The following is a 54,039-nucleotide window of genomic DNA, read 5'->3' as shown; positions in this document are numbered from 1 at the left end:
ATCGCCGTGATGATGCCGGTGACTGTCATTGAGACTCCTTTGCCGAGGTCACCGCCGTGAGGGCGGACTCAGCACGGAGATGCCCGGCCGAAACTCCCTCGAAACCACGAAGAGCCCCCTCCTGGCCGGAGAGGGCTCTTCGTCACGAAACCGTTTAGAACGCGGCTTCGGGGATGTCCATGAGGCTGTTGTCCGCGGCCTCGACGATCGCGCGGCGCGACGTCAGCTCCGGCAGCACGTTCTTCGCGAAGAACGACGCCACGGCGAGCTTGCCCTCGTAGAACGGGACGTCCTTCGCGGACGCGCCCGAGTCGAGCTTGCCGATGGCGACCTCGGCGTGCTTGATGAGCTGCCAGCCGATGAGCAGGTCGCCGACCGACATCAGCAGGCGGACCGTGTGCTGGCCGACCTTGTTGATGTTCTGCGGGTCCTCCTGCGACGAGGTCAGGTAGCCGATCAGCGAGCCGAGCATGCCCTGGGTGTCTTCGAGCGCCTGCTTGAGCAGACCGCGCTCGTTCTTGAGCCGCCCGTTGCCGATCTCGGACTCGATGGTCTTCGTGATCTCCCCGGCGACGTAGGCCAGCGAAGCACCCTTGTCGCGGACGATCTTGCGGAAGAAGAAGTCCAGCGACTGGATGGCCGTGGTGCCTTCGTACAGCGAGTCGATCTTCGCGTCGCGGATGTACTGCTCGATCGGGTAGTCCTGCAGGAAGCCCGACCCGCCGAGGGTCTGCAGCGACTGCACGAGCTGCTCGGTCGCGCGCTCGGAGCCGACGCCCTTGACGATCGGCAGCAGCAGGTCGTTGACGCCGTGCGCGACCTTCTGCGAAGCCTCGTCGCCCTCGCCGGTCCACACCTGGTCCTGGAAGGTCGCCGTGTAGAGGTACACCGCGCGCAGGCCCTCGGCGTACGCCTTCTGCAGCATCAGCGAGCGGCGGACGTCCGGGTGGTGGGTGATGGTGACGCGCGGCGCCGCCTTGTTCAGCATGTTCGGCAGGTCGGCGCCCTGGACGCGCTCCTTGGCGTACTCGAGCGCGTTGAGGTAGCCGGTCGACAGCGTCGCGATGGCCTTCGTGCCGACCATCATGCGGGCGTACTCGATGACCTGGAACATCTGCGCGATGCCGTCGTGCACCTCGCCGAGCAGCCAGCCCTTGGCGGGCGTGCCGTGCTGGCCGAAGGTCAGCTCGCAGGTGGTGGAGGCCTTGATGCCCATCTTGTGCTCGACGTTGGTGACGAAGGCGCCGTTGCGCTCGCCCAGCTCACCGGTCTCGCCGTCGAAGTGGAACTTCGGCACGAGGAAGAGCGAAAGGCCCTTGGTGCCGGGCTTGGTCTCGATGCCGGGACCCTCGGGGCGGGCCAGCACCAGGTGCATGATGTTCTCGACCATGTCGTTCTCGGCCGAGGTGATGAACCGCTTCACGCCGTCGATGTGCCAGGAGCCGTCCTCCTGCTTGACGGCCTTGGCGCGGCCGGCGCCGACGTCGGAACCGGCGTCGGGCTCGGTGAGCACCATGGTGGCGCCCCAGCCGCGGTCGATCATGATCTGCGCCCAGCGCTTCTGCTCGTCGGTGCCGTTCTTGTCGACGATGCCGGCGAAGTTCGGGCCCGCCATGTACATGAACAGCGGCGCGTTGGCGCCGAGGATCAGCTCGGCCGCGGCCCACTGCACGGTCGGGGGCAGGCCGAAGCCGCCCAGCTCGTTCGGCAGGCCCAGCCGCCACCATTCGCCGTCCATCAGCGCCTGGTAGCTCTTCTTGAACGACTCGGGGATCTTCACCGAGAAGGTCTTCGGGTCGTACACCGGCGGGTTGCGGTCCGCGTCGGCGTACGAGTCGGCGAGGGGACCGGAAGCGAGCTTGTTCAGCTCGGTCAGCACGCCGCGGGCGGTCTCCTCGTCGGATTCCGCGAGGACGCCCTTGCCGAGGCGGTCCTGCACGCCGAGGACCTCGAAGAGGTTGAACTCCAGGTCTCGGACGTTGCTCTTGTAGTGGCCCATTTCGTCACTCCAATGTGTTCGGCTCCCCGGCCGGGCACACGTCCCCTACTCGCCGGTAACTTCAGGATATTACCTGTGGGTAACCGGCGGCAAGTGAATGGCCACTGTTGTGATGTGTAAATCAGCAATACGGGGGGTCTCGGTGCCGGTTCAGCGGGATGACGGCGCGATCGAAGTGGCCGCGGGCGCCTCGGCCGGGGTGTGCGCGTCGTCGGGGTTCGTGACCAGGATGCCGGAACGGAACGCGATCGTCACCGCGTGTGTCCGGTCGCGGGCGGACAGCTTGCGCAGGATGCTCTTGACGTGCGTCCGCACCGTTTCCACGGACAGGAACAGGATCTTCGCGATCCCGGAGTTCTCCAGACCCTCCGCCACCAGTTGCAGGACCTGGTACTCGCGGCGGGACAGCGGCATCAGGCCGCGCGCGGTCGCCGGTTTGGGGGCTTCGCCCGGCTTCGGGATCATGGGCTGGCGTTTCGGCCGCGCGGTCAGCGCCGCCAGCGTCGGGTCGATGTAACGGCGGTCGCTGTGCGCGCGCCGGATCGCCTCGGCCAGATGCCGCCCGTCGGTGGCCCGCGGCACGATCGCGTGCACGCCGGCCGCGATCGCCGCGGCGAGGTACTGCTGGGTGCGGTTGGTGTCCCTGATCATCGTGATGATGACCAGGGCCGGGTCGCCGCCGCTGAGCAGGCGGGACAGGTGGCAGTTCGGGTCGAGCGCCGAATCCAGCACGATGACGTCCGGTTTGAGCTGTTCGCACAGCTGGAGCGCCGCGTGGTGGCTCGCCGCGTGCCCGAGCCACTGCAGGCCCGGTGTGCGGTGGACCAGCGAGCTCAGGCCCTCGCAGAAGATCGGGATCGGATCGACGGCGGCCACGCCGAGTCCGCGGCCGCCTGGTGACAGTCCGCCCGGCCTGCCGGCCTGCGTTCGGTTCGGCTCGATGCTTCGCATCACGGACCCCTCCGTTTTCCTGCCCGCCATCTCCGGACGAGAGGGCTCGCAAACCCATTCGGTGACCACCGCCCCCCGGCGCGGTCACCCTCGACAACCGGTCCCCCCTGCGGGACCGGACAGAGATGACACCTCGTAACTATTACGAGTCAGTAGGTCGGAGCCCGTGACGCGATATCCCCCTCATAGATGTATCCGCCCGTCGCGGCAAACTCTGTGTATCGGCTGGTTGTGGATCTCCGGCTCGAATGAGCGCGCCGAGGGTGGAACTTGGCGCGTTCACTACTCAGAGTGGACCTCGCCACGAAGGCGCCCGAACTCGTCTCCGAGCGCCGCCGGGGTCCAATGCGCGTTCAGCCCGCTGGGATTGGGCAGGACCCAGACCCGTGCCCCGCCGATCTCGTCGTCCTGGGGGCCGACCTTCGCCTTCGGCAGTCCGAACGCCGTCCGGAAGGCCGTGATCCCGACCACGGCGAGCCAGCGTGGCCGGTATTCGGCGACCCTCGCCGCGAGGAGCCGCCCGCCGTCGCGGAATTCGTCCGGCGTGAGCTCGTCGGCCCGCGCCGTCGTCCGCGCGACGACGTTCGTGATGCCGAGGCCGAGGCCGAGCAGTTCGTGCTGCTCGCTGGGGTCGAGCAGGCGCGGAGTGAAGCCGCCGCGATGCAGCGCGGGCCAGAACCGGTTCCCCGGCCTGGCGAAGTGCAGGCCGAGCGCGCCCGAGTAGAGGCCGGGGTTGATCCCGCAGAACAGCACGTCCAGATCGGGCGCGATGACGTCGTCGATGGTCTTGCCGTAGGCGGCGGCCAGCTCGTCCTTGGTCGGTTTGGTCCTCACCCCGCCAGTTTCCGGCACTCTGGCGGGTATGGATCACGGGGCGTTCACGGCCGACGGCTGCGCGGTCGAGGTGTACCGGCTGCTGCCGCCCGGCGACGAGCCGGGGATCGTGCACGCGGCGATCCCGGAAGGCTCCTCGATCCTGGAGCTCGGCAGCGGCACCGGGCGGATCACGCACGCGCTGCTGGACCTGGGACATCAGGTGGTCGCGGTGGACGACTCGCCGGAGATGCTCGCCCACGTCCGCGGGGACAAGGTGTGTTCGAAGATCGAGGAACTACGGCTCGAACAGGTCTTCGACGCTGTGCTGCTCGGCAGTCACCTGGTCAACACCACCTCCGCGGTCGATCGCGAGGCTTTCCTGTCCACCGCTCGCGCCCATGTCGCGCCCGGCGGCCGGGTACTCGTCGAATGGCATCCGCCGGCGTGGTTCGAGTCGGTGCGCGAGGGCCAGGGCGGCACGCTCGGCCGGGTCGGCGTCCGGCTCGACCAGGTCGTCCGTGACGGCGACCTGCTGTCGGCCGTCGTGCGGTACTCGGCGGAGGGCCGCTCCTGGAGCCAGCCCTTCACCTGCCGCCGGCTGGACGTCGAGACCCTGAACGCCGCACTGACCAGGGCGGGCCTGGTCTTCGAGCGCTGGTGCACCGAAGACCGCACCTGGTTCTCGGCGACCCCCGCGTGACCTGGGACACCCACTTTCGTCTCAAGGGGTGGTCAACTCACCACGACATGCGTACTGTTTGTGATCTCGCACACAAGGTCGTATCGAGGAGGCGTTTTGCAGCTCTCGCTCATCCTCGGCCTGGTCGCGTTGATCTTCGTGGTGGCCACCGTGCTGGTGATCGCGGAAGACCGGCGGGCCGCGCGGCGCGCGGCCCAGCGACGGCGGGCGAGGCTAGCGGACCTGGGCGAGGTCGACCCGCTCGCCACGCAGCGGCTGCATCTCGACCGTTGAAGGCACGGGCTTCCGCACGAGGCTGAGCAGCAGCGCCCCGGCGATCCAGCCGAGCATCGCACCGGCGGTGTTGTTGAGCAGGTCGTCGACGTCGAAGATCCGGTAGACGTAGGGCGCGGTGCCGAAGTTCGCGGTCAGCTGCGTGATCTCGATCAGCAGCGACGCGGCGAGCCCGATCAGCGTCGTCCCGGCGAGGCCGCGCTTCCAGAGCGTCCTGGCGAAGAAGCCGAGCGGGACGAACAGCAGCACGTTCATGGTGGCCTGCTGGAAGGTCTGGGTGGTGAACCAGTCGGTCACCGGCAGCCCGTGCTTGAGCAGTTCGGTGTGGATGTCGGTGACCCACTGGAACGGGTTCAGCTGCACGGTCTGGCTCAGCCGCCCGGCGCCGGGGCCCGGCAGCGGCAGGAAGGTCACCGCCAGGGTCATGGTGGCGTAGAGCAGCACGGCGGCCGCGGTCAGGACGGGACGAAGCCGCACTCGGCCGTGCCGCGCGTGCAGGACGATCAGCTGCGGGATCAGCACCGTCGCCCAGAGCGCGAAGAAGCCGATCAAGCCGTACTGCAGGGCGGTGACCTGTGCGTTCGTCATAACCACGACGTTATGGATCACGAGGGGCCCGCCACTTCGGTCGATGGGCCGCGGCGGACGGCGCCGGATCGGCCGAGTGGCCGACCCCGATCTTGGCCGATCGGCGATATTCGCTCCCCGATCCGCCGGTGGACGTGGGATTCTGCCCGGATGGTGCTCGTGCGACGGCTCATCCCCGCGGACCTCGAAGTCTTCCGTGAGATCCGCCTGCGTGCCCTGACGGACACGCCCGAGAACTACGGCTCGATTGCCGCGGCCGAACGCGCGCAGTCCGACGAGGAGTGGCTCGCGAAGCTGGCCGGGGACGCCTGGTTCGCCGCCTTCGACGACGGGCGCGCGGTGGGTCTCGTCGCCGGGCGGGCGCGCGACGACGGCTGGATCCTCTATTCGATGTGGGTCGCGCCCGAAGCCCGCCGCCAGGGGCTGGGCACCAGGCTGCTGGGTGAAGTGCGGTCGGCCGCCGAGGAAGACGGCGCGCGCGAGGTGTGGCTGCACGTCGCCGAGGACAACGACCAGGCGCGGCGGCTGTACCTGCGGCTCGGTTTCCTCGCGACCGGGGAACTGGAGCCGATGCCGAACGACGTCACCCGGCGGCGTGAACGTCTCTCGCTGCCCGTCGCCATGTGACGTTTGCCTATCGTCCTGCTTTCTCCCCTGGTGAAGGTCAAATCCGCAAGGCAGACTCCTCCGCCGTGCGAATCGGAGGAAGCATGAAACTCTCTACCCGGCTGGCCGTGGTCGCCGGCGCCGCGCTGACCGCGCTGGCCGCCGTCGCCGCGCCCGCGTCCGCCACGTCGGCGACCACCGACGTCCGGCTGATCACCTTCAACGATCTGCACGGCAACCTCGAACCGCCGTCCGGTTCGAGTGGCCGTGTCACGCTCCCCGACGGCAAGACGGTCAACGCGGGCGGTGCCGCCTACCTCGCGACGCACCTGAAGAAGCTGCGAGGCGAAGCGCGTAACTCGATCGTCCTGTCGGCAGGTGACAGCATCGGCGCGTCGCCGGTGATCTCGGCGCTGTTCCACGACGAGCCGACCGTCGCACTGCTGAACCGGCTCGGGGTCGAGGCCTCCGTGGTGGGCAACCACGAATTCGACGAAGGTCTCAAGGAGCTCCGCCGCATGCAGCACGGCGGCTGCCACCCGACCGACGGCTGCCAGTTCCGCGACTCCTTCAAGGGCGCGAACTTCCCCTTCCTCGGGTCCAATGTGTACTACGAGAACGGCTTCCCGGCGTTGCTGCCGTTCAGCATCGAGTTCTCCGGAGGCGTCCCGATCGGCGTCATCGGCGCGACGCTGAAGGATCTGCCGCAGGTCGTCACCCCGGAGGCGATCAAGGGCCTGAAGTTCGGCGAAGAGGTCCAGGCCATCGACCGCACCGCCAAGCTGCTCGACCTGTTCGGGGTCAAGGCGCAGGTCGTGCTGCTGCACCAGGGCGACAACTCCGAGACCGCCGGTCCGGACGAGTGCAAGGTCAAGCCGGGCGCCGCGACGGCCATCGCGCAGAAGGTGACGTCCACAGTGGACGCGATCTTCACCGGGCACAGCCACCAGCAGTACAACTGCGTGATCAACGACCCCGAGGGCAAACCGCGCCCGGTGATCCAGGGCGCGTCGTTCGGCCGTCTGCTGTCGGTCGTCGACCTGAAGATCGACCGCCGCACCCTCGACGTCGTCCGTGGTGAGACCAAGGCGCACAACCAGATCGTCACCCAAGACGTGAAGCCGGACCGTGACGTGCAGGACCTGATCGACGAGGCCAAGGCCAAGGCCGCGCCGATCGCGAACAAGGCCGTCGGCACCATCACCGCGGACCTGTCCGCCAAGGGCGCCCCCTCCGGTGAATCGCCGCTCGGCGACGTCATCGCGGACGCCCAGCTCGAAGCCACGAAGTCGAACGGCGCGCAGATCGCGATGACGAACCCGGGCGGGATCCGCACGGACTTCACCTACCTGTCCTCGCCCGCCGGCGAGGGCGCCGGCGTCGTGACCTACGGCGAGGCGTTCGCCGTGCAGCCGTTCGCGAACATCATGCAGACGATCACGCTCACCGGGGCCGACCTGAAGAACGTGCTCGAACAGCAGTGGCAGGCCAACGGCGTCGTGCGGATCCTGCAGATCTCGAAATCGCTGAAGTACTCGTACTCGGCGTCGGCGGCCCAGGGTTCGCGCGTCTCGAACCTCACGCTCGACGGCGCGCCGATCGACCCGGCGGCGTCGTACCGCGTTTCGGTGAACAACTTCCTCGCCGCCGGCGGGGACGGCTTCACCGAGTTCACGAAGGGGACCGATCTGTCGGGTGGTCCGGTGGACCTGGACGCGCTGATCGCGTACTTCGGGGCGCACCCGGGCATCGCTCCGCCGCCCGCGGACCGGATCACCGCCCTGCCGTAACCCCTCGCGAGTGTCATGAAAGGGTCGTTCCTGACGTTTTTCGTCCTGAACGGCCCTTTCCTGACATCTACGGGGTGGTTTTGTCAGTGACCCAGGGCACAATGGCCGCCATGACGACCTGGGAAGAAGTCGTGGAACTGGCGGGCAGGCTGCCCGAGGTCGAGGAGTCCACTTCGTACCGCACGCCGTCGCTCAAGGTCGCGGGCAAGAGTTTCGCCCGGCTGCGCACCGAGGCCGAGGGCGGGCTGATGCTGCTGTGCGAGCACGCGGAGAAGGAGGCGCTGCTGGCCTCCGGAGACCCCGCGTACTTCACCACGCCGCATTACGACGGCTACGGCGCGATCCTCGTCGACCTGGAGAAGGTCGAGAAGGCGCAGCTGCGTGAACTCATCGAGGAGGCCTGGCGGAGGAAAGCACCCGCCAGGCTCACGAAAGGACTGAGCGACTAGCGGAGTTCCCCTTCGAGCAGGCTCATCAGGTATTCGTCGTGCCACTGGCCGTTCTGGCCGCGGAACGACTGCCGATGCCTGCCGTCCACCTGGAACCCGAGCTTCTTGTAGATGTGGATCGCGGCCTCGTTGTCGACCACGACCCACAGCGCGATCATGTGCAGCCGCATCATCTCGAAGCCGTAGCGGCAGAGGGTGCGCATGGCGTCGGTGCCGTAGCCGCCGCCCCAGTGGTCCTTCTCGCCGAGATAGATGTCGAGTTCCGCGCGGCCGCCTTCCGGCGTGGCGTCGCGCAGGGTGCAGGTGCCGATCAAGGTGCCGACGGCGAGGCTCTCGATCGCGAACTCCACCTGGCTGAAGCTGTTCGGCTTCCGGCGGGCGAAGCGTTCGCGGATCTGGGCGAGGGATTCCGGGTGGTCCGCAGGCAGCCAGCGCGTGACCTCCGGGTCGTTGTGCCAGCGCCACAGCGTGTCCGCGTCCTCGGGTTCCAGCGGGCGCAAGCGGATCAGTTCACCGGTCAGCATCGTCCATCCCAAGATCGGTATCGGACTTTCCAGACTATTGGGCGACACCCGCGAGCAGCCACCGCTTAACGGGGACTTCCAGCAGCACCCTGGCGCCGAACGGCTCGACCTCCACGCCCGCCGCCCAGCCGTCGTACTTCGCCGCCAGGGCCGCGAGAACGTCTTCGCGCAGGTCTCCGCGATGGACGCGTGCCGTGCCTTCGGCGACAACGGGCGCGTCGCCGTCTTCCAGCGCGATGCTGACGCGCGGATCGTTGCCGATGTTGCGCACCTTGACGTTCCGTTCCCCGCTGCCGACCCAGAAGACGTCGTCGAGGTACACGAACCACACCGGCGTGACGTGCGGCGATCCGTCCACGCGGAGCGTGCACAACCAGGCGTTGCGCTCCCCGGCGAGCCGTTCGATAAGCGATTGATCACGTTTCACCTGGTCAGCCTGCCCGAAAGCTAGGGTGCCGGGCGTATGAAGGTCCACCAGTACTGCTACTTCGCCTTGAAGAGCGAAACCGTGTCCGCCGGGGAGATCACCGCGCGGCTCGGCATGGAGCCCGACGAGGTCCTGGTACTGGGTTCGCGGTCCCCCGAGCACCGGTTGCCGCGGATGCACGCCTGGCAGGTGACGCATCGCGGTTCGGAACCGGTCGACGACCAGATCGAGAGCGTGATCGGCAGGCTCGCCCCGGTCCGGCCGGAAATCCGGCGGCTGGTGGACGAAGGCGCGAGCGCGGTGCTGCAGGTGGTGCGCTACTTCCATCATCGTGACGGAGGCGAAGAGTTCGGCTGGCATCTCTCGCCCGCCGTGCTCGCGTTCCTCGCCGAAGCCGCCGCCGCGCTCGACGTCGACGAGTACGACCTCAGCGAATGAGCTTCCGCCGGTCGTGGTGGGATGGTGCCCCACAGCCGGACAACCCCGTTGGGAGCCCAGCATGTCGAGCGAGAACTGGCCGCTGAGTCAGGATCCCGAGTCGCCGGTGATCATCTCCCGGTCGCTGGTGGAGGATCCGTCGAACCTCGCGTTCGTCGTCCTGGACGACGACGGTGACTGGTTCATCAGCGACGGCAACGAGTTCTCCGAGGACATGGAGGCGAACAAGGACGCGTTCGGCGCGCTGCCGCTGCGGGAAGCGGTGGAGCTCATCCCGGAGATCGCCGCGCTGGCCGGCCTCCCCACCGGCATGGCCGCCGACTGGGATCCGGAGCGGCGAGCGTGGCTGCTGAGTTCGGTCGCCGACTCGGACGACGACGAGGAAGACCTCCTGGTGCGCGCCGCCCGCCTCGCCGCGTGGACGCATCCGGGCTCGCCACTGGAGGAAGTCCAGGTGAGCACCGAACTCGCCGAGATCTCCACCGACCCGGCCGCCCCGGCCCGCGCCGTGCGCCAGGTCGTCCGCGAGGCCGACGGCAGCTGGCTGCTCGTCGGATTCCAGGTGCCGGAGAACGAGGACTTCGAGGTCGAAGCCCTCGAAATGGAGCACGCCGTCACGCTGTACCCGGACGTCGCCCTGGTGCTGAGCGCCGCGCCCGGCCAGGTGTACGACCGGCCGAGCGCCGACGCGCCTTGGGAACTCGTCGAAGGCTGACTCAGCCCAGGTCGCAGTACATGACGTGCAGCCCGATGCGCCCCAGCGTCGGGTGCTCGAACGCGCCCGGCACCGTCCCGACGATTTCGAACCCGAGCCGTTCGTAGATCCGGATCCCGGCCACGTTCGATTCGGCGACCGCGTTGAACTGCATCCCCGCGAACCCCCGTTCCCTGGCCCACTCCAGGGCGTTCGCGCACAGCGCGCTCCCGACACCCTTGCCGCGCAAGTCTTTGTCGACCATGAAACTGGCCGTCGCCACATGCGACCCGGGCCCGCCGCGGTTCGGCCCCATCTTGGCCGTTCCGAGCACGCGGCCGTCCTCGACCGCGACCACCGTCCGGCCCGGTGGCGTCTCGACCCAGGTACCGCGGGCGGCGTCCTCGGTGAGGTCCGGTTCGTAGGTGTACGTGTCCGCCGACCGCACGACTTCGCGCACGATCGGCCAGACCTGCGGCCAGTCGTCTTGGGTGAACTCGCGGATCTCCATACCTGGCACGGTAATCAACAACCCGCCCGGCGGTTCCGCCGCCACCGCCAGACGAAGCCGGAAAGCAAGAGCAGGCCGGCGATCGTCAAACCCGCGCCGATCCAGATCCGCGTCGAGCCGGATTCCCGCTCGACGCGGATCCCCGGCGGCAATCCGGCCGCGATCCCGTCGATCTTGGCCTGGACCGAACGATGATCGAAGACGCTCAGCTCGCCGTCTTCCGCCAACGTCGCCAGCCAGCGGCGAATCTCGTCGTTCTGCTCGCGGGAGAAGCCGGGGAATTCGAGCGAGGCGTCCCGCAGCACTCCCGGACCCATACACCTCAGCGGTTCCCCTGTGGACGCGTCGAGATATTGGCCTGTCGCCCCGCATTCGTCACCCGCCTTGGCGAAAACGACGGTGTACGGCCCCGGGGTGCTGCCCGTGTTCAAGCCGATGACGAGGAAGATCCCGCCGACCAGGAGGAGCGGAAGGATCAGCGACCCGGCCACCACGGTGAGCAAGGCCACGGCCGTACCGTCGCTCGACATTTTCCGCACGCGCCAGAAGGTAGCGACTCGGCGAGGGACGGGTCCCCGGCAGCGAAATCGTACCGATTCAAGTCGGTGTCGAGCCTGATCGCGGCTACGCTGGGCGCATGATCACTGGTGACGGCCCAGATCTGGCTGCTCTCGGCCGTCAGGAGACTCGTCGCCACACCAAGGGCCTCAGCCGGCCGGCCGAGGTGTGGCCGGAAACCGAGCCGCCGCGTCGTCGCTTTCGAGCGGTCGGTGTGTTCGACGGCGAGCGTGACCTCGGACGGTGTTCCAAGCGATTGGCCCGCCATGAACTCGGCGGTGGATCGAACGCTTGAAGGCTGACCTGGCGAGAGGTGATTTCTCCCGCTCACCAAGCCGTGGCACCGCTTGATACGTTACCGCCCGAGGGAGCCCCCGATTCTCGAACGTCAGAGCAGGCGTGCCCTGAAACCCGCCTGGACCAAACGATCGTAAGCCTCGGCGACGCTGGTCGGGATGTCCTGCTGGACAGCGAAACCACGCTCGGCGTAGACGGTGATCCGTTGCGTATCACCGACAAGCATGTTGATCACCCGGTCCACGTCGCCGATGCTCTCGACGTAGTCATCCAGCGGCAACGGCCGGGAAGCGCAGATGACGTCCACCTCCGGCCACAGCTTCTTGCCGGTCGCGTAGGCGCGCCGTTGCTGATACGGCCGGGAGATGAGAACGACCGACCCGACCCCATGCGGCTCTAACAGCCGCCGCGTGAACTCGATGTTGTCCCCGGTGTTCCGAGCCTCGGTCTCGACCAGGATCGCGTCATCCGGGACGCCCAGCGCAAGCGCGTGTTCGCGATAGTGCACCGCTTCGCCGCGCGGGAAGCGTTCGACGGTGGTCGGCGCGTTCGCCCCGGTGAAGACGATGCGCGGGAACATCCCGGCGTGGAACAGTTCCGCGGCACAGGTGGCGACGCCGAGGTCGTGGCTGCCGAGTCCGATGCCGACGTCGGCGGGCCGGAGCTCGTGGCGCATGTCGTGGTAGTCCCAGAGCGTCTCGACGTCGGCGCGGAGATCTTCCGGCAAGGTCTCGGGCATCAGGACTCCGAAGCAAAGCGAAAGCCCCAGGTCCTAAGTGGACAACCACTGACCTGGGGCTTTCGCATCTGAGCGGATGACGGGAATCGAACCCGCGTATTCAGCTTGGGAAGCTGATGTTCTACCATTGAACTACATCCGCAGTGCTCGGCCAGCATACATGGCCCGGATCTCTCCTTGCCAAGACCCCGCCCATCTTGACGTCGCCGCCAGAAGTGACAACACTTGTTGTCTACCTCGGAGGTGATCCGGATGGGCGAGCGGCTGCCTGATCCCGAACTGTTCCGTCAAGGCGGGTTCCGGGTCGCGTCGAGGTTGTTCATCGAGGGCGACATCAGGGGCGACGAGCGCCAGGTCGCCCGGTTGCGGCAGTTCGCGCAGCGCGAGGACCCGGCGGCCGACGTGCTGGTGCCGTTGCTGCGTAAGGGCGCGCAGCCCCAGTTCGAACAGGCGCTGCGGCAAGGCATCGACAGCGTCGAGAGTCCGCCGGAGGAGCTTGAAGCCTTCTTCCGCGACGTCGAGGCGACGCCCTACTGGGTCGACCCGGACCGGCTGGACCGCGGAGCGCGGGCGATCACGCGCGCCGGGTTGCTCGGCCTGTTCCCGCTCGGCGACGTTTCGCTGATGGGCGGCTATCTCGCGTCGCGTGCCACGAAGTCGCTCGTCGGCACCGGCGAGATCGAGTACAAGGCGGCACGGCGGCTCGTCGAGACGGCGACGTGGTGGATCCACGTGACGACGCCGGGCGCGTTGGTGCCCGGCGGGCGCGGGTACGAATCCGCGTTGCGGGTGCGGATCGTGCACGCGCATGTCCGCGCGGCCATGAACCGCCGCAAGGACTGGGACTACGCCGCTTGGGACAAGCCGGTCAACCAGGTCCAGACCGCGGGCACGCTCCTGCTCTTCTCGCTCGTCTACGTCTTCGGCACGCAACTGCTCGGGCTCCGCTACAGCGCCCGTGAGCGCGCCGACATCCTCCACCTTTGGCGTTACGTCGGCTGGCTGATGGGCGTCGACGAGGAGCTCCTGCCCGCCGGCGAGGACGACGCCTGGCGTCTGCTGTGGCTGCTCGCCACCACCGAGTTCATCCCGGACGACGATTCCAAGCGCCTCGCCGCGGCGCTCATGAAATCCCACGCCGGGATCGGTGAGGGCCGCGGCGCGCTCGGCAAGGTCCTCGCGCACGTGTCGGTCGCCGGGCACGGCGCGATCAGCAGGCTCCTGCTGGGCAAGACCAACGCCGACTTCCTCGAACTGCCCGACGACCCGATCGCCCAGGCGGCGGTGGTCGCGGCGGCGGGCGTCAACTTCGCCGCCGAGACCGTCCGGCGGGTGGTGCCCGGAGCGACGGCGCTCCAGGAACTGCTCGGAGCCGCCGGACGGCGCCACTACCTGCGGCAGGTCACCAAGGTGTTCGGGCTCGACCCGACCTACGGCAGGCACATGAAGGCCGCTTGACTACGCTGATCGCGTGCTCCTCAGCGACCGTGACCTCCGTAAAGAGCTCGACGCAGGCCGTCTCGGCGTCGACCCGTTCGACCCGACGATGGTCCAGCCGTCGAGCATCGACGTGCGACTCGACCGCTACTTCCGCGTGTTCGACAACAGCAAGTACACGCATATCGACCCGCAGCTCCAGCAGGACGAGCTGACCTCGCTGGTCGAGAAGGAGGGCGAAGACCCCTTCGTCCTTCACCCGGGCGAGTTCGTCCTCGGCTCCACCTACGAGACCGTCACGCTCGCCGACGACCTCGCCGGCCGCCTGGAGGGCAAGTCCTCCCTCGGCCGGCTCGGCCTGCTCACGCACTCGACCGCGGGCTTCATCGACCCGGGCTTTTCCGGTCACATCACGCTGGAGCTGTCGAACGTCGCCAACTTGCCGATCACGCTCTGGCCCGGCATGAAGATCGGCCAGCTCTGCATCTTCCGCCTGTCCAGCGCTGCGGAGTTCCCGTACGGCTCGAACGAGGCCGGTTCGCGTTACCAGGGGCAGCGGGGCCCGACGCCGAGCCGCGCGTACAAGAACTTCCACCGCGTCGACACCTGGCGCTAAGAAGCGACCGGGGCATTCCAATCGATCCGGTGCCGCCACATGAAGGCGTTCGGATCCTCCGCCGGCGGGTTCTTGAACGCCCGTGTGAGGAAGAAGTCCCGGATCACCCGCCCGACGGGCCCGACCGCCTTGTCGTCGCCGTTGCGCTTCCCGCGCTCGACGACGGCTTCGACGCGCTCGCGCCGCAGCCCTTCGTAGGCGGCGAGCGCCTTCGGGATCGAGGGCACGTCGCGCAGGCATCGCGCCAGCGTGACGGCGTCCTCGATGGCCATCGCGGCGCCTTGCCCCGCCGCCGGTGAGGTCGCGTGGGCGGCGTCGCCGATGATGACCATCCGGTCGGTCCGCCAGGCCGGCACGCTCGGGAAGTCGTACGTCGCCCACGGCCGGTAGATCTCGCGCGTCGCGCGCACGATCTCGACGGCCGGGGTGCGATCCACCGCCAACCCCCGGATCAGGTCCTCTCGCCAGGTGGCCGGCACGGTGAGGTCGGCCGGAGACGGCTCACGCTTCCGGGGCACGTTCGCGAACCACCAGACGCCGCCGTCCGGGTGGACGACGTGCGCGAAGAACAGCCGCCTGCCGAACGTCATGTGCATGACGCCGGGTTCGTCGTCCAAACGCGGGCCCTCGGCCAGCCCGCCGGTGTTCAGCAAGGGCACGTAGCGCGGTGACGGCGCCTTCGGGTCGATGATCGTCCGCACCCGCGAGCGCAGTCCGTCCGCGCCGATCAGCAGGTCGCCCTCGGCCGACGAGCCGTCCTCGAAGGTCGCGAGGACCCCCGAAGCGGTCTCGCGCGCGTCGGCCAAACGCTTGCCGTAGCGGATCTCGATGCCGCGTCTGACGGCTTCGTCGCGTAGCCCGACGTACAGCTCGGAGCGCAGCACCGTCTGGCTCACCGTGCCGTCTTCGAGCTGCCCGCCGAGGGCGAAATCCGCCAGCTCACGTCCGTCACCGAGGTGCATCTTGATCCGTGGTGTATCGAATCCCAAGCTCTTGACCAGGCTTTTCAGTCCCAACGGTCCCAGAGCGTCGAGACCGTTCACCGCGAGGGTCAGGAACGCGCCGACGCCTTCCGCGGTCCGGTCGTACGCCTCGTGGATCACCGGCTCGTGGCCCGTCTCGTGCAGTGCGATCGCCGTGATCGTGCCCGCGATACCCCCGCCGGCGATCAGTACCTTCGCCATGTCGTTCACCCCATCGAATATCTTAGAAACTAATTCGTTCTATCGAACTAAAGACTCCGCTAGGCTGGCCGATGTGTCAAGCGAGCGAGCGGAACTGATCGAGCGGGTCCTCGGCGGGGCGCGCGCGCTGTCGACGGAGACGGTCATGTTCCACACGGCGATCGCCGAGCAGCGCGGCCTTTCGGCCGTCGAAAGCAAGGTCACCGACTACCTCGTCCGCTTCGGGCCGCAGACGCCCAAGGCGCTGTCGCACCTTTCGGGGCTCGCGCCGGCGTCGATCACGGCGCTCATCGACAGGCTCGAAAGCAAGCGGATCGTCGCCCGGAAGCCGCATCCCGAGGATCGGCGAAAGGTGCTCATCGAGATCGACGGGGCGATGATGGCCTCGGCCGCGCCCCTGTGGGATCACCTGGTGAAGTCGGTCCGCGAGGCCTGCGAGAACTACACGGACGGGGAGCTGGAGACCGTGGTCCGGTTCCTCGCCGACGCGGCGGCGATCACGCACGACTCCACGGGCCGCCTGAGCCGCTGACCGGTATTACTACTTTCGGGGGTATTGCCGTAACCGGTTCGTGATAAATTTCGGCCCCGTGTCCCCCAATAGAACGCGAAGCCGGTTACTGCTAGTCACGCTCAGTGTCCTGCTGGGCGGGGTGATCGCCAGCGCGAGCTACCTGATGGTGACCGACCGGTTCCAGGGCACCGCGCTGAGCAATCTCTCACTCAGCGTGCCCGACACCAAGGGCAGACCCGGCGACGCCCTCGCGAAGCCCCCCTCTTACTTCGGTCAGACGTCCGCCCCTGCCCCTGGCGGCCCCGCGCCCGGGTCGCCTGCCCCGACGTCGTCTTCGGCGGCTCCCACGTCATCCTCGGCGCCGCCCAGCTCGTCTTCCGCCGCGGCCGAGCCGCCAGCCCAGTCCTCCGAGGCTCCCAAGCCCACTTCGAGCAAGGCGCCGGCACCGCCGCGTTCGCAGGACAGCTCGCTCGCCGGACAGGTCATCGACCTGGTCAACGCCGAGCGCGCCGACGCCGGCTGCTCGCCGGTGAGCAACGAGCCGCATCTCGCCGCCGCGGCGCAGGGGCACAGCGACGACATGTCGGCCCGCAACTACTTCTCGCACACGACACCGGAAGGCGTCACGTTCGACCAGCGCATCCGCGCCGCGGGCTACGACAAGCCCGGCGCCGAGAACATCGCCAAGGGCCAGTCGAACGCGGCCAAGGTGATGGACGCCTGGATGAACTCCGAGGGCCACCGCGCGAACATCCTCAACTGCAAGCTGAAGAAGATCGGCGTCGGCGTCAACACCAAGGGCATGTACTGGACGCAGAACTTCGGTTACTGACCCTTGTCCCAGTCGCCGTAGCGGGCGAGCACGGCCGCGCGCAGCTCGGCGTCCGTGCGTGGGACGGGTTCGATGAACACCTCGGTGACGTCGCCGAAGCTCCCCGTCAGTTCGGTCGCCATCCGGACGCAGGCGCGTTCGACCTCCGCGGCGCCGAGCGTGTCGTCGAAGTCGACGCGGGCGCAGACGAGCACCTGATCGGTGCCCATCAGCATGGTCTGCAGGTCGACGACGGCTTCGATCTCGGGCGCCTTCCTCAGATGGTCGCGCACCGCGCGCACCAGCCTCGGATCCGCCTGCCTGCCGATCAGCAGGCCCCGGTTGGTGCGGCCGAGCAGGTAGGCGACCAGCGCGAGCAGGACACCGATCGCGATCGACGCCGCGCCGTCCCAGACGTGCGAGCCGGTGAGCTGGTGCAGCCCGATCCCGGCGAACGCGAGCAGCAGGCCGATCAGCGCGGCCGAATCCTCGAACAGCACGGTCTTCGGCGCCGGATCGTCGATCATCCGCAGGTAGACCGAGACCTTCTGGCCCGATTCGGCGGCATCGCGGCGCACCTGCCGCACGGCCTGGAACCACGAGACGGATTCGAGCGCGAACGCGATCGCGAGGACGACGTAGCCGACGATCGGGTCGGTCTGCTCGGTCGCCTCGCCGAAGACCGTCGAAAAGCCTTCGTAGAGCGCGAACATCGCGCCCGAGGCGAAGATCGACACCGCCGCGAGCAGCGACCAGAAGTACCGCTCCTTGCCGTAGCCGAACGGGTGGACGCGGTCGGCGGGCCGGTCCGACCGCTTCAGCGCGGTCAGCAGGAGCACCTCGGTGATCGTGTCGGCCACCGAGTGCGCGGCTTCCGACAGCATCGCGCCGGATCCGGTGATGATCCCGGCGATCAGCTTCAGCACGGCGATGGCGAGGTTGACCCCACCCGCCAGCACCACGGTCAGCGTGCTTTCGTCACCGGATTCTTCACTCACCTCGCGTAGCGTAGTGCGAGTGCGCCGATCTCACAGGCGACGCAAACCCTGCAGGACACGTTCCATCAAGGCGAGTGCCGGATGGCCGTCGAATTCGGCCTGCGTTTCATGAACGGTGACCAAACCGAGTTCGGCCATATCACCCAAAAGGACCTTTGCAACGCCCAGTGGAACGCTGAGGGCCGCGGCGACTTCGGCGACGGAAGTCGGCCGCCTGCACAGCGATCTCACGGAATGGAATTCGACGCTGAACCCCGGCGCGTTCCACGGCGCGTCGTTCCGGACGGAAATCATCGCTTCGATCGCGAAGTTCCGTTTGGACTGTGTGCGTCCGCCCGTGCGGACGTACGGGCGGACGCGTGTGCGACGGCGTTCCTGCCGCGGCGGCCGCCGGGCGGCCGGGATGCTGGGGATGGTCGCTTCCTGGGCCATCCTGGCGAATGCCGCGGAAGAAGGGACGCGGGCGGGCGGGCGAACGGTCGGCGACCCCGGCATCGCGAGCCGGTGTTCCTTGACCGAGCGGAGTTCGTGCCGGTTGCCCATCGATTTCCTCGCCCCTTTTTTCGGATCCGCTGCAGCCTATCGCCACGGTGTACCGCCGAACGGGTAACGGGACCGAATGGCCCGGACGCCATAAAACAAGAGGGAACATTCTCTCGCATTATGTGCGAGAGAATGTTCCCTCCGGATGTGACGTTCTACTTGTCTTCCTCCGGAAGCGGGGTTCCGGTGGCCGTTTCGTCGGTGGGCACGTCGGCCTTTCCGTCGAGTTCGGCGTCCGAGACGGCGTCCAGGGAGGGCGCTCCCGCCGGGACCAGTTGCGGCTCCGGCTTCCGCTTGACGGCGGTCAGCAGCAGCTGGGCGACATCGACGACCTCGACCTTCTCGCTCGCCTGCCCGTCGCTCTGGCGCGCGGTGACGCCGTCGGTGAGCATCACGCGGCAGAACGGGCAACCGGTCGCGATCTTCGACGGGGCGGTGCCGAGCGCTTCGTCGACGCGCTCGACGTTGATCCGCTTGCCGATCTTCTCTTCCATCCACATCCGCGCGCCACCGGCGCCACAGCACATCGAGCGGTCACCGTGTCGCGGCATTTCGCGCAGCTGCGCGCCCGAAGCGCCGACGAGCTCACGCGGAGCGTCGTAGACCTTGTTGTGGCGGCCCAGGTAGCACGGGTCGTGGTAGGTGACGTCCTCGGCGACGGGGGCCACCGGGGTCAGGTGCTTCTCCCGCACCAGGCGGTTGAGCAGCTGCGTGTGGTGCACGACGTCGAACTGGCCGCCGAGCTCCGGGTACTCGTTCGCGAGGGTGTTGAAGCAGTGGGCACAGGTGACGACCACCTTGCGCGCCTTGCGTTCGCGGCCCTCGAACACCGAGTTCAGGATCTCGACGTTCTGCTGCGCCAGCATCTGGAACAGGAACTCGTTGCCCGCGCGGCGGGCCGGGTCACCGGTGCACGACTCCTCCGAGCCGAGCACGGTGTACTTGACGCCCGCGATGTGCAGCAGCTCCGCGACGGCCCGCGTGGTCTTCTTCGCGCGGTCCTCGAACGCGCCGGCGCAGCCGACCCAGAAGAGGTACTCGGTGTCGCCGAGGTCGCCGTCGAACACCGGCACCTCGAAGTCCAGGTCCTCGGTCCAGGCGAGCCGGTCCTTGGCGTTCTGGCCCCACGGGTTGCCCTTGTTCTCCAGGTTCTTGAACATCCCGTTGAGCTCGCTGGGGAACGCGGACTCGATCATCACCTGGTAGCGGCGCATGTCGACGATGTGGTCGACGTGCTCGATGTCCACCGGGCACTGCTCGACGCAAGCGCCGCACGAAGTGCAGGACCACAGCACCTCGGGGTCGATGACGCCACCGTCGTCACCGATGAGGGCCTTCTGGGACTCGGCGATCGCGAGGACGTCGATACCCGCGTACATGTCGTCGCCGGACAGACCGACCTCGTCACCGGCCATGTCGCGCTTGCCGCCTGCGAGCAGGTACGGCGCCTTCGCGTAGGCGTGGTCGCGAAGCTGCGTGATGAGCAGCTTCGGCGAGAGCGGCTTGCCGGTGTTCCACGCGGGGCATTGCGACTGGCAGCGGCCGCATTCGGTGCAGGTGGAGAAGTCCAGCCAGCCCTTCCAGCTGAAGTCCTCGATCTTGCCGACGCCGAAGGTGTCCTCGTCCGGGTCCGCCTCTTCGAGGTCGAGCACCTTGCCGTTGCTCATCATCGGCTTGAGCGCGCCCAGCGCGACTCCGCCGTCGTCCTCGCGTTTGAAGTAGATGTTGAAGAAGGCGCTGAACCGGTGCCAGGCGATACCCATGGTCATCGTGCGCGCGATGACGATCAGCCAGATCGTCGCGCTCATCAGCTTGACGAAGGCGAACACCGAGACCAGGTTCGGGCTGGCGGGCAGCAGCTCACCGATGGGGTGTGAGACGAACGCCGCCCAGATCGGGGTTTCGTGGACGTTCAGCGCGGACTTCGCGGCGCGGACGCCGATGATGCCGATGCCCTCGATGAGCACGACGGCCTCGATGAAGTACGCCCACTTGAAGTTGGAGCCCTGGAAGCGGGACTGCCGGTCGGCGCGGCGCGGGTGGTTCTTCTGGCGGACCCAGATCAGCACCAGGATGCCGACGATGGTGCCGACCCCGAGCAGCTCCATGAGCAGCTGGAACAGCGACCAGTCGTCGAGGATGGGCCAGCCCCAGGTCGGGACGAAGACCTCGCCGTAGGCCTCGAACAGCGCGAGCGACCCGATCAGGAAGCCCCACATGACCAGCCAGTGCGCCGGGCCGACGCTCTTGACCTTGTTCATCCGGGTGTGCGCGGCGAATTCCTTGATCAGGGTCTTCATGCGCGGGATGAACGGGCCGTTGCGGGTCGAGTCCGGCTGACCGAGGCGGATCACCCGCACGAAGCGGGCGATGGTCGCGAAGAACATTCCCCAGGCGACGACGCCGAGCAGGACCGCGATCCCGCCGAGCGTCAGCTGTACAGCGCCCATCGTCGGGTGCCTTTCGTCCGAGTGAAGCGTGTGGTGGTTCGGGCAGACTAATGCTTCTTACTGATGGGTAACCCACTGACCGCGCCCAAGTCCCACCGATGTGGTGTACGCCTCTCTTGGTTTTAAGACGATCGTCCAGGTAGTTTTTGTGACATGGGTGCGTATCTCCTTCTGGCTTTGGCCATCGCCGCTGAGGTATCCGCGACGGTGTCGTTGAAACTTTCCGAGGGCTTCAGCAAGGTGGGGCCGTCGATCGTCGTGGTCGTCGGATACGCCGTCGCGTTCGTCGCGCTCGCGTATGTACTGAAGGCGGGCGTGCCGGTGAGCGTCGCCTACGCGATCTGGGCCGCGGCCGGGGTCGCGCTGGTGGCGGCCGTCGGCATCGTCTTCTTCAAGGAACCGGTCAACCTGTCCGTGATCGCCGGTCTGGTACTGGTGGTCGGCGGTGTCGTGTTGATCGAGGCAGGGAGCGCGCACTAAGTGAAGATCCAGGTCGACGGCCGCAAGGCCAGGGGTGAGAAGCGGCGTGAGGAGATCATCGCGGCCGCGTTGCGGGTGATCGAACGGGACGGCGTCGCCGGCGTCACCCATCGGACGGTCGCCGCCGAGGCGGGCGTGCCGACGGCTTCGACGACCTATCACTTCTCGAGCCTCGACGACCTGCTGATCGCGACCCTCATCTCGTGCGCGCGGGACATGGCGACCGAGGTCTACTGGATGATCGACCGCGCCCGGTCGCGCGGCAGCCGCGGCGCGGAAGAGGTCGCCGGGCTGCTCGCGGAGGCGTTGGGCCCGCGCCGCGGGCGGACGATGGCGGAGTACGAGCTGTACCTGCTGGCCGCGCGCAAACCCGAGCTGCGGCCCGCCGCCCGGCGCTGGCTGGACGTGCTGACCTCGATGGTCCGGCACGACGACGAGGTCGCGTTCCGGGTGTTCCTCGCCGGGATCGACGGCCTGCTGATCCAGGGCCTCATCGACGACGAGCCGCCGTCCGCGGAGGAACTGCGGCCGGTGGTGGACTACCTGCTGAAACCTCGTTGACCTGCTGGGTAGCGTTCGGATCATGAGGACTGTCGGCGCATACGAACTGGATGACGACCCGGCACGGGTGGACCTCGACGTGGTGTGGAAGCACCTGTCCACCGAGGTCTACTGGGGCAAGTGGCGAGACCGCGAGCTGGTCGAGAAGGTCTTCAGGAACGCTTGGCGCGTCGTGGGCGCGTACGAGACCTCGACCGGTCGCCTGGTCGGGTTCGCGCGGGCGTTCTCGGACACCGTCGGCAGTGCCTATCTCGCGGACGTCTTCGTCGTCGACGAGGCGCGCGGCGCGGGGCTCGGCAAGGAACTGGTCCGGGAGATGATCGACAACGGGCCGGGCGCGAAGTTCCGGTGGATGCTGCACACCGCCGACGCGCACGGGCTGTACCGGCGGTTCGGCTTCGGTGACCCGCCCGAGGGGCAGTACATGGAGCGTTCGCGGGCGAACGGGCAGTGCTGAAGGGGACCTTCCCCGCATGAGACGTGGTGAAAGCGTCCTTCACCGCGTGCCATGCGGGGAAAGCGTCCTTCAGCCCTTGTTCTCGTGCAGGGCCGTCAGCGACGCCCGGGCGATCGCGTGGCTGAAGAGGTTGAAGCCGAGGAATGCCGGCGTGGCGTCTTCGCCGACTTCCAGCTTTTCGACGTCCACGGCGTGCACCGTGAAGATGTACCGGTGCGGCCCGTGCCCGGGCGGCGGGGCAGCGCCGAGGAACTGCTTTACGCCGCCGTCCCCCTTCAGGGTGACCGCGCCTTCCGGCAGGCCGGAGCCCGCCTCGTCGCCCGCGTTCGCGGCCAGCGCCGTCACCGACGCCGGGATGTTGAAAACCGCCCAGTGCCAGAACCCGCTCGCCGTCGGGGCGTCGGGGTCGTAGCAGGTCACCGCGAAACTCTTGGTCCCGTCGGGAAAGCCCTCCCAGGACAGCTGCGGGGAACGGTCCTCGCCGCCCGCGCCGAAGATCCCGGAAAGCTGGGGCGTCGGCAGGAAACCGCCTTCCTCGATGTCGGTGCTGCTCAAGCTGAAGGCAGGCAGATCGGGCAGGAATTCGTACGGATCGGGTGCCTGCGGCATGCGTCCTCCTGATCGTCGAACAGATGACGGAGCCAGGCTAGGCGCTGTCCGGTGAGTCTGTTCGATGGGCTTCGTGATCCAGGTGGTTCCTGGCGGTGCGGGCGGATCGGCCTCGTACCGGGTCGTACTCGGCCGTATCCGCCCGTGCCGTCAGGGGCCGCCTGGGCGCGAAGACCGCGAACAAGACTTGCCGGAGAGTGCCTATGACCCCGAGGACCCCGGCGCGGGTTCAGGGACGAATCCGGGGGTTACCCCTATGTCCAACCCGCCGCGCTGCCCTTAGCGTCGAGCTACACGAAAACCTGCTCTGGAGGGACTCAAGACCATGGCGCGCCCACTCCTCGCGATCGGAGGCATCGCGTTGATCGGCGTCGGTGTCCTCACCGGCCTCGGCTGGTGGTGGCCGTCCGACGCGGAGGCCACCGCGGAGGTGACCCAGCCGATCCGCAGCGTGCGGATCGACAACGACGAGGGCAAGGTCAAGATCCGCACCGGCGAGGGGCCGGTCCGGATCCACCAGGAGTTCGAGTACCGCTGGAACAAGCCGGGCGACGCGTTCCGCGTGGAAGGCGACACCCTGGTCCTCGCGGACTGCGGAACGACCTGCGAGGTCGGCTACGACGTGGTGGTCCCGGCCGGTGTCCCGGTCTCGGGCAAGCTGGACTCGGGGGCGCTCGACATCGCCGGAGTGTCCACTGTGGACGTCATCGTCGATTCCGGCGCTGTTTCCGTCGCCGACGTGCCGGGCACCGTGAAGGTGCGGTCCGACGCGGGCCGCGTCGAACTGGCGAACATCGGCCAGGCCGTCACCGTGCAGGCCGCTTCCGGTGCCATCAAGGGGGAACGGCTCGGCGGCAACGTCGAGGCCCGCACCGACAGCGGCCGCATCGAACTCGAACTGCTCAAGGGCGCGGACGTCACCGCCCAGACCGACAGCGGTTCGGTCGAGGTCACCGTCCCGCCCGGCGAGTACAACGTCACGGGCGGTTCCGGCAGCGGCCACCGCGACATCGACGTGAACCAGTCCGGTTCGGCACAGCACCGGCTCGATCTCAACACCGACAGCGGAAGCGTCAAGGTCCAAGCGGCCTGACCGACTTTTCGGGGGAATACTTTCTCATGGGGAACAAGGAGAAGCGCGTCCTCGGCGCGCTCGCTCTCGGCGCGCTGACCGCCTTCGGGATCGTCGGCTGCACAGGGGAAAACCAGCAGAAGCTGAGCGACGGCGCGCCCGTCACCGAGCAGATCACCGCGATCCGGGTGGACGTCCCGGTCGGCGGGGTCACGCTCCGGGTCGAGGACGGCGCGCCCGTCTCACTGCGCCGCGAAGTGACGTACACCGGCAAGAATCCCGGAAAGACGCACAGTGTCGAGAACGGCACGCTGGTCCTCGGCGGCTGTCAGCAGTGCGGCGTGGATTACGACGTCGTGGTGCCACGCGAACTGGCGATTTCCGGGTCCATCGGCACCGGCAAGATCACGCTCGCCCGCGCCGCCTCGGTCGACCTGAAGGGCGACGTCGGCGATCTGAAGGTGATGAGCACGTCCGGGCCGGTCAACCTGCGCACCGGCACCGGTGACATCGAGGTCGGGCTCGCGAAACCCGGCGCGGTCACCGCGAACGCGGAGGTCGGCAAGGTCGTCGTGTCCGTCCCCGACGGCGCGTACCAGGTCCGCGCGAAGGCGGAGGTCGGCAAGGTCGAAACCGGCGGCGTCCGGCAGGACCAGGCGTCGGCGCACGTCCTGGACCTCCAGTCCGGCACCGGCTCGATCACGGTGAAGCCCGCGTGAAGACGCTGGCCGCGATCACCGCGCTGACCCTGCTGCCGCTTTCCGCGGCGCCGGCGTCCGCCGCGGCCGGGATCGGCTGGAAGCCGTGCGCGACCGAGTACGCGCCGACGCTGGAATGCGCGAGCCTGCCTGTCGGCGACGGCTTTTCGATCGCGCTGGCGAAACTGCCCGCGACCGATCCCGCGCGCCGCGTCGGTTCGCTGCTGACGAATCCGGGCGGTCCCGGTGGCGCCGGGGTCACCGTGCTGAAGTACGGCGGCCGCGGTTTCGCGCTGGACAAGCCGGAGATGGCCGAAGTTCGGCAGCGGTTCGACGTCATCGGGTTCGACCCGCGCGGCGTCGGCGAAAGCACGCCCGCGATCACCTGCGGGCCGGGTCTGCATGATCCGTCGGTCAGCCGGTTTCCCCGGAGTCGCGCCGATTACGACAAGCTCCTCGCGCACAACCGCGCTTCGGGCGGCGAATGCCTGAAGAGGACCGGGCCGGGATTGTCCTCAGTGGACACTTGGCGGGCGGCGGACGACGTCGAGGCGATCCGGGCCGCCCTCGGCGAGCCGAAGGTGAACTGGCTCGGCGTCTCCTACGGATCCGAACTCGGCGCCGTGTACGCGGAGAAGTACCCGAAGCGGGTCCGGGCCATGGTGCTCGACGGCGCTGTCGACCACTCGCGGCCCACCAGGCAGGCGGTCCTCGAAGAAGCAGTCGCGACCGAAGGCGCCCTCAAGGACTTCGCGAAGTGGTGCACGACGTCGGCCGAGTGCGTGCTTCGCGGCAAGGACGTCCTCGCCACCTACGACGCCTTGATGCGGACGCCCGGCGGCGTGCCGTCGAAGCAGCTCGGGCGGAACGTGACCGCCGAGGAGCTGGCGTCCGGGGTCTACGGCAACCTCATCTTGCCCGCGTTCTGGCCGGGCTTGGCGAAGGCGATCGACGCCGCGACGGCGGGCGACGCGGACGGACTGCTGCCGTATTCGCAGCTCGACCCGTCCTATGGCGCGTATCGCTCGATCGGCTGTCACGACTTCGGCTCGCCGTTCACCTCCTACGCCGACATGCGGGCGATGCAGGGACTGGTGAAGGCGCTCTCGCCGCACGGCTGGCGGTACTCGGAGTTCTGGGACATGGCGAGCGGGTGCGCGGCCTGGCCGGTGCCGCCGGCGTACCTGCCGCGGCCGCAGAAGGTGAGCGGCGCGGCGCCGATCCTCGTGGTCGGCGGTGAACACGATCCGGCGACGCCGCTCGTTTGGGCGAAGGGGCTCGCGAGGAACATCGAGAACTCGACGTTGCTCGTCGACGCCGGGTACGGGCACACGGGGCTGCTGAACTCGGCCTGCGTGCGTTCCGAAGAGGTGAAGTACCTGGTGAGCGGTGTCACACCCGCTCCGGGCACGGTCTGCCGGTAGTCCGGGAACAAGACGGCCGTGCCGCACGTTGAGCCGGATACAAGGTTGAGTGAGGGTGACTCAAGTCCGGCTTGACGGAAGCCCCACCATCCCGATACAACTTGCGTTGAGCCCACTCAAGGTGGGTGAGAACGTGCAGGTCACGAACTAGCAGGAGGATCACACCATGGCGCGAGCGGTCGGCATCGACCTCGGCACGACCAACTCGGTCGTCGCTGTCCTTGAGGGCGGCGAGCCGACGGTCATCGCCAACTCGGAAGGTTCCCGCACCACCCCGTCCATCGTCGCCTTCGCCAAGAACGGCGAAGTGCTGACCGGCCAGCCGGCGAAGAACCAGGCCGTGACGAACGTCGACCGGACCATCCGGTCGGTCAAGCGGCACATCGGTACCGACTGGAAGACCGAGATCGACGGCAAGGCCTACACCTCGCAGGAGATCAGCGCCCGCGTGCTGATGAAGCTCAAGCGCGACGCCGAGGCGTACCTGGGCGAGACCATCACCGACGCGGTCATCACCGTCCCCGCCTACTTCGAGGACGCGCAGCGGCAGGCCACCAAGGAGGCCGGGCAGATCGCCGGCCTGAACGTGCTCCGCATCGTCAACGAGCCCACCGCGGCGGCGCTGGCGTACGGCCTCGACAAGGGCGAGAAGGAACAGACCATCCTGGTCTTCGACCTCGGTGGCGGTACGTTCGACGTCTCGCTGCTGGAGATCGGCGAGGGTGTCGTCGAGGTCCGCGCGACCTCCGGTGACAACCACCTCGGCGGTGACGACTGGGACGAGCGGATCGTCACCTGGCTGGTCGACAAGTTCAAGTCGTCCAACGGCATCGACCTCACCAAGGACAAGATGGCGCTCCAGCGCATCCGTGAGGCCGCCGAGAAGGCGAAGATCGAGCTGTCCAGCTCGAACTCGGCCAGCATCAACCTGCCGTACATCACCGTGGACGCGGACAAGAACCCGCTGTTCCTCGACGAGCAGCTTTCCCGCGCCGAGTTCCAGAAGATCACCTCGGACCTGCTCGAGCGCACCCGCAAGCCGTTCAACAACGTCATCCGTGACGCGGGTGTCGCCGTCGGCGACATCGACCACGTCGTGCTCGTGGGTGGTTCCACCCGCATGCCGGCCGTGTCCGAGCTGGTCAAGGAGCTGACCGGCGGCCGCGAGCCGAACAAGGGCGTGAACCCGGACGAGGTCGTCGCGGTCGGCGCGGCGCTGCAGGCCGGTGTGCTCAAGGGCGAGGTCAAGGACGTCCTGCTGCTCGACGTGACCCCGCTTTCGCTGGGCATCGAGACCAAGGGCGGCGTGTTCACCAAGCTCATCGAGCGCAACACCACGATCCCGACCAAGCGTTCGGAGATCTTCTCCACCGCGGACGACAACCAGCCGTCGGTGCAGATCCAGGTGTTCCAGGGTGAGCGCGAGATCGCCGCGCACAACAAGAAGCTCGGCATGTTCGAGCTGACCGGTCTCCCGCCCGCCCCGCGTGGCGTGCCGCAGATCGAGGTCACCTTCGACATCGACGCCAACGGCATCGTGCACGTCCTCGCGAAGGACCTCGGCACGAACAAGGAGCAGTCGATGACGATCACCGGTGGCTCCGCGCTGCCGAAGGACGACATCGAGCGCATGGTCAAGGACGCCGAGGCGCACGCCGAGGAGGACAAGCAGCGCCGCGAGGAGGCGGAGACCCGCAACCAGGCGGAGACGCTGGTCTACCAGACCGAGAAGTTCGTCAAGGACAACGAGGACAAGCTGCCCGACGAGCTCAAGGGCAAGGTGAAGTCCGCGATCGACGAGGCCAACGAGGCGCTCAAGGGCACCGACTCGGCGAAGATCCGCGAGTCCATCGAGAAGCTGAACACCGCTTCGCAGGAGCTGGGCACCGCCCTCTACGCGAACGCCACCCCGGGTGCCGAAGGTGCCGCCGGTGAAGGCGCCGCCGGTGCGGCGGGCGCGGGTGCCGGTTCGCAGGCCAAGGCGGACGACGTCGTCGACGCCGAGATCGTCGAAGAAGACGAGAAGGACAAGAAGTGACGGGACGCTACGACGAAACCGAGGGCCGGGGCCCGGAGGAACCGGTGGTCGTGCGGGACCGCAGGCGGATCGATCCGCTGACCGGTGAAGTCCGCCCGGCCGCCCCGGCCGCCGAAACCCAGGACGGCCCGAAGCACGCCGCTCCGAGTGAAGAAGCCGCGTCGACCGAGCCGGAGCCCGCGGCACACGCGGGCCCCGGCCTCGGGGAGTCCATTGTGGACGACTCCGTGTCGGTGGCCACCGGTCTGGAGAAGGAGCTGGCGGAACGCACCGCCGACCTCCAGCGTCTCCAGGCCGAGTACGCCAACTACCGCAAGCGTGTCGACCGCGACCGCGAGCAGGTCGTCGTCGGTGCGAAGGCGTCGGTCGTCAACGATCTGCTCCCGCTGCTCGACGACCTCGAGCGCGCGGAGCAGCACGGCGATCTGACCGGTGCCTTCAAGGCGGTCGGCGAGAAGCTGGTCGGGAGCCTGCAGCGGTCGGGCCTCGAGTCGTTCGGCGCCGAGGGCGAGCCCTTCGACCCGAGCGTCCACGAGGCGGTCCAGCACAGCACGTCGCCGGACGTCAGCGAGCCGACGGTCACCATGGTGATGCGCCGTGGCTACCGCTTCGGCGAGCGCGTGCTGCGCCCGGCGATGGTCGGGGTCACCGACCACGAGCCCGGCGCCGCCCCGGTGGACCCGCCCGTCGGCGGCGAGCTGCCGCTCGAGGGCGAACTTTTCGATGAGAACAACCGCTGATCGGCGATACGGCGTGAAAGGAGGAGACGTTCGGTGAGTGCACGGGAATGGATCGGTAAGGACTTCTACCGTGAGCTGGGCGTCTCCTCCGACGCCACCGCGGACGAGATCAAGAAGGCCTACCGCAAGCTGGCCAAGGAGAACCACCCCGACGCCAACGCGGGCAACGCGGAGGCCGAGAAGAAGTTCAAGGCGGTCTCCGAGGCGTACGGCGTTCTTTCCGACACGGCCAAGCGCAAGGAGTACGACGAGGCTCGCCGCCTCTTCGGCTCCGGCGGTCCCGGTGGCTTCGGCTTCCCGGGCGGCGGTGCCGGCGGCGGCGGTTTCGACGTCGGCGACATCTTCGGCCAGGCGGGGCAGCAGCAGGGCGGCTTCGGCGGCCTCGGCGACATCCTCGGTGGGCTGTTCGGCCGTCGTGGCGCCGCTGCCGGTGCCACGGCGAACCGGCCGCAACGCGGCTCGGACGTGGAGACCGACGTCCGGATCGACTTCGCCGAGGCGGTCAAGGGCGCGACCCTGCCGCTGCGGCTGTCGAGCCCGGCGACCTGTTCCACCTGCGGCGGAAACGGTGCGAAGCCGGGGACCTCCCCGAGGACGTGCGCGACCTGCCAGGGCAGCGGGCTGGTCAGCCGGAGCCAGGGCGCGTTCGCGTTCTCGGAGCCGTGCCGCGACTGCCGCGGCCGCGGCACGATCATCGACGACCCCTGCCCGGAATGCGCGGGCGAGGGCATCAGCACCCGCACCCGCACGCTGACCGTGCGGATCCCGCCGGGCGTCGCCGACGACCAGCGGATCCGGCTGGCGGGCCAGGGCGAACCGGGTCGTGGCGGCGCGCAGCCGGGCGATCTGTACGTCCGCGTGCACGTCGCCCCGCACGCGGTGTTCGGGCGCAAGGACCTCGACCTGACGATCACCGTGCCGGTGTCCTTCGCGGAACTGGCCCTCGGCGGCACGATCACCGTGCCGACGCTCGAGGGCAAGGTCTCGCTGAAGGTGCCGCAAGGCACGGCGAGCGGTCGCGTGCTTCGCGTGCGCGGCAAGGGGATCGCGAAACGTGACGGCTCGCAGGGCGATCTGCTGGTCACCCTGCAGGCGGCCATCCCGGCCAAATTGGACGACAAGGCCCGTGAAGCGCTGGAGGCCTACGCGGAGGCCATGGCCGGCCACGATCCGCGACCGGAGATCACCGAACTTCTCGAAGGCAGGTGAGCACGATGTTCGGCGGGCTGCCGCACGGTGCGGACGAGGACACCCCGGTGTTCGTCATTTCGGTGGCGGCGCAGCTTTCCGGCCTGCACGCGCAGACCCTGCGGTCCTACGACCGCCAGGGTCTCGTGTCGCCGGGCCGGACCTCCGGCGGCGGACGGCGTTACTCGATGCGGGACATCGCGTTGCTGCGCGAAGTGCAGCGGCTGTCCCAAGAGGACGGCGTCAACCTCGCCGGCATCAAGCGGATCATCGAGCTGGAGAACCAGGTCGACGCGCTCCGCGCGCGTATCGCCGAGCTGACCGAGGAGCTCACCGCGGCGTACGTCGCCGCCGAACAGACGGCCGCGGCCGTGCACGCCTCCTACCGCAAGGATCTCGTTCCCCTGCGGCAGCAGACCGCGCTCGTGGTCTGGAAGCCCAAAAAACGCAATTAGTCCTCTAAATGCGCCGGGCGCCCGCCCACGCGAGTACGTGAAGGCCCCCGTCATTGCGCTAGACGCAATGACGGGGGCCTTCACGTACTTGACGCGAGGATGACCCGCGGTGCTCCATGCCGCGAAAGCCACTTTCGGGACATCAGACGTCGCGAAAGTGGCTTTCGCGACACGACGACCAGCCCCGCATTCAGAGGACCAAATGCGTCACTGGCCGGGCACCAAGGTCCGGATCTGCTGGACCTCGCCGGTGCGCGAGTCCATGATCCGCTGGGCCAGCGCCTTCGCTTCGGGGTTCTTGCCGTCCTTCAGCTCGGTCCTCGCCAGCGCGACCCCGTTGTGCTGGTGCGCGACGAAGATGTCCGCGAAGTCGAGGCTGAACTCCGCACCATCCTTTTTGGACAGTGCTTCGAGGAGTCCCTTGTCGGTGAGCCCGTCGCCACCGTGGTGGTGATGCGCGTGCGGGTCCGCCGAACCCGTCTCGGGTTTGCCCCAGGCCTTCAGCCAGTTCCGCATGTCGGTGGTCTCGGTCTGCTGTGTCGCCTCGATGGCGGCCGCGAGATTCGTCAGCTCCTGCTTCTGCGCCTGCTTGGTCTTCACCAGCTTGACGATCTCCACGCCCTGGTCGTTGTGGGCGATCATCATCTGCAGGAACATCACGTCGGCGTCGTTGTACTGCGCGGACGCCGACGCCGATTGGGGGACCGGGGAGATCGGGGCGCCGGCGTTGGTCGGTGAGCCGTCGCCGGCCCCGCAGCCCGCGAGGGCCACGAGACCGGCGACGAGAACGAGGGCCAGCTTCACTGGCGCGTCCACAGCGCGGGGGTGTTCGGCGGCTCCCAGCCTTGGATCGCCGTATGCGCCATCTGGCACCGGTAGGTGGCGCCGCCGTAGGTCACCGTGCTGCCGACCGTGTAGGACGCCCCGGCCGCCCACGTTCCGCCGGCGGGCGGGTTGGTGGTGCTGGTCGGCGGGTTCGACGTCGTGGGCGGGTTGGTCGTGGTGGGCGGGTTGCCGCCACCGCCGATCTGCAGGTCGATGCAGCTGTAGAAGGCCATCGGCGTGTCCGCGATGTTCCAGATGGCGAGCACCTTCTGGCGGCCGCTGAAGCCGGCCAGGCTCACCGTGTGCGACGTCGGGTCCTTCGGCGCGGAGTTGTTCCCGCTGATGTCGGCGATCTTGGTGCCGCCGATGTAGTACTCGTAGTTCGTGGTCCGGTGGTAGGCGGTGAACTTCCAGTTGAAGGTCACGCTGTTGCCGACCGACGCGGCGGGCCACGGCTTCGATTCGTCGTTGAGCTCGGCGAATCCGGGAAGGCCGCCGTTGCAGCTGCGGAGCCCCTTCGGGCCTTCGACGCTCTGGGGTTCGTAGACGATCGCGCCGCAGCCGGAAACCTTGCCCTGGGCGCAGTTCGCCTGGCGGCTGGGCGGGGACAGCACGTAGCCGTGGGCGCTGGCCACCTGGGGGATGGCGACGATGGCGATCGGGGCGAGGATCGCACCGGCGGCGGCTGCCACGAGCTTGCGTTTGACGGTCATGCCGGCTCCTGGGGGATGGAACGACGGTGTTCCCGTGAGGGGGAGCAATGTGGTCTAGACCATAAATCCGCCGGTGACCGCGGTCAATGATTCACTGACCTACTGCTGCGTCGAGCCCAGGTGGAACAGCCGATCGGCCTAATACGAACGGCGTGCCGGCTCAGTCCAGGGTGAAGGGGTCGTACTTGATCCGTGCCAGATCCGTGCCGGCGGCGAGCAGTTTCGCGATCGTCGCCCGGATCATCGACGGCGACCCGCAGACGTACACGTCGCGGTCCTTCCACGCGCCGCGCTGGGTGACCGCCGTGGCCAGCGTGCCGCGGTCGCCGCCGGCGATGGTGCCTTCCTCGGTCACCGGGGTCACCGTCAGCCAAGGGCAGGTGACGGTCAGCCCGCGAAGCTCGTCGAGGGCGTAGAGGTCTTCCGGGCGGCGGCCGCCGAAGAACAGATGCACCGGCGGGTTGTTCTTCCAGCGCGACATGTCGTCGAGCAGGGCGAGCAGCGGTGAGACGCCGGTGCCGCCGCCGATCATCAGCAGCGGACGGCTTTCCGTGTGGTGCACCGAAAGCGCGCCGAGCGACGGGCCGAGCCGCCAGACGTCGCCGGACCGGGTGTGGTGGACGATCGCGCGGGAGACCCAGCCGCCGCGTACGGCGTGCACGTGGAACTCGATCGTCCCGTCGTCGTGCGGCGCGGTGGCGGGCGAGAAGTACCGCCACATCCGCGGCCGCTGCGGGACTTCGACACTGACGTAACCGCCTGCCCGGTACGGGAGCGGCTGATCGGTGCGCACCTTGATCACGGCGACGTCGCGGGTGGCGAGCCGGTGCTCGACGACGGTCGCCTTCCACCACGCCGGCCCGATCTCCTTGCCCGCGGCCTCGCGCATGTTCTTCGCGATGACGCCGTACGCGGTGACCCAGGCGTCTTCCAGCTCCGGTGTCCAGCCGTCCTTCAGGAACCGTTTCAACGCGGCGATGAGCGCGACACCGACGGCGTCGTAATGACGGCCGAGGACGTCGAACTTCCGGTGGTCCCGGCCGAGCTGGGCGAGGAAGGTGGCCAGTTCGTCGGGCCGGTCCACCATCTGGACGACGTAGACGAGTGCGCGCAGCAAACGATTTCGCTGGGTGGCCATGTTGATCGGGAACAACGCCCTGGCGTCCGGCGAAACGGAGAAGAGGACGCCGTAGAAGTACTGGGACAACTCCTCGGCCTTCGTTTCGACGGCGGCGAAACTCTCCCTGATGAGCTTGGCCATCTCGACGGTCTTGTCCGTCGACGGCGTTTCGATCAAGGGCGGGACGGGAATCGGTGAAGATCTCGACGGGCTCGGTGGATGCTCGTATTTCACTGTTTCGGCAGTCATGGGTGAACGATTTTCTCCAGTTGGATCGGGCATATTCTCCAGACCCGATGTCATCGTGCTCGTTTCCCCCGCGGGTTCCCGACTGTATGCCCGAACGTCGCGAAAGGATCCAAGAATGGTTGTTTCCCGCTCGAACGGAGCAAACGATATACGCGCCGTCAACCCCGTCTGGCACTAAGTAAAGGTGATCAAGCAGGCGGGATTTCCCTTGCTCACCAGTGTTTTTCGCCACGATGGACGGAAAGCGTGATCCGCCGATCGGGTGGGTTTTTCTCCGTGGTCACCTGGTCCACGTAACGGTATGCCGCCGGTGACTGATCACCATTGCAGAATCGAATTGCTAGTCGATGGTGAAGGGGTCGTACGCGATCTGGTCCAGCGCGCTGCCCGCGACCAGCATCCGGGACACCGTCGCGCGGATCATCGCGGGCGAACCGGAGACGAGGATCCGGTGGCCCGGCCAGGATCCTTGCTGGGTAACGGCTTCCGCGAGCGTGCCCTGCACGCAGCCCGGGGCCTCTTCGCCGCGTTCGACCACCGGGGTCACGGTGAGCCACGGGTTCGTGGCCGCCAGGGCGCGCAACTCGTCGAGGTCGTAAAGGTCCTCACGCGACGGTCCGCCGTAGAACAACTGGACCTTCGGGTTCTCGCCCCACTGCGCGAGGTCGTCCAGGATCGCGCGCAGCGGCGCGACGCCGGTACCGCCGGCGATCATCAGGACGTCGCGGCCGTCGTTCCGGTCGACCGAAAGCCTGCCGAGCGGCGGCCCCAGCCGCCAGACGTCGCCGGGCTGCGTGTGGCTGACGATGGCGCGCGACACCCAGCCGCCGTCCACGGCGCGCACGTGGAACTCGATGCCGCCGTCCTCGCGCGGCGCGTTCGCCGGCGACAGATAACGCCAGAGCCGCGGCCGCTGCGGTACTTCGACGCTCATGTACTGGCCGGGCTGGTACGGAACCGGGAATTCGGGCTGGACGCGGACCAGGGCGAGATCCCAGGTGAGCCGCCGGTGTTCGAGCACGGTGGCCGACCACGACGCCGGGTTGACGTCGGCCGCGGCGGCCTCCTGCATCGCGCGGGCGACGATGGTGAACGCCTCCGCCCAGGCCCGTTCGACCTCGGGTGTCCAGTCCGGACCGAGATGGTTCTTGAGCGAGGCGAGCAGCGCGGTGCCGACGGCCTCGTAGTGCCGCGGGATGACACCGAACTTGCGGTGGTCGCGGCCGAGCTGGGTCAGGAACGGGACGAGATCGTCCGGTCGGTCGACCATCTGCACGATGTGGACCAGCGCGCGGACCAGCCTGCCGCGCTGGACCTCCATGTTGATCGGGAAGAAGTCACGCGTCGCCGGCGCGAGGGTGAACAGCATCCCGTAGAAGAACTGGGAGATCTCCGGGATGAAGGGCTCCGACTTCGCCCAGGTGTCCCGGATGAGCCGCACCATCGCGGTGACCGCGGGCGGGGCTTCGCGCGGCGCCGAGGACCGCGGGACCGGGCTGACCGCGTCGGCCGTCACGGGCTGGGAGTCGCTGATCGGGTAGCGCATGCCGGAAGACGGTTCCCCAGATTCACGAACGAGGGACCACTGGAGAAGAATTCACGGATCATTCACCTCTCCGGTCAGTGGCTGTCGGGCCGGTCGGCTCTTTCCGGCTCGTTCGCGAGACTAGCCGCCGAGAGCCCTTTTGCCCGCATCGTTGCTCCGGACGGGTGTACTCGAAACCGGTCGGCAGTGGGCGATCTCACGAGGTAAATAGTTGTCTTACGCAAGTGTCGCCGAATAAAGTTGTACTGTACAAGTAGCCGGGAGGGACCGATGAGCTCCGCGGACGACGCCAGGGTCGAGCTGATGCGTGAGCTGAAGGCCGCCTCGCAGCTGCAGCACGCCTGGATAATGCAGGCCTGGCAGGACGACCCCGGCCTGCACCCGGCGGCCGCGATGCTGCTGTCGGATCTGGCGAAGCACGGCGAGGCGCGCCCTTCGGAATTGGCCAAACGACGTTTCGTGGACCTTTCGGTCATCAGCCGTCAAATCTCCCAGCTGTCCGCGGCGGGCATGGTGGACCGCCGTCCCGCCCCCGAGGACGGCCGCGCGTCGATCATCAGCGTCTCCGAGCGCGGGCGCGCGGAACTGGGCCGCAGGCGGGCCGGATACCTGGAGTTCATGGAGCGCGCGCTCGGTGACTGGGACGACGAAAAGGTCCTCGAGCTGACCACGCGGCTGGCGGAGATGAACACCGACGTCCGCGCGGCCCTGTCCGTCCGGACCTGCGACGTTTGACGTCGGCCGTTCCTACCCGCCGGTCTTGACTGAACGGACCTTTCGTAGCGCCGTGACGCCGGTAGCGTCGTATCGGTGCGTAACCGGGTCGCGTTGCTGGTCGCCTTGGGAATCGACAACTTCGGCTCGGGACTGTTCCTCCCGCTCGGGCTGGTCTTCGTCATTCGTGTGGTGGGTCTGCCCCTCGCCCAGGCGGGGGCCGCGGTCACTCTCGGTGCGTTCGCCGGTCTGCTCGTCCCCGCCATCGCCGGTCGTCTCGTCGATCTGATCGGCCCGCGGACGGTGATGATCTGCTCCCATGTCCTGCAGGCCGCCGGAGTCGGCGCTTTCCTGCTGGCCGACGGGTTCGCCGGTGTCGTCGGCGCGTCCGTCATGCTCGCGGCGGGGCAGCAGTTCTTCTACAGCTCGCAGTTCTCGCTCATCGCCGACGTGGCGGGCGAAGGGCCGAAGGACCGGCCGTTCGCCGAAGCGGCGATGGTGCGCTCCGCGGGCTTCGGGTTGGGTGGGCTCGCCGCGGCCGGGCTGCTGGTGTGGATCGGGCGCGAGGGACTGTACGTCGCCGTGATGGTCGACGTCGCGACCTTCGTCATCGCCGCGGCCATCCTGTCGACACTGGTCACCCCCGCCCCGCGGCACCTGCCGCGCCGCTCGGGCCCCGCGCGGGTTTGGCGGAACCGCCCGTACCTGGCGCTCATCGTGTTCAGCGGGCTGTTCGCGCTCACGATGGACTTCTTCCTCATCGGAATGCCGGTGTACGTCTTCAACGCCTTGCACGGCCCTCGGTGGCTTCCCGGCGCGATCATCGCGCTGCTCACCGTCGTCACCAGTCTGGGTGGAGTCGTCGGGCTGCGGCTCACCCGGAGGCTGACCCGGATCGCCGCCATGCGCGCGGGCTCGGCGTTGTTCGCGGTGTGGTGCCTGGCGTGCCTCGTGGTGGTGTTCGTGCCGAAGGTCTTCCAGCCGGTTTACCTGCTCGGGGCGACCCTCGTGCTGGCCGCGGGCGATCTCGCGTTCGGCCCGCGTTCCGGGGCGCTGGCCGAAGCCGCGGCGCCGCCGGAGGCGCGAGGCCGGTATCTGGCGGCGTTCCAGTACGCGTTCACCCTCGCCGCGGTGATCGCTCCGGCCGTCGTGGCGTTGTTCTCCGTGGCAGTCTGGATCCCGTGGGTGCTCGTGGCCGCGTGCGCCTGTACGGCGGTCGTCGGCCTCGGCCGGGTGGGTCCGCTTCTGCCCGCGGAGGCCGTCTCCCCGACCGGGAGCTGAAACTTTTCGGAGTTGAGTGGAACAGACTCAACTTTCCTGACGTTGTACCTGTCGACAGAGCTTTGCAAGACCTAGTACGAGGTGAGGGATGGACGCTTTCAACCCGACCACGAAGACCCAGCAGGCGATCTCGTCGGCGGCACAGGCGGCCACGATGGCGGGGAACCCGCACGTGGCGGCCGCGCACCTGCTCGGCGCCCTGCTGGCGCAGGGTGAGGGGCTCACCGCACCGCTGCTGACCGCGGTCGGGGCCGATCCGGCGCAGGTGCACAAGGAGCTGGAGCCGCTGATCGCGGCGCTGCCGTCGGCGACGGGCGCCACCGTGTCGAGCCCGCAGTTCGACACGAACGCCGTCAAGGCGCTGACGCACGCGCAGAAGCTCGCGACCGAGCTCGGCGACGAATACGTCTCGACGGAGCACCTCCTCGTCGGCCTCGCCACCGAAGGCGGGCCAGTGGCCGAGCTGCTCAAACGGCACGGCGCCACCCCGGACGCGCTTCGCGAGGCGTTCGCCAAGGTGCGCGGCTCCGCGCGGATCACCAGCGCGGATCCCGAAAGCACGTTCAAGGCGCTGGAGAAGTACGGCGTCGACCTGACCGAACGCGCCCGCGCCGGCGAGCTGGACCCGGTGATCGGCCGCGACACCGAGATCCGCCGCGTGGTGCAGGTGCTCTCGCGCCGTACCAAGAACAACCCGGTGCTGATCGGCGAACCCGGCGTCGGCAAGACGGCCATCGTCGAAGGGCTCGCCCAGCGCATCGTCGCCGGTGACGTGCCGGAGTCGCTGCGCGGGAAGCGCGTGGTGGCGCTGGACCTCGGCTCGATGGTCGCGGGTGCCAAGTTCCGCGGTGAGTTCGAGGAGCGGCTGAAGGCCGTGCTCAAGGAGATCACCGACTCCGCGGGCGAGGTCGTCACGTTCATCGACGAGCTGCACACCATCGTCGGCGCCGGCGCGACCGGTGAGGGAGCGATGGACGCGGGCAACATGATCAAGCCGATGCTCGCCCGCGGCGAGCTGCGGATGGTCGGCGCGACCACGCTGGACGAATACCGCCAGCACATCGAGAAGGACGCCGCGCTGGAGCGGCGGTTCCAGCAGGTGCTGGTCGGCGAACCGTCCCCTGAGGACACCATCGCCATCCTGCGCGGGCTCAAGGAGCGGTACGAGGTGCACCACGGTGTGCGCATCACCGACGCCGCGCTGGTCGCCGCCGCGACGCTGTCCGACCGCTACATCACCGCCCGGTTCCTGCCGGACAAGGCGATCGACCTGGTCGACGAAGCCGCGTCGAAGCTCCGCATGGAGATCGACTCGCGGCCCGTCGAGATCGACGAGGTCGAGCGCGCCGTGCGGCGGATGGAGATCGAGGAGATGGCGTTGTCCAAAGAGGACGATGCCGCGTCCAAGGAGCGTCTCGCCGCGCTGCGCTCGGAACTGGCCGAAAAGCGGGAAACGCTGACCGCGCTGACCGCGCGCTGGCAGAACGAGAAGGGCTCGATCGAACGCGTCCGCGAGCTCAAGGAGCAGCTGGAGCAGCTGCGCGGCGAGTCCGAACGCGCCGAACGCGACGGCGACCTCGGCAAGGCCGCCGAACTCCGCTACGGCCGGATTCCCGCGCTGGAGAAGGAGTTCCAGGCCGCGACCGAGGCGAACGAGGTCAGCCAGCAGAACGTCATGCTCAAGGAAGAGGTCAGCGCGGACGACGTCGCCGACGTGGTCAGCGCGTGGACCGGCATCCCGGCCGGGCGGCTGCTGGAAGGCGAGACGGGCAAGCTGCTCCGGATGGAGGAGGAGCTCGGCAAGCGGGTCGTCGGGCAGAAGGAGGCCGTGCAGGTCGTCTCGGACGCGGTGCGCCGCACCAGGGCGGGCGTCGCGGACCCCGACCGGCCGACCGGTTCGTTCCTGTTCCTCGGCCCGACCGGTGTCGGCAAGACCGAGCTGGCGAAGGCGCTGGCCGAGTTCCTGTTCGACGACGAACGCGCGATGCTGCGGATCGACATGAGCGAGTACGCCGAGAAGCACTCGGTGGCGCGCCTGGTCGGGGCGCCTCCGGGTTACGTCGGCTACGACCAGGGCGGCCAGCTGACCGAGTCGGTGCGCAGGCGGCCGTATTCGGTGGTGCTGCTGGACGAGGTCGAGAAGGCGCACCCGGACGTGTTCGACGTGCTCCTGCAGGTGCTCGACGACGGACGCCTCACCGACGGCCAGGGCCGCACGGTCGACTTCCGCAACACGATCCTGGTGCTGACGTCGAACCTCGGCTCGCAGGCCATCGCCGACCCGTCGCTCGACGAGCGGCAGCGCAACGACGCGGTGATGGCGGTCGTGCAGCGGCAGTTCAAACCGGAGTTCCTGAACCGGTTGGACGACATCGTGGTCTTCCACGCGCTGGGCACCGACGAGCTGACGTCCATTGTGGACATCCAGATCGAGCGGCTCGCGACGCGCCTTTCGCGGCGCCGCCTGACGTTGGAGGTCACCGACGGGGCCCGCGAGTGGCTCGCGCTGAACGGTTTCGACCCGATCTACGGCGCACGGCCGCTGCGGCGGCTGGTGCAGTCGGCGATCGGCGACAAGCTGGCGAAACAGCTGCTGGCCGGTGAGATCCGGGACGGCGACACGGTCCGGGTCGACATCCCGGCCCAGGAGGCGTCGGAGTCCCTGACGGTCACGCGGGTGGACTGAGACGCGCCCCTTCACGCCGCCGCCTCACTTGCTCGCTTGAAGTACATGAAGGCCCCCTTCATTGCGCCTGGCGCAATGAAGGGGGCCTTCATGTACTTGGGGAAGGTGTTTCCTGGGCTGAGCCGAGGATGGGGACTGCTGGTTCAGGTGGCGATCTCTCACGGACCACGATCAGCCGCTGCCAATGTCCAGTAGCTACTCGAGGCCCCCTTCGCCCTCAAGGATCTTGGCGACACAGCGATTTGTCGACCTTTCCCCGCGTCTTTCGTGGTCTTTCCCGGGCGCGGCACCGAAAGGGGTGCGCGACACGACGCCCGGCGGTCACATCCGGTGAGGGCAGGGGGATACCCTGACCGGCGTGGGTATTCCGGCGTGGATCTGGTTCGTCATCGCCGCCGTCGCCTTGGTGGCGGGGCTGGCGCTGCTCGCGGCCGACCGGGCGAAGGAGGGCTCGCGCAATCGCGAGCGCATGCGCTGGGCCGAGCTGCGCGGCTGGCAGTTCGTCGAGGAGGACGAACGGTTGCCGCGGCAGTGGTCCAACGGCGCGATCGGCTACTTCGGTGCCCAGCTGGCGGTCAACGTCGTCGCCGGCTCCACTTTCACCTCCGACGGACGGCGCCCGGTCTTCATCTTCGACATCGAGACCGAGGGCCAGATCCCGGCGGTCGTGGTCGCCGTGCGCTGCAACCGCGTGCACGAGGTGCCGCTGGAGATGTGGCTGTCCAGCGTGCCGTTCCAGCGCCAGGACATGCCTGAGATGCTCGGCCCGATCGGTCAGCGCTACGCCTTCGCGGACGACTCCGAGGGCGCTCGCAAGGTGATCACGCAGGATCTCGTCGACGCGGCCGACTCGCTCGGCGGCGACGTCGGCGTGGCGTGGCTGGAGAACGAGTGGGTGCTGGCGAGCGTCGCCCCGAACGCCGGGCCGTCGCGGCTCGAGCGGCTGCTGCGCGACCTCGGCGAGATCGCCGACATCGTGGACCCGTTCGACGAGGAGTACGACAACGCCCCGACCCCGGGCCGTCACTGGCAGGCCGAGGCCGCCGAGGACATCGAGCCCGGAAATTAGTCAGCCTGGCCTTTGAGGGTGGCGGTGGGACGGGTCCGGCTCAAGCCGGTTCGAGCTCCAGCGGAAGCGCCCCGGCGATGAAGCCGGTGTGCGCCGGCTGACCGAGCAGGGTCAGATCGAGCGTCCCGGACTGGGTCAGCCGCCCCGCCTGAGCCGGGTCGGCGGTGGGCAGGACCCCGCGCACGGTCGACGTCGAGGTGCCGCGGGCGGACGCGACCTCACCGATGCCGAGGTCGCCGCTGATCGTGTGCGAACCGGATCCGGTGAGCCCGGCGCCGTGCTGCGCCAGATTCACGTCCTGACCCGTGGTGACCAGGCCGGTCGACGGGCCGATGGTGCCGCCGAGAGCGTGCTCCTGGCCGTAACCCGCGCCCGAGCCGACGTCGAGCGGCAGGAGACCGCTGAACCGGCCGTTGCCGTGCTGCGCCGAGGTCGACCCGATGGCGGCGAGTTCGCCGACGTCGACCCCGTGCCCGGAAGCCCGCCCCGCCTCCAGCACACCGCCGAGGTCGCCGGAGAAACCGCCGTCGAGCCGGAGAGCGCGATCGAGGGTGCCGCCGGTGTGCTGTTCCGTCTCGTTGATGACGCCGACCCCGGGCAGCGGGCGAACGGCGTGATAGGTCCCCTCGGCCACGCGAAGGGCGCGGCTGTCCTCGGACGCGAAGGTGGGGACGCCGGTGCGCGGGTCGAGCGCGACCTCGGTCAGGCGTGCGCCGGTCCGGTCGAGTTCGGTCTCGTTCCCGGCGACGACGCTGCCGTAGCGGTCGACCTTCACGGCTTCCCGCTGGCCCTGCTTGACGGCCTCGGACGTCTTCGTCGCGGCCAGCGCGCCGACCTTGTCCGGACCGGCCGTGACCCGGTCGCGGGTCTCGATGGCCTGGTCCACCGAGCGGCGGACGTCCGCGACGGCCTTCGCGTCGCCGACGTCCTTGCTGAAGACGTTCCGTTCGGTGTTGGTCAAGAAGCCGCGAAAGACGGTCGTGTCGTCTTCGCTGGTGAAGCCGACTCCGCGATCGAGGCTGCCTTCGCGCTGGTGATCGAGAGGAAGCGGGATCGACGGATCGGTCTGGGTGGCGAGCGCGGTGGCCGGACCGGCGAGCAACAGCGCCAGCGGCGCCGCGCCGACCGCGACTTTGGGCAGGTAGCTCGGCTTTCGCCTGCTGTGCTTCCCCATGGGGCCGGACGATACTTCCCGACTTCGGCGGTTGCACGTCAAATCCCCACCGTGGGTGACCCCCACGCCTGCCTCAGCCGAGCGTGTCCCCGGAACCCGACCGAGGAGTAGGTTCCCGATATGACACAGACCGCCCTGATCACCGGCGCCACCGCGGGTATCGGCGCGCAGTTCGCGCGCAGGCTCGCCGACGAGGGGTACGACCTCGTGCTCGTCGCCCGCGACGTCGACCGGCTGGAGGGCTTCGCCGCGGAACTGGTCGAGGCGCACGGCGTCGACGTGGTGGTCCTGCCCGCCGATCTGTCCGAAGTGGATGGACGGTCGCTGGTCGAGGAACGCCTGGCCGAAGCGCCGGTGGACCTGCTGGTGAACAACGCGGGCTTCGGCCTCAACGGCGATTTCTGGACCATCCCGCCGGACGCGCTGCAGCGTCAGCTGGACGTCAACGTCACCGCCGTGCTGCGGCTGACCCGCGCGGCGCTGCCGGGGATGATCGACCGCGGCGAGGGCGCGATCGTCAATGTCAGCTCGGTCGCCGGCTTCTTCAGCGGCCGCGGTTCGACGTACACGGCCAGCAAGAACTGGGTCACCTCGTTCACCGAGGGCATCGCCGCCTCGCTGCCGGGGAACATCCGCATGATGGCGCTCTGTCCCGGGTTCACCACCACCGAGTTCCACGAGCGGGCGGGGCTGGAGAAGCCCGGCCCGAAGGCGTTCTGGCTCGGCGTCGAACAGGTCGTGGACGAGGCGCTCGCGGATCTGCGCCGCGGCAAGGTGATCTCGGTGCCGAGCCTGCAGTACAAGGTGCTCGTCGCGGTCGGCGGGCTGCTGCCGAGGGCGGTGCTGCGGAAGCTCGGCGGAGGTTTCGGCGGCAAGGGCCGGACCTGATCGTCGCCGGAGGATTCGAGCCCGTGCCGGGCGGGTACGCGTGGATCATGAAGTCGTCACTTCTTGTCATCGCGGGAGTGCTGGCGCTGGCCGCGTGTTCCACCGAACCGCCGCCCGCCCCGGCGGCACCGGGGCAGGTCGAAGCCCAGCCGGTGAAGGCGATGCGAACGGCGGCGGGCGCCTTGCCCGACGGGCGGGTGTTCGACGTGGAGCCCGCGAACGACGGGTGGGAGATCAAGGTCGCGTCACACGGGCAGGAACACAAGTTGCGTGTGAGCGCGGACGGCGGTCAGATCCTCGGCAAGCAGCAGACCGCGAAGCCGAGCGACGATCTGGCGAAGGTCGGACAGGCGGGGGTCGACGCGGTCGCGGCGCTCCAGGCCGCGCAGCAACGCCAGCCGGGCGCGCTCGACGAGATGGAGGTCGACTACGCCGCCGACGGCACCCTCGTCTGGGAGGTCGGGCTCCGCGACGGCAAGGGGATCGAGCACGACGTCGACATCGACGCCCGCACCGGCGCGGTGAGGTAGGGCGCGCCCTACCAAGGAGACGCACGCTCGCCCCAGGGCGCTTCCGACCTGGGATTCCTAGTGTTTTCCCCATGAACTCTGGGTGGAACGGTGACGCGGTCCGGCTCGACGGCGTCCGCAAGGAATACGGCAAGGGCGTCGTCGCTCTGGACGGGGTGACGCTGGCGTTCCCGCGCGGTGGTTTCACCGCGGTGATGGGCCCGTCGGGGTCGGGCAAGAGCACCTTCCTGCACTGCGCGGCCGGGCTCGACCGGCCGACGTCGGGATCTGTCGTGCTCGACGGGCAGGAGCTGGCCGGGATGAGCGAGACGAAGCTGACGAAGCTGCGCCGCGATCGGGTCGGCTTCATCTTCCAGGCCTTCAACCTGCTTCCGGCGCTGACCGTCGAACAGAACGTCACGCTCCCGCAGCAGCTCGCCGGAGCCAAGCCGGACCGCCGGGTGGTCGAGGAGATGCTCGGCCGCGTCGGGCTTTCCGGCCGTCGCAAGCACCTGCCCGGCGAACTTTCCGGCGGGCAGGCACAGCGGGTCGCGATCGCGCGGGCGCTGGTCACCCGGCCGGCGGTGGTCTTCGCCGACGAGCCGACCGGCGCGCTCGACACCCGCACCGCCGCCGAAGTCCTCGCGCTGCTGCGCGACTCGGTCCGCAGCACCGGCCAGACGGTGATCATGGTGACCCACGACCCGATGGCCGCCTCCTACGCGGACCGCGTCATCTTCCTCGCCGACGGCCGGATCGCGGACGAGCTGCACGCGCCGACGGCGGACGTCGTCGCCGAACGCATGACCCACCTGGGTGCCTGGGGCAGCCCGATGCGGGCGGGTGCGTGATGCTGCGGCTCGCCTTCCGGACCTTGCGCCTGCGCAAGGGCGGCTTCATCGGCACCTTCATCGCCGTCTTCTTCGGCGCGCTGATCGTCGCCTCCTGCGGTGGTCTCATGGAGACCGGGATCCGAAGCAACGCGGAGCCGCAGCGGCTCGCGGCGGCCCCGATCCTCGTCACCGGTGGCCAGACCTTCGCCCTGCCCAAGGAGGATCCGGCCTCCCTCGAAGCCGACGACAAGCGCAAGTTCGAAGACGCGCGGCTCCCCGAACGCGTCCGGCTCGACAACGGGCTGGTCTCCCGGCTGCGGTCCGTTCCCGGCGTCTCGAACGTCGTCGGTGAAGTGAGCTTCCCGCTCGCGGCGGGTGGCGAGCCCGGCCTCGGTCACGCTTGGGACTCCGCCGTCCTGACCCCGTATTCGCTGGTCGCGGGGGCTGCGCCCGCCGCGGGCGAGGTGGTCGTCGAGTCCACGTCGGGAGCCAAGCCCGGTGACCTCGTCGAGGTCGCCGCACGCGGCAAGACCGAAACGTTCCGCGTCGCGGGTGTGGCCGGTGCGCCGCGTTCGATCACGCGGGCCGCCGTGTTCTTCTCCGCCGCCGACGCCGCCCGGCTTTCCGGGCACCCCGGCAAGGCCGACGTCATCGGTGTCTTCACCGATCTTGGCGCGGACGTCGAAGCGGTGCAGGCGAAGGTCGCCGAGGTCGCGACCGGGGCGAACGTCCTCACCGGCATCGACCGCGGTGTCGCGGAATTCCCCGAAGCCGACTCGAGCGGCTCCAACCTGATCGTCATCGCCGCGGTGTCCGGCGGGCTCTCGGTGATGGTCGCGATGTTCGTCGTCGCCAGCACGCTGAGCCTGTCCACTCAGCAGCGTTCGCGCGAACTCGCGTTGATGCGGGCGATCGGAACGACCCCGCGCCAGCTGCGGCGCATGGTGCTCGGCGAAGCGCTGGCCGTCGGCCTGCTCGCCACCGGGCTCGCCGCGCTACTGGGACCGATCCTCGGCGAGTGGCTGTTCGGGCAGCTCGTCGAGAACGGTGTGGTGCCCTCGGTTCTGCGGTTCTACCAGGGCTGGCTGCCCGCCGTCGTCGGCGCGGGCGCCGCGATGCTCGCGGTGTTCATCGCCGCCTTCTTCGCGGGCCGTCGGGCCGGGAAGATCCGGCCGACCGAGGCGCTCGCCGAAGCCGCGGTGACCCGGCGCTGGCTGACCCCGACGCGCGTCATCGTCGCCGTGCTCTGCTTCGGCGGCGGCACCGCGCTGGCGATCGTGACCGTCGCGGTGATGACCGGTCCGATCGCGGCCAGCACCGCCGGACCCGCGGTGATCCTCTGGGCGCTCGGCGTCGCGATGATCACCCCCGGGGTCGCCAAGGTGATGACGGCGATCCTGCAGTGGCCGATGCGCCTGCTCGGCGGCATCGACGCCCGGCTCGCCGTGCTCAACACCCGGGCGGGCATCGTCCGGGCGGCGGGCGCGGTCACTCCGATCATGCTCGCCGTCGGGATCGCGACCGCGAACATCTACCTGCAGACCACCCAGCAGGAGCTGGCGAACCAGGCCTTCACCGAAGACGTCCGCGCCGACGCCGTGATCGCCTCGGCGGCCGGCGGGCTGTCCCCGGACCTCGTCCAGCGGATCCAGGCAGTGCCCGGTGTCGCCGGCGCGTCCGAGTACGTCACCAGCAGCGTGTTCCTCGAGAACCCGTACGACTCCTCCGACGAGGGGCGCCCGGCGGTCGGCCTCACGGCTTCCGGCGCGAGCGCGACGACCGATACCAAGGTGGTCCAAGGCGACCTGAAGGCGCTGACCGGCAACACCATCGCGCTCCCCGAGGTCTTCGCGAAGGACTTCGGCCGCGGCGTCGGCGACACCGTGGGCCTGAGGCTCGGGGACGGCACCCCGGTCGACGTCGAGGTCGTCGCGGTGACCAGCCAGCGCCCGGGGTTCGAGAGCCTGCTGCTCCCGGCAGGTCTCCTCGCGCCGCACACCACCGCCGGGCTCGCGCCGCAGATGCTGGTCCGCGCCGCTGGAGACGTCGATCCGGCGGTGCTCACCGAGCGGCTCCGCGAGGCGACCGCCGGACTGCCGGTGTCCGTCGGTGACCGGGCGGCGCTCGTCGCGGCGCACGACAAGGACCAGGCCGTCGGCGCGTGGGTGAACTACCTGCTGGTCGGGATGATCATCGCGTACACGGTGATTTCGGTCGCGAACACGCTCGTGATGGCGACCGTCCGGCGGCGCCGCGAGTTCGGCCTCCAGCGGCTCACCGGCTCGACCCGGGCCCAGGTGCTGCGGATGGCCGGGTTCGAAGGCGGGCTCGTCGCGCTGGTCGGGATCGTGCTCGGCACCGTCGTCGCGGCGGGTTCGATCGTCCCGTTCTGCCTGGTGGCGGCCGATTCCCTGCTGCCGATGGGCTCTCCGCTGATCTACCTGACCATCATCGGGCTCGCCGCGGCGCTCGCGCTGGCGGCGACCCTGGTCCCGGCCTGGGCGGCGACCCGCGGCCAGGCCGTCGACGCGGCGACGGCGGGCAATGACTAGAGCTACCGTCGACGGACCCGGCGGGCCGTGTGTAAGACTCTCGGCCGTGGCGTACCCCGGTGTTGATCAAGCGGCGAAACTCGAACTGGCGAGACTGGTCGGCGAACTCGCCGTCGTGCACGGCAAGGTGACCTTGTCCTCGGGCAAGGAAGCCGACTACTACATCGACCTCCGGCGGGCGACGCTGCATCACGCGGCCGCCCCGCTCATCGGGAAGCTGCTTCGCCAGCTCACGCACGACTGGGACTACGTCGCCGCCGGCGGCCTGACCCTCGGCGCGGACCCGGTGGCGCTGGCGATGCTGCACTCCGCGGCGACCGACGGTGTCGTGCTCGACGCGTTCGTCGTCCGGAAGGCCGTCAAGGAACACGGCATGCAGCGCCGGATCGAAGGCGTCGAGGTGCTGGGGCAGCGGGTGCTGGCCGTCGAGGACACCTCGACCACCGGCGGCAGCGTGCTCACCGCCGTCGAGGCGCTGCGCGAGGCCGGAGCGAACGTGGTCGGCGTCGCGACCGTCGTCGACAGGGACACCGGAGCGCGCGAGGCCATCGAGAAGGAAGGCCTCGAATACCGTTACATTCTGAACAAGGACGATCTCGGTCTGTCCTGAGTAAAGCCTCCCGAACGGGGCATCCTCTGTGCGAACGGAGGATGCCCCGTTTTTTCGTGAGCGTTTCTCCATACGAGAGGGGTAACGTCGCAGGTAGGGGTGTGAAAGGGGGCTTGACGTGGCGGGTTTCCTGGCGAACGTGACAGTCGCGGTGCATATTTTCGCGCTGGTGTTCATCGGTTTCGGTGGTTTCCTCGCGTGGCGGTGGCCGAAGGTGATCTTCGTGCATGTGTTCTTCGCCGCATGGGGTGTCCTCGTCAACGTGTTCCCTTGGCCGTGCCCGCTGACGGCCGCCGAGAACTACTTCCGGCACCAGCAGGGCCTCGGCGACCTGCCCGGCGGGTTCAACGCGTATTACCTCTACGACACGGTGTTCCCGCGCTCGTCGCTGCCGGTCGTCGTCGTGATCGCGATGGCGACGGTGATCATCTCCTACGTCGGCGCGTACCAGCGCTGGCGTCACCGCCACCACGACGGGGACGCACCGGCGCACCGCGTCAGCATGGGCTGAGTGACAATCACCGGGTGAGTCTCGAAGAGGTCGGCCCCACGGAGTGGGTGGCGAAGGAAGAGGTCGGCGTCGGTCCGTGGGAGGGCGAGTGGCCCTCGGACGAGCGCTACGACCCGGAGCTCCTGGCCAACGGTGACCGCCGCAACGTCGTCGACCCGTACCGCTACTGGCGGCGCGAGGCCATCGTGTCCGATGTGGACAGTCGTCGGCATCCGTTCCACGTGGCGATCGAGAACTTCCAGCACGACCACAACATCGGCACCGTGGTCCGGACGGCGAACGCCTTCGCCGCCGCCGCGGTGCACATCGTCGGACGGCGGCGCTGGAACCGGCGTGGTGCCATGGTGACCGACCGCTACCAGCATCTTCTCCACCATGAGGACGTCGACGGCCTGCTGACCTTCGCCAAGACGGAAGGGCTCGCCGTGGTCGCCGTCGACAACACGCCCGGTTCGCAGCCCGTCGAGACCGCCGAGCTGCCGCGCGAGTGTGTCCTGCTGTTCGGCCAGGAAGGACCGGGCCTGTCGGCCGAGGCGCAGAAGACGGCGTCGCTGGTCGTCTCGATCGCGCAGTTCGGCACGACCCGCTCGATCAACGCCGGCGTCGCCGCCGGGATCGTCATGCACGCCTGGGTCCGGCAGCACGCCGACCTCTCCCAAGCCTGGTGACCCCCCGCGTTTCGTCCTCTAATTGCGGTCCTTGCGCGTGCAACTACCGCATTTAGAGGACTAAACGCGGGCTAGACGGGGGCCACCTCCACGGGGATCCCGTTCAGCACGGCGTTCCCCGACGGGACGTCGAGCAGGGTTTCGTCGGCGACCAGGTTCGAGTTGACCCCGGCGTGCGCCTTGGCGACCTTCGTCCGCGTTCCGTCGAGGTCGTGACCCCAGCCGTGCGGCATGCTCACCACACCGGGCCGGACGTCGGCCGTGACCTCCACCGGTACTTCGAGCTTCCCCGCCCGCGACGTCACCGCCGCGAGCCCGCCGTCGGTCAGCCCGAGCCGGGCCGCGTCGTCCGGGTGCACCTGGACGGTGCACCGGTTCCCGCCGCGCACCAGCGGCGTCAGATTGTGCATCCACGAGTTGTTGGAGCTCAGGTGCCGCCGTCCGATCAGCAGCAGGCCGTCGTCCGGCGCCTTGTCCAGCTCCGCGCGCAGCCTCGGCACATCCTTCGTGATCGCTTCCGGCGCCAGTTCGACCTTCCCGCTCGCCGTGGAAAGCGCCTCCGGCAGCCGTGGCTTCAGCGCCCCGAGGTCGATGCCGTGCGGGGCGGCTTCGAGGTCGGCCAGGCTCAGCCCGTACGGCCCGCCGCGCAGCATCAGGTCGATCATCCGCTCCGGCCCCGTGCGGCCTTCGGCGAGCGCCAGGCCGACCCCGGTGCGCCGCGCCGTTTCGCCGGCGACCATCGTGTCGAACGCGGCGACGTCGACGTCCGGCCCCTGGCCGGCGGCGATCCCGGCAAGCCGCAGCAGGGTCACCCATTCCTGCGGCATCTCGGTGTCCAGCGCCTGCGGCGTCCAGTTCGCGACGTCGCGGACGGCGAGCGCGTACAACGCGACGTCGTAGTGCGGCCGCTCCAGCGGTGACGGCCCGGGCAGGATGACGTCGGCGTGCCGCGTGGTCTCGTTGAGGTACACGTCGAGCGAGACCATGAAATCCAGCTGCCGCAACGCTTCCGTGAGCCGCGCGGAGTTGGGCGTGCTCAGCGCGGGGTTGCCGCTGATGGTCACCAGGGCCCGCACCTGGCCTTCGCCGGGCGTCTCGATCTCGTCCGCGAGCGTGGCCACCGGCAGCTCGCCGAGTACCTCGGGATACCCGCGCACCCGGCTCGTCCAGCGGCCGCTGGTGAACGGCGAGGACCGGCGCGGCCGCCAGAGCGCGGGCAGCGGGAACATCACGCCGCCTTCGCGATCGAGGTTGCCGGTCAGTGTGTTGACGACGTCGACCAGCCAGCTCGCGATGGTGCCGAACGACTGCGTCGTCGTCCCCATCCGGCCGTACACCGCGGCGCGTCCGGCGTCCGCGAGTTCGAGCGCGATCCGGCGGATCTCGGCGGCGTCGATCCCGGTCGCGGGAGCGACCGCTTCCGGTGTGAAGGGCTCCGCGAGCACGCGAACCTCGTCGACACCGGTCACGTGCTCTCCCGGGGTGACCCGGTTCTCCGCGAACAGGACGTTGACCAGCGCGAACAGGAACAACGCGTCGGTGCCCGGCCGGATCGCGTGGTGCTCGTCGGCGAGCTGCGCGGTCCGGGTGCGGCGCGGATCGAGGACGACGATCTTGCCGCCGCGGCGCTGAATCCCCCGCAGCCTCCCGCGGGTGTCCGGGGCGGTCATCAGGCTCCCGTTGGACACCAACGGGTTCGCGCCCAGGATGAGCAGATGCTCGGTGCGGTCCAGGTCGGCTACGGGAATGGCCTGCGGGTCGCCGAAGAGGTAGCCGGAGGAGAAGTGCTTCGGCATCTGGTCGACCGTGGTCGCGGTGTAGAAGTTCCTGGTGCCCAAGGCTTTGAAGAACACGCGGCCGTAGAGCACCAGCGCGGCGTTGTGCACCGTCGGGTTGCCGGAGTAGACGGCGACGGCGTTCTTGCCGTGCTCGTCGATGATCGGCCGGAGCCGCCGGTCGATCTCGGCGAACGCCTCGTCCCAGGTGACCTCGACGAACTCGCCGTCGCGTTTCACCAGCGGTGCGGTGAGCCTGTCCGGGTCATGGTGCAGCGCGCCGAGCGATGCACCCTTCGGGCAGATGTAACCCTGCGAGAAGACGTCCTCGCGGTCGCCCTGTACGCGGGTGACCAGGCTCTTCTCGTCGATCGTCACCTCCAGCCCACAGGTGGCTTCGCAGAGCGGGCAGGTCACATGCGCCGTGGTCATGAAGCACCTCGCGGGTTCGGGAGTGCCCCCAACATACTGAGCGGTATGTCGGCGGGCAAGGGATGATGGCGCGATGACTGCTCTCGCCGACCGGGCCGCGATCGCCGAGCGCGCGATCCGCGGCCGGCATCTGCGCCGCGTGTGGGGGCTGCCCGGGACCGTGCTCGGCCGGAGCGGCTGGCCGCCGTCGGTGGGGCAGCGCGTCCACTGGCACTGGAACTACTGGTGGCAGGCGCATCTGCTGGACACCCTCGTCGACGCCCAGTCGCGAGACCCCTCACCGGATCGGCTGAAGCTGATCGACCGGTTCGTGGTGTCCGTGCGGCTGCGCAACTTCGGCAAGTGGATCAACGACTACTACGACGACATCGCCTGGCTCGGCCTCGCGCTGCAACGCGTCGGACATCTCGGGCTGGACGTCCGCGGTGGGCTGGAGGCGATCAGCTCGCGGCTGCGCGAAGGCTGGACCGACGACGCGGGCGGCGGGATCTGGTGGCGCGTCGGCGACGACTTCAAGAACGCGCCCGCGAACGGCCCGGCCGCGATCTTCCACGCCCGCGAAGGCGCCGCCGAACACGCGCGCGGGTTGACCGGCTGGATGACCGAGCGGCTCGTCGACCCGGATTCCGGGCTGGTGTGGGATGGCCTGCGAGTCGGCAGCGGTGAACTCGTCAAGCATATTTTCACGTACTGCCAAGGGGTTTACCTCGGCGCCTGCCTCGAACTGTCCGAAATGGACAGAGTGGAGCGGACGATCCGCGCGGTCGCGGAACACGTCGCGCCGAACGGGGTGATCCGGGGGCAGGAAGGCGGCGACGGCGGCCTGTTCGCCGGGATACTCGCCCGGTACCTGGCGCTCGCCGCGCCGCTGGTGCCGAGCGGGATCGCGCGCGACCTGGTCATCCGGTCGGCTGACGCCTGCTGGGCCGGTGCCACCGAGACGCCGCACGGGCCGCTTTTCAGCGCTGACTGGGCGACTCCGGCCCCTTCGCTGCCGCTCGCCGCCGACGCCCCCGAACGCGACCTGTCCGTCCAGGTGAGCGCGTGGATGCTGCTCGAGGCCGCCGCCACCCTGGAACACCGCATTTAGTCCTCTAAATGCGGCTCAGGGGCGACGGCGGGACGTTGCGAAAGCCACTTTCGCAACGCTCAAGGTTGCGAAAGTGGCTTTCGCAACGTCAGGGAACGCGCGTCACCAGACGTCGCCCGCCCGCCAGTCGCAGGTGATCTCCCCGTCCAGATCCAGCGTGACCCCCACCGGCAGCACATGGATCGACCCGTCGTCCTCCTTCGTCGCCTCGATACCCGTAGGCGTCATGGCCGACGAAGTCCCGCGCCACAGCAGCCAGCCCCGCGACGCGTAGAACTCCAGCGCCTCATCGGACGCCGAAAGCGCCCCGAGGTCGTACGCCTTCCGCAGGACCCGCTCCAGCGCGTCCATCATCGCGTCGCCGTGGCCGCGCCGCCGGTGGTCCGACCGGACGGCGACCGCCTCGATATAACCCGTGCGGAGGACCCGTCCGTCGTGCACGAGCCGCCGTTGGACCAACGACGCGTGCCCGATCAGCTCGCCGCTCTCCCACACCAGCGTGTGCATGCCGCCGAGGGCGTTTTCCCAGTCGTGATCGCTGAAATCGCCGTCGAAAGCGTCGTCCAGCAGAGCGCGTGCCGCCCTCAGCACGCCTGCTTCGAGGTCGGCGGTGTGCACGGTCCACAGGTCGGTCATTCCGCCATCATCACCCGGCGGGGGGCTTCTCACCAGCGAGTTGTGATTCAGCAGCCGCAGGACTGCCGGTGGATGAAGCGCGGTGCGAGCCGTACGGATTCGGGTCGTCGCTCAGGGTCGGTGATCCGGGCCAGCAGGAGTTCGACGGCCTTGCGCCCGATCTCCTCGATCGGCTGCGCCATCGTGGTGACCGCCGGGGTCACCTGCCCGGCCCACTCCATGTCGCCGTAGCCGACGATCGCCAGATCGCGCCCGATGCGGATGCCGAGCCGGTGCGCCTCGTACTGGACACCGATCATCATCGCCTCGCTCGCCACCACGAGCGCGGTCGGCGACGGCCAGCTGTCGAGCAGTTTCGCGGTCGCGGCCGCCGCTCCGCCGGGCGTCGACCGCCCGCACGCCACCAGCTGCGACGTCCACCGCAGGCCGGAGCGGCCGAGCCCGAGCCGGTAGCCCAGGGCCCGCTCCTCGTAGGTGGTCACGTCCTCTTCGCCGGAGATGAAGCCGATCTTGCGGTGCCGCAACCCGGCGAGGTGCCGCACGAGCGCGCATACGGCCTGAATGTTCTCGGAGCCGACCTGGTCGACGTCGTTGCGCCCGGCCATCCGGTCGACGAGCACGGTCGGCACGCCCATCCGGACCAGTCCGTTGATCACCGCTTCGTCGCCGGCCGCTGGGACGAGCAGGACACCGTCGACGCGGTCCGCCCGCAGCGCGCGGATGACCGCGGCTTCTTCGGCGACGCTGTCGCCGGTGTCGGCGAGGGTGATCTCGCAGCCGTGACGGCGTGCGGCGCGGCGGATGGCGCGGACCAGTTCACCCGAATACGGGTTCGCGTGCATCGCCATGGCCACCCCGAACCGGTGGGTGACAGGGGTGTCCTCCCACAGGGGTAACGCCGGGGACAGTGCGGTCATCGCTCCACGCCTTCATTCGAGCTTGAATGACGGTAACGGCTGACGGAGCGTCACTCGGCGGCGAGACCGGAAAGTCTCCCAACAATCATCAATGTGAGTGAACGAGAGCGCATCCGCAGGACGCGCGATGGCGGAGCGTAGGCGGAATCCGCATCGTCTGGGCCTTGCGTGCCGGATCGTTGATGCGGGCCAGCAACAGGCGCACCGCCTGTGTGCCTATCTCCTCGATCGGCTGGGCCATCGTGGTCAGCGGAGGATCCACCAGATCGGCCCATTCGACGTCGTCGTAGACCACCACCGGTAGGTCGACTCCCGCGCGCAGGCCACGCCGCCGCAACTCGTGCAGCACCCCGACCATCATGGTGTCGTTGGCGACCACGAGCGCCGTCGGCGGCTCCGGCAGCGCGAGCAGCGTGCTCAGCGCGAGGGCGCCACCGGCCTGTGAAGACTGCCCGCACGCGACCAGGTCCTCCGACCAGGTCAAACCCGAGCGTCCGAGCCCCAGCCGGTAGCCGAGGATCCGCTCCTCGCTGGTGCTCAGCCCGGCCGTGCCGCTGATCATGCCGATCCGCTGGTGCCCGAGCGACGCCAGATGCGCGGTCAGCG

58 protein-coding genes and 1 tRNA gene (2 of these 59 running past the window's edge) are annotated in these 54,039 nt (G+C 68.8%); 34 read left to right on the top strand and 25 right to left on the bottom strand.

Going from position 1 to position 54,039, the window contains the following annotated elements; genetic code table 11:
- The 4 genes from ACOCEP_RS10235 to mug all read right to left on the bottom strand — a co-directional run.
- Positions 1-29, bottom strand: the beginning of a protein-coding gene (locus tag ACOCEP_RS10235; protein ID WP_037334416.1) for a GlsB/YeaQ/YmgE family stress response membrane protein. It extends 247 nt beyond the left edge of the window; only the first 29 of its 276 coding nucleotides appear in the window; its start codon is at positions 27-29; its stop codon lies off the left edge, out of view.
- Between the two features lie 125 nt (positions 30-154).
- Complete coding sequence (locus tag ACOCEP_RS10230; protein WP_482337029.1) at positions 155-1,999, bottom strand: acyl-CoA dehydrogenase; 1,845 nt, start codon at positions 1,997-1,999, stop codon at positions 155-157.
- Positions 2,000-2,149: 150 nt separating this feature from the next.
- Complete coding sequence (locus ACOCEP_RS10225; protein ID WP_482337028.1) at positions 2,150-2,950, bottom strand: response regulator transcription factor; 801 nt, start codon at positions 2,948-2,950, stop codon at positions 2,150-2,152.
- 282 nt (positions 2,951-3,232) lie between these two features.
- Complete coding sequence (mug, locus tag ACOCEP_RS10220; RefSeq protein ID WP_482337027.1) at positions 3,233-3,784, bottom strand: G/U mismatch-specific DNA glycosylase; 552 nt, start codon at positions 3,782-3,784, stop codon at positions 3,233-3,235.
- Between the two features lie 28 nt (positions 3,785-3,812).
- Here mug and ACOCEP_RS10215 point away from each other — a divergent pair, with 28 nt between their 5' ends.
- Positions 3,813-4,466, top strand: coding sequence for a class I SAM-dependent methyltransferase (locus tag ACOCEP_RS10215; protein ID WP_482337026.1), 654 nt, complete (start codon positions 3,813-3,815; stop codon positions 4,464-4,466).
- A gap of 96 nt (positions 4,467-4,562) precedes the next feature.
- Positions 4,563-4,739 (top strand): hypothetical protein, encoded by a 177-nt coding sequence (locus ACOCEP_RS10210; RefSeq protein ID WP_378435079.1) that lies wholly within the window; start codon positions 4,563-4,565, stop codon positions 4,737-4,739.
- Here ACOCEP_RS10210 and ACOCEP_RS10205 read toward each other — a convergent pair.
- Positions 4,680-5,327, bottom strand: coding sequence for a VanZ family protein (locus tag ACOCEP_RS10205; RefSeq protein ID WP_482337025.1), 648 nt, complete (start codon positions 5,325-5,327; stop codon positions 4,680-4,682). The genes ACOCEP_RS10210 and ACOCEP_RS10205 overlap by 60 nt on opposite strands.
- Before the next feature lie 150 nt (positions 5,328-5,477).
- On the opposite strand from ACOCEP_RS10205, the gene ACOCEP_RS10200 reads away from it, so the two are divergent.
- From ACOCEP_RS10200 to ACOCEP_RS10190, 3 genes are all read left to right on the top strand, one after another.
- A complete protein-coding gene (locus ACOCEP_RS10200; RefSeq protein WP_482337024.1) occupies positions 5,478-5,954 on the top strand; it encodes a GNAT family N-acetyltransferase in 477 nt (158 codons plus the stop codon).
- An 83-nt stretch (positions 5,955-6,037) separates the two neighbouring features.
- Positions 6,038-7,723, top strand: coding sequence for a bifunctional metallophosphatase/5'-nucleotidase (locus tag ACOCEP_RS10195; RefSeq protein ID WP_482337023.1), 1,686 nt, complete (start codon positions 6,038-6,040; stop codon positions 7,721-7,723).
- 110 nt (positions 7,724-7,833) lie between these two features.
- Positions 7,834-8,172 carry an MmcQ/YjbR family DNA-binding protein gene (locus ACOCEP_RS10190; RefSeq protein ID WP_482337022.1) on the top strand — a complete coding sequence of 113 codons (339 nt, stop codon included), beginning with the start codon at positions 7,834-7,836 and terminating at the stop codon, positions 8,170-8,172.
- Here ACOCEP_RS10190 and ACOCEP_RS10185 read toward each other — a convergent pair.
- Positions 8,169-8,696, bottom strand: coding sequence for a GNAT family N-acetyltransferase (locus ACOCEP_RS10185; RefSeq protein WP_482337021.1), 528 nt, complete (start codon positions 8,694-8,696; stop codon positions 8,169-8,171). The two genes, ACOCEP_RS10190 and ACOCEP_RS10185, sit on opposite strands and share 4 nt — an antisense overlap.
- A gap of 34 nt (positions 8,697-8,730) precedes the next feature.
- Positions 8,731-9,123, bottom strand: a complete 393-nt coding sequence (locus tag ACOCEP_RS10180) for a pyridoxamine 5'-phosphate oxidase family protein (protein WP_482337020.1) — start codon at positions 9,121-9,123, stop codon at positions 8,731-8,733.
- 36 nt (positions 9,124-9,159) lie between these two features.
- Here ACOCEP_RS10180 and ACOCEP_RS10175 point away from each other — a divergent pair, with 36 nt between their 5' ends.
- Complete coding sequence (locus tag ACOCEP_RS10175; RefSeq protein WP_482337019.1) at positions 9,160-9,561, top strand: DUF4279 domain-containing protein; 402 nt, start codon at positions 9,160-9,162, stop codon at positions 9,559-9,561.
- Between the two features lie 61 nt (positions 9,562-9,622).
- Entirely contained in the window at positions 9,623-10,276 is a 654-nt protein-coding gene (locus ACOCEP_RS10170; protein WP_482337018.1) for a hypothetical protein, read from the top strand.
- 1 nt (position 10,277) lies between these two features.
- On the opposite strand, the gene ACOCEP_RS10165 is transcribed toward ACOCEP_RS10170, so the two are convergent.
- Both ACOCEP_RS10165 and ACOCEP_RS10160 read right to left on the bottom strand, forming a co-directional pair.
- Positions 10,278-10,766, bottom strand: coding sequence for a GNAT family N-acetyltransferase (locus ACOCEP_RS10165; RefSeq protein ID WP_482337017.1), 489 nt, complete (start codon positions 10,764-10,766; stop codon positions 10,278-10,280).
- A gap of 14 nt (positions 10,767-10,780) precedes the next feature.
- On the bottom strand, positions 10,781-11,296 hold the full coding sequence (locus ACOCEP_RS10160; protein WP_482339670.1) for a hypothetical protein: 516 nt from the start codon (positions 11,294-11,296) through the stop codon (positions 10,781-10,783).
- 107 nt (positions 11,297-11,403) lie between these two features.
- Here ACOCEP_RS10160 and ACOCEP_RS10155 point away from each other — a divergent pair, with 107 nt between their 5' ends.
- Positions 11,404-11,619, top strand: coding sequence for a hypothetical protein (locus tag ACOCEP_RS10155; protein ID WP_482337016.1), 216 nt, complete (start codon positions 11,404-11,406; stop codon positions 11,617-11,619).
- A gap of 93 nt (positions 11,620-11,712) precedes the next feature.
- Here ACOCEP_RS10155 and ACOCEP_RS10150 read toward each other — a convergent pair whose 3' ends face one another.
- Together ACOCEP_RS10150 and ACOCEP_RS10145 are read right to left on the bottom strand one after the other, a co-directional pair.
- Positions 11,713-12,360, bottom strand: coding sequence for a YdcF family protein (locus ACOCEP_RS10150; protein ID WP_482337015.1), 648 nt, complete (start codon positions 12,358-12,360; stop codon positions 11,713-11,715).
- A 71-nt stretch (positions 12,361-12,431) separates the two neighbouring features.
- Positions 12,432-12,502: transfer RNA gene (locus ACOCEP_RS10145), tRNA-Gly, on the bottom strand.
- A gap of 110 nt (positions 12,503-12,612) precedes the next feature.
- Here ACOCEP_RS10145 and ACOCEP_RS10140 point away from each other — a divergent pair.
- Entirely contained in the window at positions 12,613-13,818 is a 1,206-nt protein-coding gene (locus ACOCEP_RS10140; RefSeq protein WP_482337014.1) for an oxygenase MpaB family protein, read from the top strand.
- Positions 13,819-13,831: 13 nt separating this feature from the next.
- Positions 13,832-14,413: a dCTP deaminase gene (dcd, locus tag ACOCEP_RS10135; RefSeq protein WP_125679521.1), complete on the top strand. Its 582-nt coding sequence runs from the start codon at positions 13,832-13,834 to the stop codon at positions 14,411-14,413.
- On the opposite strand, the gene ACOCEP_RS10130 is transcribed toward dcd, so the two are convergent.
- Positions 14,410-15,597: an FAD-dependent oxidoreductase gene (locus ACOCEP_RS10130; RefSeq protein ID WP_482337013.1), complete on the bottom strand. Its 1,188-nt coding sequence runs from the start codon at positions 15,595-15,597 to the stop codon at positions 14,410-14,412. The two genes, dcd and ACOCEP_RS10130, sit on opposite strands and share 4 nt — an antisense overlap.
- A gap of 73 nt (positions 15,598-15,670) precedes the next feature.
- Here ACOCEP_RS10130 and ACOCEP_RS10125 point away from each other — a divergent pair, with 73 nt between their 5' ends.
- Together ACOCEP_RS10125 and ACOCEP_RS10120 are read left to right on the top strand one after the other, a co-directional pair.
- A complete protein-coding gene (locus ACOCEP_RS10125) occupies positions 15,671-16,129 on the top strand; it encodes a MarR family winged helix-turn-helix transcriptional regulator (protein WP_482337012.1) in 459 nt (152 codons plus the stop codon).
- A 121-nt stretch (positions 16,130-16,250) separates the two neighbouring features.
- The gene (locus ACOCEP_RS10120) at positions 16,251-16,943 is read left to right on the top strand and encodes a CAP domain-containing protein (protein ID WP_482339669.1); all 693 of its coding nucleotides are present in this window, start codon (positions 16,251-16,253) and stop codon (positions 16,941-16,943) included.
- Here ACOCEP_RS10120 and ACOCEP_RS10115 read toward each other — a convergent pair.
- The 3 genes from ACOCEP_RS10115 to ACOCEP_RS10105 form a co-directional block, all read right to left on the bottom strand.
- Positions 16,937-17,920: a cation diffusion facilitator family transporter gene (locus tag ACOCEP_RS10115; protein WP_482337011.1), complete on the bottom strand. Its 984-nt coding sequence runs from the start codon at positions 17,918-17,920 to the stop codon at positions 16,937-16,939. The genes ACOCEP_RS10120 and ACOCEP_RS10115 overlap by 7 nt on opposite strands.
- 30 nt (positions 17,921-17,950) lie before the next feature.
- Complete coding sequence (locus ACOCEP_RS10110) at positions 17,951-18,463, bottom strand: DUF742 domain-containing protein (protein WP_482337010.1); 513 nt, start codon at positions 18,461-18,463, stop codon at positions 17,951-17,953.
- Between the two features lie 155 nt (positions 18,464-18,618).
- Complete coding sequence (locus ACOCEP_RS10105) at positions 18,619-20,913, bottom strand: (Fe-S)-binding protein (protein WP_482337009.1); 2,295 nt, start codon at positions 20,911-20,913, stop codon at positions 18,619-18,621.
- Positions 20,914-21,066: 153 nt separating this feature from the next.
- Here ACOCEP_RS10105 and ACOCEP_RS10100 point away from each other — a divergent pair, with 153 nt between their 5' ends.
- The 3 genes from ACOCEP_RS10100 to ACOCEP_RS10090 are packed head-to-tail and all read left to right on the top strand — an operon-like array spanning position 21,067 to position 22,411.
- Entirely contained in the window at positions 21,067-21,393 is a 327-nt protein-coding gene (locus ACOCEP_RS10100; protein ID WP_482337008.1) for a DMT family transporter, read from the top strand.
- Positions 21,394-21,954, top strand: coding sequence for a TetR/AcrR family transcriptional regulator (locus ACOCEP_RS10095; RefSeq protein WP_016338154.1), 561 nt, complete (start codon positions 21,394-21,396; stop codon positions 21,952-21,954).
- A 22-nt stretch (positions 21,955-21,976) separates the two neighbouring features.
- Complete coding sequence (locus ACOCEP_RS10090) at positions 21,977-22,411, top strand: GNAT family N-acetyltransferase (RefSeq protein WP_482337007.1); 435 nt, start codon at positions 21,977-21,979, stop codon at positions 22,409-22,411.
- A 69-nt stretch (positions 22,412-22,480) separates the two neighbouring features.
- On the opposite strand, the gene ACOCEP_RS10085 is transcribed toward ACOCEP_RS10090, so the two are convergent.
- The gene (locus ACOCEP_RS10085; protein WP_482337006.1) at positions 22,481-23,020 is read right to left on the bottom strand and encodes a YbhB/YbcL family Raf kinase inhibitor-like protein; all 540 of its coding nucleotides are present in this window, start codon (positions 23,018-23,020) and stop codon (positions 22,481-22,483) included.
- 325 nt (positions 23,021-23,345) lie between these two features.
- Between ACOCEP_RS10085 and ACOCEP_RS10080 the strand changes: the two genes are divergently transcribed.
- The 7 genes from ACOCEP_RS10080 to ACOCEP_RS10050 all read left to right on the top strand — a co-directional run bounded on the left by ACOCEP_RS10080 (position 23,346) and on the right by ACOCEP_RS10050 (position 30,635).
- A complete protein-coding gene (locus ACOCEP_RS10080) occupies positions 23,346-24,113 on the top strand; it encodes a DUF4097 family beta strand repeat-containing protein (protein ID WP_482337005.1) in 768 nt (255 codons plus the stop codon).
- 26 nt (positions 24,114-24,139) lie between these two features.
- Positions 24,140-24,811 (top strand): DUF4097 family beta strand repeat-containing protein, encoded by a 672-nt coding sequence (locus ACOCEP_RS10075; RefSeq protein WP_482337004.1) that lies wholly within the window; start codon positions 24,140-24,142, stop codon positions 24,809-24,811.
- Entirely contained in the window at positions 24,808-26,214 is a 1,407-nt protein-coding gene (locus ACOCEP_RS10070) for an alpha/beta hydrolase (RefSeq protein WP_482337003.1), read from the top strand. The genes ACOCEP_RS10075 and ACOCEP_RS10070 overlap by 4 nt, the downstream gene beginning before the upstream one ends.
- A 166-nt stretch (positions 26,215-26,380) precedes the next feature.
- The gene (gene dnaK, locus ACOCEP_RS10065; RefSeq protein WP_219147117.1) at positions 26,381-28,252 is read left to right on the top strand and encodes a molecular chaperone DnaK; all 1,872 of its coding nucleotides are present in this window, start codon (positions 26,381-26,383) and stop codon (positions 28,250-28,252) included.
- Positions 28,249-28,992: a nucleotide exchange factor GrpE gene (grpE, locus tag ACOCEP_RS10060; protein WP_482337002.1), complete on the top strand. Its 744-nt coding sequence runs from the start codon at positions 28,249-28,251 to the stop codon at positions 28,990-28,992. The genes dnaK and grpE overlap by 4 nt, the downstream gene beginning before the upstream one ends.
- A 33-nt stretch (positions 28,993-29,025) precedes the next feature.
- Positions 29,026-30,201 carry a molecular chaperone DnaJ gene (gene dnaJ / locus ACOCEP_RS10055; RefSeq protein ID WP_482337001.1) on the top strand — a complete coding sequence of 392 codons (1,176 nt, stop codon included), beginning with the start codon at positions 29,026-29,028 and terminating at the stop codon, positions 30,199-30,201.
- A gap of 5 nt (positions 30,202-30,206) precedes the next feature.
- Complete coding sequence (locus tag ACOCEP_RS10050) at positions 30,207-30,635, top strand: heat shock protein transcriptional repressor HspR (RefSeq protein WP_482339668.1); 429 nt, start codon at positions 30,207-30,209, stop codon at positions 30,633-30,635.
- Positions 30,636-30,842: 207 nt separating this feature from the next.
- Here ACOCEP_RS10050 and ACOCEP_RS10045 read toward each other — a convergent pair whose 3' ends face one another.
- From ACOCEP_RS10045 to ACOCEP_RS10030, 4 genes are all read right to left on the bottom strand, one after another.
- On the bottom strand, positions 30,843-31,439 hold the full coding sequence (locus ACOCEP_RS10045; RefSeq protein WP_482337000.1) for a DUF305 domain-containing protein: 597 nt from the start codon (positions 31,437-31,439) through the stop codon (positions 30,843-30,845).
- Entirely contained in the window at positions 31,436-32,173 is a 738-nt protein-coding gene (locus ACOCEP_RS10040; protein WP_482336999.1) for a lytic polysaccharide monooxygenase, read from the bottom strand. Before ACOCEP_RS10040 ends, ACOCEP_RS10045 begins: the two co-directional genes overlap by 4 nt.
- Positions 32,174-32,333: 160 nt before the next feature.
- Positions 32,334-33,434, bottom strand: a complete 1,101-nt coding sequence (locus tag ACOCEP_RS10035) for a globin domain-containing protein (RefSeq protein ID WP_482339667.1) — start codon at positions 33,432-33,434, stop codon at positions 32,334-32,336.
- A gap of 448 nt (positions 33,435-33,882) precedes the next feature.
- Entirely contained in the window at positions 33,883-35,088 is a 1,206-nt protein-coding gene (locus ACOCEP_RS10030; protein WP_482336998.1) for a globin domain-containing protein, read from the bottom strand.
- A 270-nt stretch (positions 35,089-35,358) separates the two neighbouring features.
- Here ACOCEP_RS10030 and ACOCEP_RS10025 point away from each other — a divergent pair, with 270 nt between their 5' ends.
- The 4 genes from ACOCEP_RS10025 to ACOCEP_RS10010 all read left to right on the top strand — a co-directional run bounded on the left by ACOCEP_RS10025 (position 35,359) and on the right by ACOCEP_RS10010 (position 40,838).
- Positions 35,359-35,823 (top strand): MarR family winged helix-turn-helix transcriptional regulator, encoded by a 465-nt coding sequence (locus ACOCEP_RS10025; protein ID WP_457959149.1) that lies wholly within the window; start codon positions 35,359-35,361, stop codon positions 35,821-35,823.
- A gap of 75 nt (positions 35,824-35,898) precedes the next feature.
- Positions 35,899-37,083 carry an MFS transporter gene (locus tag ACOCEP_RS10020; RefSeq protein ID WP_482336997.1) on the top strand — a complete coding sequence of 395 codons (1,185 nt, stop codon included), beginning with the start codon at positions 35,899-35,901 and terminating at the stop codon, positions 37,081-37,083.
- Between the two features lie 88 nt (positions 37,084-37,171).
- On the top strand, positions 37,172-39,769 hold the full coding sequence (gene clpB / locus ACOCEP_RS10015; RefSeq protein WP_482336996.1) for an ATP-dependent chaperone ClpB: 2,598 nt from the start codon (positions 37,172-37,174) through the stop codon (positions 39,767-39,769).
- Between the two features lie 358 nt (positions 39,770-40,127).
- Positions 40,128-40,838, top strand: a complete 711-nt coding sequence (locus tag ACOCEP_RS10010; protein WP_482336995.1) for a hypothetical protein — start codon at positions 40,128-40,130, stop codon at positions 40,836-40,838.
- 40 nt (positions 40,839-40,878) lie between these two features.
- Here ACOCEP_RS10010 and ACOCEP_RS10005 read toward each other — a convergent pair whose 3' ends face one another.
- Positions 40,879-42,012 carry a hypothetical protein gene (locus ACOCEP_RS10005; RefSeq protein WP_482336994.1) on the bottom strand — a complete coding sequence of 378 codons (1,134 nt, stop codon included), beginning with the start codon at positions 42,010-42,012 and terminating at the stop codon, positions 40,879-40,881.
- A gap of 120 nt (positions 42,013-42,132) precedes the next feature.
- Here ACOCEP_RS10005 and ACOCEP_RS10000 point away from each other — a divergent pair, with 120 nt between their 5' ends.
- The 7 genes from ACOCEP_RS10000 (at position 42,133) to ACOCEP_RS09970 (ending at position 48,583) form a co-directional block, all read left to right on the top strand.
- The gene (locus ACOCEP_RS10000; RefSeq protein ID WP_482336993.1) at positions 42,133-42,900 is read left to right on the top strand and encodes an SDR family NAD(P)-dependent oxidoreductase; all 768 of its coding nucleotides are present in this window, start codon (positions 42,133-42,135) and stop codon (positions 42,898-42,900) included.
- A gap of 47 nt (positions 42,901-42,947) precedes the next feature.
- Entirely contained in the window at positions 42,948-43,430 is a 483-nt protein-coding gene (locus ACOCEP_RS09995) for a PepSY domain-containing protein (RefSeq protein WP_482336992.1), read from the top strand.
- A gap of 71 nt (positions 43,431-43,501) precedes the next feature.
- Complete coding sequence (locus ACOCEP_RS09990; RefSeq protein WP_482336991.1) at positions 43,502-44,260, top strand: ABC transporter ATP-binding protein; 759 nt, start codon at positions 43,502-43,504, stop codon at positions 44,258-44,260.
- Complete coding sequence (locus ACOCEP_RS09985) at positions 44,260-46,794, top strand: FtsX-like permease family protein (protein ID WP_482336990.1); 2,535 nt, start codon at positions 44,260-44,262, stop codon at positions 46,792-46,794. Before ACOCEP_RS09990 ends, ACOCEP_RS09985 begins: the two co-directional genes overlap by 1 nt.
- 46 nt (positions 46,795-46,840) lie before the next feature.
- Positions 46,841-47,404 (top strand): orotate phosphoribosyltransferase, encoded by a 564-nt coding sequence (gene pyrE / locus ACOCEP_RS09980; RefSeq protein ID WP_016338130.1) that lies wholly within the window; start codon positions 46,841-46,843, stop codon positions 47,402-47,404.
- Between the two features lie 118 nt (positions 47,405-47,522).
- Positions 47,523-47,915, top strand: a complete 393-nt coding sequence (locus tag ACOCEP_RS09975) for a DUF2784 domain-containing protein (protein WP_482336989.1) — start codon at positions 47,523-47,525, stop codon at positions 47,913-47,915.
- A 14-nt stretch (positions 47,916-47,929) separates the two neighbouring features.
- Positions 47,930-48,583 carry a TrmH family RNA methyltransferase gene (locus tag ACOCEP_RS09970; protein ID WP_482336988.1) on the top strand — a complete coding sequence of 218 codons (654 nt, stop codon included), beginning with the start codon at positions 47,930-47,932 and terminating at the stop codon, positions 48,581-48,583.
- Between the two features lie 71 nt (positions 48,584-48,654).
- Here the strand turns inward: ACOCEP_RS09970 and ACOCEP_RS09965 are convergent, their stop codons facing one another.
- Positions 48,655-50,790: a molybdopterin-dependent oxidoreductase gene (locus tag ACOCEP_RS09965; protein WP_482336987.1), complete on the bottom strand. Its 2,136-nt coding sequence runs from the start codon at positions 50,788-50,790 to the stop codon at positions 48,655-48,657.
- A gap of 73 nt (positions 50,791-50,863) precedes the next feature.
- Here ACOCEP_RS09965 and ACOCEP_RS09960 point away from each other — a divergent pair, with 73 nt between their 5' ends.
- Positions 50,864-51,880 (top strand): glycoside hydrolase family 76 protein, encoded by a 1,017-nt coding sequence (locus ACOCEP_RS09960; protein WP_482336986.1) that lies wholly within the window; start codon positions 50,864-50,866, stop codon positions 51,878-51,880.
- A 102-nt stretch (positions 51,881-51,982) separates the two neighbouring features.
- On the opposite strand, the gene ACOCEP_RS09955 is transcribed toward ACOCEP_RS09960, so the two are convergent.
- From ACOCEP_RS09955 to ACOCEP_RS09945, 3 genes are all read right to left on the bottom strand, one after another.
- On the bottom strand, positions 51,983-52,516 hold the full coding sequence (locus ACOCEP_RS09955; RefSeq protein ID WP_482336985.1) for a GNAT family N-acetyltransferase: 534 nt from the start codon (positions 52,514-52,516) through the stop codon (positions 51,983-51,985).
- Between the two features lie 47 nt (positions 52,517-52,563).
- Positions 52,564-53,433 carry a LacI family DNA-binding transcriptional regulator gene (locus tag ACOCEP_RS09950; RefSeq protein WP_038521587.1) on the bottom strand — a complete coding sequence of 290 codons (870 nt, stop codon included), beginning with the start codon at positions 53,431-53,433 and terminating at the stop codon, positions 52,564-52,566.
- 88 nt (positions 53,434-53,521) lie between these two features.
- On the bottom strand, positions 53,522-54,039 hold the 3' portion of the coding sequence (locus tag ACOCEP_RS09945; protein ID WP_037334537.1) for a LacI family DNA-binding transcriptional regulator. 517 nt of this gene lie beyond the right edge of the window; the window shows 518 of its 1,035 coding nt (coding positions 518-1,035); its start codon lies beyond the right edge, outside the window — the gene reads right to left on this strand; the stop codon is at positions 53,522-53,524.

The organism is Amycolatopsis sp. CA-211722 (assembly GCF_056828465.1).
Note: the sequence above shows the minus strand (reverse complement) of the source record. Positions and strands in the feature narration are given on the sequence as shown.

Coding starts and splice junctions, on each gene's coding strand:
- ACOCEP_RS10170 (WP_482337018.1), top strand. CDS start 9,623: ATGTCGAGCGAGAACTGGCCGCTGAGTCAGGATCCCGAGTCGCCGGTG.
- ACOCEP_RS10075 (WP_482337004.1), top strand. CDS start 24,140: ATGGGGAACAAGGAGAAGCGCGTCCTCGGCGCGCTCGCTCTCGGCGCG.
- ACOCEP_RS10165 (WP_482337017.1), bottom strand. CDS start 10,766: ATGGAGATCCGCGAGTTCACCCAAGACGACTGGCCGCAGGTCTGGCCG.
- ACOCEP_RS10150 (WP_482337015.1), bottom strand. CDS start 12,360: ATGCCCGAGACCTTGCCGGAAGATCTCCGCGCCGACGTCGAGACGCTC.
- ACOCEP_RS10105 (WP_482337009.1), bottom strand. CDS start 20,913: ATGGGCGCTGTACAGCTGACGCTCGGCGGGATCGCGGTCCTGCTCGGC.
- ACOCEP_RS09955 (WP_482336985.1), bottom strand. CDS start 52,516: ATGACCGACCTGTGGACCGTGCACACCGCCGACCTCGAAGCAGGCGTG.
- ACOCEP_RS10200 (WP_482337024.1), top strand. CDS start 5,478: ATGGTGCTCGTGCGACGGCTCATCCCCGCGGACCTCGAAGTCTTCCGT.
- ACOCEP_RS10190 (WP_482337022.1), top strand. CDS start 7,834: ATGACGACCTGGGAAGAAGTCGTGGAACTGGCGGGCAGGCTGCCCGAG.
- ACOCEP_RS09990 (WP_482336991.1), top strand. CDS start 43,502: ATGAACTCTGGGTGGAACGGTGACGCGGTCCGGCTCGACGGCGTCCGC.
- ACOCEP_RS10215 (WP_482337026.1), top strand. CDS start 3,813: ATGGATCACGGGGCGTTCACGGCCGACGGCTGCGCGGTCGAGGTGTAC.
- ACOCEP_RS10090 (WP_482337007.1), top strand. CDS start 21,977: ATGAGGACTGTCGGCGCATACGAACTGGATGACGACCCGGCACGGGTG.
- ACOCEP_RS10130 (WP_482337013.1), bottom strand. CDS start 15,597: ATGGCGAAGGTACTGATCGCCGGCGGGGGTATCGCGGGCACGATCACG.
- dnaK (WP_219147117.1), top strand. CDS start 26,381: ATGGCGCGAGCGGTCGGCATCGACCTCGGCACGACCAACTCGGTCGTC.
- ACOCEP_RS10140 (WP_482337014.1), top strand. CDS start 12,613: ATGGGCGAGCGGCTGCCTGATCCCGAACTGTTCCGTCAAGGCGGGTTC.
- ACOCEP_RS09965 (WP_482336987.1), bottom strand. CDS start 50,790: ATGACCACGGCGCATGTGACCTGCCCGCTCTGCGAAGCCACCTGTGGG.
- ACOCEP_RS10035 (WP_482339667.1), bottom strand. CDS start 33,434: ATGGCCAAGCTCATCAGGGAGAGTTTCGCCGCCGTCGAAACGAAGGCC.
- ACOCEP_RS10195 (WP_482337023.1), top strand. CDS start 6,038: ATGAAACTCTCTACCCGGCTGGCCGTGGTCGCCGGCGCCGCGCTGACC.
- ACOCEP_RS10225 (WP_482337028.1), bottom strand. CDS start 2,950: ATGCGAAGCATCGAGCCGAACCGAACGCAGGCCGGCAGGCCGGGCGGA.
- ACOCEP_RS10185 (WP_482337021.1), bottom strand. CDS start 8,696: ATGCTGACCGGTGAACTGATCCGCTTGCGCCCGCTGGAACCCGAGGAC.
- ACOCEP_RS10030 (WP_482336998.1), bottom strand. CDS start 35,088: ATGCGCTACCCGATCAGCGACTCCCAGCCCGTGACGGCCGACGCGGTC.
- ACOCEP_RS10160 (WP_482339670.1), bottom strand. CDS start 11,296: ATGTCGAGCGACGGTACGGCCGTGGCCTTGCTCACCGTGGTGGCCGGG.
- ACOCEP_RS10025 (WP_457959149.1), top strand. CDS start 35,359: ATGAGCTCCGCGGACGACGCCAGGGTCGAGCTGATGCGTGAGCTGAAG.
- ACOCEP_RS10080 (WP_482337005.1), top strand. CDS start 23,346: ATGGCGCGCCCACTCCTCGCGATCGGAGGCATCGCGTTGATCGGCGTC.
- ACOCEP_RS09995 (WP_482336992.1), top strand. CDS start 42,948: ATGAAGTCGTCACTTCTTGTCATCGCGGGAGTGCTGGCGCTGGCCGCG.
- ACOCEP_RS09950 (WP_038521587.1), bottom strand. CDS start 53,433: ATGACCGCACTGTCCCCGGCGTTACCCCTGTGGGAGGACACCCCTGTC.
- ACOCEP_RS10100 (WP_482337008.1), top strand. CDS start 21,067: ATGGGTGCGTATCTCCTTCTGGCTTTGGCCATCGCCGCTGAGGTATCC.
- ACOCEP_RS10040 (WP_482336999.1), bottom strand. CDS start 32,173: ATGACCGTCAAACGCAAGCTCGTGGCAGCCGCCGCCGGTGCGATCCTC.
- ACOCEP_RS10155 (WP_482337016.1), top strand. CDS start 11,404: ATGATCACTGGTGACGGCCCAGATCTGGCTGCTCTCGGCCGTCAGGAG.
- clpB (WP_482336996.1), top strand. CDS start 37,172: ATGGACGCTTTCAACCCGACCACGAAGACCCAGCAGGCGATCTCGTCG.
- ACOCEP_RS10230 (WP_482337029.1), bottom strand. CDS start 1,999: ATGGGCCACTACAAGAGCAACGTCCGAGACCTGGAGTTCAACCTCTTC.
- ACOCEP_RS10205 (WP_482337025.1), bottom strand. CDS start 5,327: ATGACGAACGCACAGGTCACCGCCCTGCAGTACGGCTTGATCGGCTTC.
- ACOCEP_RS10000 (WP_482336993.1), top strand. CDS start 42,133: ATGACACAGACCGCCCTGATCACCGGCGCCACCGCGGGTATCGGCGCG.
- ACOCEP_RS10050 (WP_482339668.1), top strand. CDS start 30,207: ATGTTCGGCGGGCTGCCGCACGGTGCGGACGAGGACACCCCGGTGTTC.
- ACOCEP_RS09985 (WP_482336990.1), top strand. CDS start 44,260: ATGCTGCGGCTCGCCTTCCGGACCTTGCGCCTGCGCAAGGGCGGCTTC.
- ACOCEP_RS10175 (WP_482337019.1), top strand. CDS start 9,160: ATGAAGGTCCACCAGTACTGCTACTTCGCCTTGAAGAGCGAAACCGTG.
- ACOCEP_RS09960 (WP_482336986.1), top strand. CDS start 50,864: ATGACTGCTCTCGCCGACCGGGCCGCGATCGCCGAGCGCGCGATCCGC.
- ACOCEP_RS10005 (WP_482336994.1), bottom strand. CDS start 42,012: ATGGGGAAGCACAGCAGGCGAAAGCCGAGCTACCTGCCCAAAGTCGCG.
- ACOCEP_RS10085 (WP_482337006.1), bottom strand. CDS start 23,020: ATGCCGCAGGCACCCGATCCGTACGAATTCCTGCCCGATCTGCCTGCC.
- ACOCEP_RS10110 (WP_482337010.1), bottom strand. CDS start 18,463: ATGGGCAACCGGCACGAACTCCGCTCGGTCAAGGAACACCGGCTCGCG.